Below are 55456 nucleotides of genomic sequence, written 5' to 3' on the forward strand. Positions count from 1 at the left end.
TGGATCAGCTGGCGCGATCCGATCCGCATGTGGTCCGAGCGGCATTTCACCGAGCCGCAACTGCACGGCAACTCGGCCTTCGGCGAGATCCTTGTGGTCAGCCATCCGGAGGGCGTCCGTCATGTCCTGACCGAGAACGCCGCCAACTACGTCAAGGGCGACCTGCAACGCCGCGTCCTGGGCCCCATGCTGGCCGACGGCCTTCTGCTGACCGAGGGCGACACCTGGCGCCGCGCCCGCCGCATCCTGGCGCCCCTGTTCACGCCCGCGAAGATGGCGACGCTGAACGCCCGCATGGCCGAGGTCTGTCAGGCCCGCGTCGCCGCCTGGGCCCTGTCGCCGCGCGGGCGGGTGCTCGACATCGATTCCGAGATGTCCGGTCTGACCTTCGACATCCTGTCCGCCACCATGTTCTCCGACGAATTGGGCGGCGAGGCGCGCGGGTTCGAGCGCGCCCTGAACCAGTTCCTGGCCAATGGCGCCCGCATCGATCCGCTGGACGTGTTGGGCGCCCCGGATTGGGCCCCGCGCCTGGGCCGTCTGGCCAGTTTCCGCTCGGCCCGCTTCTTCGAGCAGCGCGTCACCAAGCTCGTCGAGGCCCGCCGCGCCCGCATTGAAACCGGCGACACGCCCCCCGACGACCTGCTCAGCGCCCTGCTGATGGCCCGAGACGAGAACGGCGGACCCGGTCTGTCCGATGAGGAGGTCGCCGCCAACATCCTGACCTTCATTCTGGCCGGACACGAGACGACGGCCCGCGCCCTAGGCTGGGCCCTGCACCTGCTGTCGCGCCAGCCCGATTATCTGGCGCGCCTCCAGGCCGAGGCCGACGTCTTCGATGTCACCAATCCAAAATGGGCAGAAGGCCTGGTCTGGACCCGCGCGGTGCTGGAGGAGACGATGCGTCTCTTCCCGCCCGCCCCGACCATGGCCCGCAAAGCCCTGGCCGACGACGAGATCGGCGGTCAGCCGATCAAGGCCGGCGCCTCCGTCATTATCTCGCCCTGGATCCTGCAACGCCACAAGCTTCTGTGGGACGACCCTGACGCCTTCAGGCCCGAGCGTTTCCTGCCGGAGAACCGCAAGTCCATCGACCGCTACGCCTACATCCCCTTCAGCGCCGGCCCTCGCGTCTGCATCGGCGCCGCCTTCGCCCTGCAGGAGGCGATGATCGCCCTGGCGGCCATCCTGCGCGCCGCCGAAGTCGAGCCCCTGAGTACGGTGGAGCCCCGCCCGATCCACCAGATCACCCTGCGCAGTCGCGAGCCGATGCGGTTGAGACTGAGGGGCCGAAGGCGGTGAGTTTCATCTCCATAAAGATGATCGCAGAGAGGACATAAAGCACCTATAGGCGGCGATATCGTCTTGTCGGACATCTCCGTGCGCATCGCCGTCCTGCTGCCCCCGGGCTGCCTTTTCTCCGAAGCCCAGCCCAATTCGATGGAGACGGTCGTCCGCACCCTCGCGGCTTCGCGCGACATGGTCGATACGCGCATATTCTGCTGCGAGGGGGCTCTGGATCACAATACGCCGGGGGTCATCGCCCTGCCGCGCCAGAACCGACAGCGTGCGCTGGTCGCTGCCCTGCTCGCCTTCAATCCTGAAGTGATCGAGTATCACCAGCACGTCAAACAGGCTTTGGCCGTCTCGTCGGGCTTTCCGAAGGCGGTTCACCTTCTCTACCGGCACAATGCTTTGAAGCCGTCCCGCCATCTGTTGGACCGCTGGCGCTACGAGGCCCGTTACAGCCGGATGGACGGCTTCGTATTCGTGAGCACGGTCGAACGGGAACTGTTCGGTCGAACCTACCCTCGCCTCGCCGACCGGGCCTACGCGGTGCCCAACGCCATCGACGCGGCAGCCTGGTTCGCCTCGCCTGAAAACCGTGAACCAGTGATCGCCTTCGCTGGCCGGGCCATGCCGGAAAAGGGTTTGGACGTCCTGTGCGCCGCCCTGCCCGCCGTACTCGACACCCATTCCGAATGGCGCGCGGTTCTGATGCTGAACGACTGGGACCGACATGCGGAATGGGCGTCGCCCCACATCGCCCGGCTGGACCGCTACGGCGCCCGCGTCACCGTACTCAGATCGGCGCATCTGGCGCAGGTTCGCGAGCACATGAAGTCCGCGGCCATAGCCCTGACGCCCTCGGTGTGGGACGAACCTTTCGGCCTGACCGCCGTCGAGGCCCATGCGGCGGGTGCGGCCCTGATCTCGTCGGGTCGAGGCGGCTTGCGCGAAGCCAGCGGCGACCACGCCCTCTATGTCGAAGCCGTTACCCCTCGAAGCCTGGCCGACGCGATGGACCGGCTGATCCGAAATCCCGAGGAACGCCTCGCCTTGGCCCGCGCCGGTCAGCGCCATGTCGCGGAACACCATACGCCCATGCGGCGGGCGACCGAGTTGCAGCAGGTATACGAGGCCATTGTGGCGGGCCGCCGACGCCGGGCTGCAGGCCCCCGAAGCCCCGAGCCTGCCGACAGACAAACCGTCACATTAGGACGATAGAGCCGGCTCCAGCCTAGGAGCCGTCCCATGACCAGCCCAATTCTTTCGCGCCGTTCGATGCTCGCGGCCTTCGGGGGCGGGCTGACGCTCACGCAGACGGGACCCGCCCTGGCCCAGGCCGTGTTCGAGGTGAACCCCTTCCGGCTGGGCGTCACGGCGGGCGATCCCCTGCCCGACGGCTTCGTCATCTGGACCCGCCTGGCGCCCGATCCCGTCGCCTATGGCTCGGGCATGCCGAACGCCCCGGTGGCGGTCAAATGGGAGGTTGCGGCCGATCAGGGCTTCCGCACCGTCGTCCGCTCGGGCGAAGCCGTGGCCCGGCCGGAACTGGGCCACTCCGTCCACGTCGAGGTCGAGGGGCTGGAGCCTGCTCGCCTGTACTTCTATCGCTTCCAGTGCGGGACCGAGCGCAGCGCCGTCGGCCGCGCCAAGACCGCGCCCCTCGCCGGCGCCTCGCTCTCGGCGGTGCGTTTCGGCGTCGCCGGCTGCCAGGCCTATGAGCAGGGCTATTACACCGCCCACCGCAGGATGGCCGAGGAGGAGCTCGACTTCATCTTCTGCTACGGCGACTATATCTACGAGGGTCGGGGCAATCCGATCTATCAGTCCGGCGCCGGCCCCCAGGACAACACCCGCGTCCATCTGGGCGGCGAGATCTACAGCCTGGACGACTACCGCCGTCGCTATTCGCAGTACACGATGGACGTCGACCTTCAGGCCTCGCGCGCCTCGGCGGCCTGGTTCTGCACCTATGACGACCACGAGGTCGACAACAACTGGGTCGGCGAGATCGACCAGGACGGCACGCCGTCCGAGGTCTTCATGCTGCGCCGCGCCGCCGCCATGCAGGCCTTCTACGAGTTCATGCCGATGCGGAAGTCGGCCTTCCCGCGCGGCGCATCGATGCAGGCCTATCGTCGGGCCCCGTACGGCGACCTGCTCGACGTCGCCTTCCTCGATACGCGCCAGTTCCGGTCGAACCAGCCGTGCGAAGACCGCTACAACAGCTTCTGCCCCGGCATAGACGCGACCGAAGCCCAGGTTTTGGGCGACGCCCAGGAGGCCTGGCTGCTGACCAATCTGGACCGTTCCAAGGCGCGCTGGAAGGTCCTGGCCCAGCAGGTCATGATGATGGACCTGAACCGCAACACCTCGGGCGGCAAGGGCGTGAACGCCGACAGCTGGGCCGGTTATCGCGTGCCCCGCAACCGGCTTCTGCGCCACATCCGCGACCGCCGCATCGACAATGTCGTGGTCCTGACCGGCGACGAGCACCAGAACTACGCGGGCGGCCTGTGGCTGGACGGCAGCCAGCCCGAGGGCGACCCCATCGCGGTCGAATTCGTCGGCACCTCGATCAGCTCGGGCGGAAACGGTTCGGATCGCGGCAATAGCTACGACCAGTTCATGGCCGCCAACCCCCAGCTGAAGTTCCGCAACACCCAGCGCGGCTATATGGTGTGCGAAGCCACACCGGAACGCTGGACGACCCAGTTCAAGGTGCTGGACAAGGTGTCGGACCGAGACGGCGTCCTGACCACCCGTCAGACCCTGGTGGTCGAGACCGGATCGAACACCCTGACCGCCGCCTGAAGGTCAGACGGCAAGATCAGACGACCGGCACCGCCTGCGACAACCGCCCGCCGACCCGGATCGGCTCCACGCGCGTCGCCAGACCGGTCCGGTCGTCCGTTTCGACAAAGACACCGCAGACGGTCGCCGGGCCGGAGGCGGGCATGTAGCGACCGCCCGAGATCCGGGTGGTGAAGCGCCGCAGCGGCTCTTCCTTCTCGTTGCCGATGACGCTGTCATAGTCGCAGCAGCCGCCGGCGTCGGTCTGATAGGCCGTGCCGCCGGGCAGAATTTGGCAGTCGGCGGTGGGGACATGGGTATGGGTGCCCACCACCAGCGAGGCGCGGCCGTCGCAGAAATGGCCCATGGCCATCTTCTCGCTGGTCGCCTCGCAATGCATGTCGACGATCACCGCATCGGCGACGGCGCCCAGGGGAGCGGCGGCCAGTTCGCGTTCGACCGCGCCGAACGGATCGTCCATCGGGTCCATATGCACCCGGCCCAGCACGTTCATCACCAGGACGGTGCGGCCCGAATGGGTCTCGAACAGGTTCGCCCCCGCGCCCGGCGCGTCCATCAGGCGCGGATAGTTGGCGGGCCGGATCAGGCGCGGCTCGCGCACGATATAGGTCAGCGCCTCGCGCTGGTCCCACGAGTGATTGCCCAGGGTCAGGCAGTCGGCGCCCGCCATAAACAGTTCGCGCGCCGTATTCTCGGTGATGCCGAAACCGCCCGCGGCGTTCTCGGCGTTGATCACCACGAAGTCGAGCTTCAGGTCGCGCTTCAGGCCCGGAAGATGGTCGCTGATCCCGTCACGGCCGGACTTGCCGATAACGTCGCCGAAAAACGCCAGTCTCATTCGTGTACGCCTTTACCACGATCCGACCAGTGCTCGACCCGTAAGCCGCCCACGCGCTCGAATTCGCCTATGTTACGGGTCACCACGGTCAGCCCCTGGCTGCGAGCGTGACCCGCGATCTGATAATCATATGGCCCGATAGGCCGACCTTGGCGCTCGAGTACGGCGCGGATTTCAGCCGTGTGCCGCGCGGCGTCTTCGTCAAACGGAAGAATCTCCAGCCGCGCCAGAAACGCCTCCAGCAGATCGTGTCGGCGCGGATCCGCCAGCTTGTTCGGGCCGACCGCTAATTCCATGACGACGACGGTCGAGACGTACAGCGGCGCCTGTTCGCCCTTCAGACGATCATTCAGCGTGGCGCTGCGCCCCCGCAGGATTTCGATACAGATGCTGGTGTCCAGCATATAGCCGGTGCTCACCAGTCCTCCCGCTTCTGCATCTCGGGCTGATCCCGATCCGGCCAGTCGGGGATGCCGGGCCGATCAAAAAAGTCGTCCCACAATGCATTGACCGGCACTAGGCGCAGGCTCTTGCCTTCCTTGATGACGCGCAGCTCCTTCACGTCGTCCGGAAAGGCGGCCGCCTTGGGCAATCGCACCGCCTGCGAGCGGTTCGACTTGAAGACGGTGGCTTTCAGCGGCGGGCTCATGCCCTGATATCGGCCCGCCCTGTGTATATGTCAACGACATATCCCTTGAAACTCCCGATAACCCGTTTCGGTCAGCACGCCGTGCAGCGGCATATCATGCGCCTCCAGGCTCAATGCCTCGACCGCCTGACCCGCATAGGCGAAGCCGACCCGGATGGCGTCGGGCCGCGCGGCGAAGGTGCGGTCGTAATAGCCGCCGCCCTGCCCCAGCCGCCCGCCAAGGGCGTCGAAGGCCAGAAGCGGCGTCAGGATCAGGTCGGGCTCCACCGACTCGGCCAGCGGCAGGGGCGCGGGACAGCCGGCCGCGTCCAGCTCAAGCGGCTCGCCCGGCGCCCAGGCGCGGAACAGCATCGGCGCATCCCGCGTCAGAACGACCGGCAGACATAGCCGACGACCGGCGGTCAGCAGTGCGACGGCCAGGGCGTCGGTGTCCAGTTCAGACGCCATGGCGCGGTACAGGGCGACGACTTCGCCTTCGGGGAGTGCGGACACGTGCTCGGCCGCGCGCCCGGCTGCGGTCGGGTCGGCCTCGGCCAGACGTTTGCGCAGCGCGCGGGCGGCCGATCGGAGTTCGTGCTTGTCGGACATTCAACGCTCGAAGAGAGCGCGAACCCGCGCCGGGGATGCGAGGAAGAAAAGGGTGGCGGCGCCGCGTGAACCGTGAAGAACGTTTAAATCCTCTCGAACCTGGGTAGCCAGGTGGGCTCCATATGCCCAGGCCCTCGAGCCCGGACAGGGACAGATCCCTTCGAGTGAATTAAGGTCGCGAGGAAATGTTGCCTCCGACGTGAGCCGCAGCAGGACCCGCCGTTGAACAAGATAGGCGCGACCTCGCCCCTTCTCAAGCGCCGTGATCAGATGGTTTGGGCGATCTTTTCTATCCGCGCCGCCACGGCGTTCAAAGCCTCGGCCACGCCGTCCGTGCTGGGCGCTGGCGCGGCCAGGGGCGCGGGGACCGCCCCCGTCCCGTTCAGCCGCGCCTCGTGCAGTTCGTCCGACAGGATCAGGGCCGACATCAGAAACAGTCGCAGATCGCCGACATGGCCCACATCCTGGGCCACCTGGCGCACCTGATTGTCGAACTGTTTGGCCAGGATGCGGACCCGCTCCTCCTGTCCGTCGGCGCAGCCCACCGCATAGGGGCGGCCGTTCACCTCCACCGTGACCGTCGCCATCAGCCGACCTCGCTTTCGGTTTCCAGCTCGTCCAGGGCCAGAACCTCGCGCACGGCCTCCGCCGCCCTGGCCAAGGCCTCGGACGCTTCGCGGCCGGCGGCCTCCAGCTCGGCAACGCGCGCTTGGTCGGCCGGCTTGGGCGCGAACAGATCGTCATCCGCCACCGCCGGAGCGGAAGCCGGACGGGCCTTCAGCACCAGGATCTTGCGTTCAAGTTCGGCCAGGGCCCGGTCGATGCGGGCCCGTGCGGCCGTGGTGGCGTCTGCCATCGGTCGCTCCTTCAAATTGCGTATAGAACCCGAGGACGCGTCGGGGTAAAGCGGCGCGCCCCTGAAATTTCCGCATTCCGACGAAAGGTCGTCATCGTGACCGACGCCAAAGCCGCCCCCAAGGCCACGCCCGAGCAGATGGCCAACGCCATCCGCGTTCTCGCCATGGACGGCGTCGAGAAGGCCAAGTCCGGCCACCCCGGCATGCCGATGGGCATGGCCGACGTCGCCACGGTGCTGTTTTCCAGGTTCCTGAAGTTTGACGCCAGCCGCCCCGACTGGGCCGACCGCGACCGCTTCATCCTGTCGGCGGGCCACGGCTCGATGCTGATCTACGCCCTGCTGCACTTGACCGGCTACAAGGCCGCGACCAAGGAAGAACTGTCGAACTTCCGCCAATGGGGCTCCAAGACCGCCGGCCACCCCGAATACGGCCACATGCCCGGCGTCGAGGTCACGACCGGCCCCCTGGGCCAGGGCCTTGCCACTTCGGTCGGTTTCGCCATGGCTGAGCGTCATCTCGCCGCCAAATACGGCGACGATCTGGTCGACCACCGCACCTGGGTCGTGGCCGGCGACGGTTGCCTGATGGAGGGCGTGTCGCAGGAAGCCATCGCCCTGGCCGGCCGCTACAAGTTGAACAAGCTGACCGTCCTGTGGGACGACAACGAGATCACCATCGACGGCAAGGTCTCCCTGTCCGACGCCACCGACCAGAAGGCCCGCTTCAAGGCCGCCGGCTGGGCGGTCAAGGCCATCGACGGCCATGACATGGATGCGATCAAGGCCGCCCTCAAATGGGCCACCCGCCAGGACAAGCCGACCCTGATCGCCTGCAAGACCAAGATCGGCAAGGGCGCCGCCACCATGGAAGGCAGCCACAAGACGCACGGCGCGGCCCTGGGCGCGGCCGAGATCGCCGCCACCCGCCTGGGTCTGGCCTGGGATCACGAACCGTTCGAAATGCCGGCGACCATCGCCGAGGCCTGGCAGAAGGTCGGCCGTCGCGGATCGAAGGATCGCAAAAAGTGGGAGGCCCGCCTCGCCGCCTCCTCCCAGGCCGCCGACTTCACCCGCGCCATGAAGGGCGACCTGCCCGAGGGCGCCTTCGACGCCCTGAACGCCAAGATGGCCGAACTGGTCGAGACCCAGCCCGCCCAGGCCACGCGCCAGTCCTCGGGCGCCGCCCTTGAACAGGTCTTCGCCGCCATTCCCGAACTGGTCGGCGGCTCGGCCGACCTGACCGGCTCGAACAACACCTTTGTCGCCGGCACCCCGATCCTGGACGCCCCGTCCTATGAAGGCCGCTACGTCAACTGGGGCATCCGCGAGTTCGGCATGGCCGCGGCCATGAACGGCCTGGCCCTGCACGGCGGCGTTATCCCCTACGCCGGCACCTTCATGGTCTTCTCGGACTACAGCCGTCCGGCCATTCGCCTGGGCGCCCTGATGGGCGTTCGCGCCATCCACGTCCTGACCCACGACTCGATCGGCCTGGGCGAGGACGGCCCGACCCACCAGCCGGTCGAACACCTGGCGGCCCTGCGCGCCATCCCCAACCTGCTGGTCTTCCGCCCTGCCGACACGGTCGAGGCCATGGAATGCTGGAAGATCGCTCTGGAGACCAGGACCGCCCCGTCGGCCATGGCCCTGTCGCGCCAGAAGACCCCGGCCGTCCGCACCGTCGCCGCCTCGGAAAACCTGTCCGCCAAGGGCGCCTACGAGATCAAGGCGGCCTCGGGCGAGGCCAAGGTCACCCTGTTCGGCACGGGCACGGAACTGGCCCTGGCGCTGAAGGCCGCCGAGACGCTGGAAGCCGAAGGCGTCGCCACCCGCGTCGTCTCCGTCCCCTGTTTCGAACTGTTCGAACAACAGGACGCCGCCTATCAGGCCTCGATCGTCGGCCGCGGCACGGTGCGCGTCGCCGTCGAGGCGGCGATCAAACAGGGCTGGGAGCGGTTCATCGGCGAGGACGGCGCCTTCGTCGGCATGACCGGCTTCGGCGCCTCCGCCCCGGCCGAAGTCCTCTACGACAAGTTCGGCATCACCACCGAGGCCGTCGTCGCAGCGGTGAAGGCGCGACTGTAACCTCCCTTCATCTCCCTCTCCCCCTGCGGGAGAGGGAGACCGCGCACGGCGGCCCAGCCGTCGTCCTGGCGCGGTCGGGCGAGGGGTCGCACCGACCGCGACGTCCAGCACCGATCGACCCCTCATTCGGCCCTTCGGGCCACCTTCTCCCGCAAGGGGAGAAGGGACGTTGGAGCAGACGATGAAACCCGGCGTCCTCGCTCTTCTTCTGACCCTCGTCCTGACGGCGCCCGTCGCCCATGCCCAAACGCCGGCGCCCATCGCCGAAACCTCCATCGTCATCGGCCGCTCCTACGCCCTCCCCTCGGCCGTCATGGGCGCCACGCGTGAGATCAACGTCTGGCTGCCCCCCGGCTATGCTGACAGCGGCAAGACCTATCCCGTCCTCTATGTCCTCGACGGCGGCCAGGATCAGGACTTCCACCACATCTCGGGTCTCGCCCAGCTGGGGACCGTCGTCGGTACGACCCGCGACGTGATCGTGGTCGGCGTCGCCTCGGTGGATCGCCGCAACGAACTGGCCCTGCCGACTGAAGACCCCGACCTGATCGCCCGCTATCCGACCCAGGGCCATTCGGATCGGTTTCGCCGGTTCGTGGCCGAAGAGGTCCAGCCCTTCATCCAGGGCCGCTTCCGCACCAGCGGCGAGACGGCCCTGATGGGCGAATCCCTCGCCGGTCTGTTCGTCGTCGAGACCTTCCTGAAGGAACCTCAGATGTTCGACGCCTATGTCGCCGTCAGTCCCAGCCTGTGGTGGGACGGCGGCCAGCTGGCGCGTCAGTCCGGCGCCCATCTGCGCGATCAGTCGAACGACCCCCGAACCCTGATCCTGACCCTGGGCGACGAAGGCCCCGAGATGCAGGCGCCGATGGACATCCTGACCGCCAATCTGCGCGACTACGCCATGCCGGGGTTAAGCTGGAGCTTCACCCCCCGGCCGACAGAAACCCACGCCACCATTTACCACGGCGCGGCCCTCGACGCCTTCCGCCGCCTCTACGCGGTCCCGGCGCCCTGAGCCGCACCCTCCAATCGACAACCGGAGCCTAACCCGATGAAACTCGGCGCCCCCCTTTCCGACACCGCCCTGCGGGTCATGCTGCTGGGCTCCGGCGAACTGGGCAAGGAGGTCGCGATCGAGTTGCAACGGCTCGGCGTCGAGGTGGTGGCCGTGGACCGCTATCCCAACGCCCCGGCTATGCAGGTGGCGCACCGCAGCCACGTCATCCCGATGACCGACCCACAGGTGCTGAACGGCGTCATCCTGGCCGAGGCCCCGCACATCATCGTGCCCGAGATCGAGGCCATCGCCACCGAGGTCCTGGCCGATATCGAGGCCGCCGGTCTGGCCGTGGTCATCCCCACCGCCCGCGCGGTGCAATTGACGATGAACCGCGAGGGCATCCGCCGCCTCGCCGCCGAAGAACTGGGCCTGCCCGCCAGCCCCTACGCCTTCGCCGGTTCGGCCGAGGAACTGGCGGAGGGGGCGGAAGGCGTCGGCTATCCCGTCTTCGTCAAGCCGGTCATGTCCTCGTCAGGCAAGGGCCAGTCCTTCGTCGAAAGTCCCGATGAAATCGCCGACGCCTGGACCTATGCCCAGGAGAGCGGCCGCGTCGCCGGCGCCCGCGTCATCGTCGAGGGCCGGATCGATTTCGATTTCGAGATCACCCTGCTGACCGTCCGGTCCAAGGGCGCCGACGGCGCGACCCGCACCGATTTCTGCGCTCCCATCGGCCACCGCCAGGTCAAGGGCGACTATGTCGAAAGCTGGCAGCCCCAGGCCATGAGTCCGGCCGCCCTGGCCTCCGCGCAGGACATCGCCGGCAAGGTGACCGAGGCGCTCGGCGGTCTAGGCGTCTTCGGCGTCGAACTGTTCGTCAAGGGCGACCAGGTCTGGTTCTCCGAGGTCTCGCCGCGCCCCCACGACACCGGCCTGGTCACCCTGGCCAGCCAGACCATGAGCGAGTTCGCCCTCCACGCCCGCGCCATCCTAGGCCTTCCCGTGGACGTGACCCTGCGCGAACCCGCCGCCAGCGCCGTCATCTACGGCGGCCTGGAGACCCGGACCATGGTGTTCGAAGGCGTCGCCGAGGCCTTGTCGGTGCCCACGGCCGACCTGCGCCTGTTCGGCAAGCCCGAAGCCTATGAGCGCCGGCGCATGGGCGTCGCTGTCGCTCGTGGTGAGGACGTCGATCAGGCCCGCGAACGCGCGCGAGAGGCGGCGGGACGGGTGAAGCTGGTCCGGGGCTGAGCGACTTCTGTGATGCACCCAAAACGCCCGGAATCAACACTGCCTTAACCGTAAGGATTCACCATGCGCGTCTCACTGTTGCGGGGCCGCGTTCCATGTCCGATCTGAAGACCCCCGTCCTGGACAAGGACGTCATTCACCGGGGCGATTGCATCGCCGTGCTGAAAAGCCTGCCCGACGCCTCGGTCGACATGGTCTTCGCCGACCCGCCCTATAATCTGCAGCTGGGCGGCGACCTGCTGCGGCCGGACAATTCAAAGGTCGACGCCGTCGATGACGACTGGGACAAGTTCGACAGTTTCGCCGAATATGACGCCTTCACCCGCGCCTGGCTGACCGAATGCCGCCGCGTGCTGAAGCCCGAGGGGTCGATCTGGGTGATCGGTTCCTATCACAACGTCTTCCGCCTGGGCGCAGCGATCCAGGACCTGGGCTTCTGGGTGCTGAACGACATCATCTGGCGCAAGTCCAACCCGATGCCGAACTTCAAGGGCACCCGGTTCACCAACGCCCACGAGACCCTGATCTGGGCCGCACGGTCGCGCGAGCAGAAACGCTACACCTTCAACTACGACGCCCTGAAGGCCTTCAACGAAGATACCCAGATGCGGTCGGACTGGACCTTCGCCCTGTGCACCGGCGAAGAGCGGATCAAGGACGCCGACGGCAAGAAGGCCCATCCGACCCAGAAGCCCGAGGCCCTGCTGCACCGCGTCCTGCTGTCGGCGACCCGTCCCGGCGACGTCGTGCTCGACCCCTTCTTCGGCACCGGCACCACCGGCGCCGCCGCCAAACGCCTGGGCCGGCACTATGTCGGCATCGAACGTGACGAGACCTATGCGACCGTCGCCGAGACCCGCATCGCCTCGGTCATTCCGGCCCGACCGGAAGACCTGGCCGTCATGGGCTCCAAGCGGGCCGAGCCCAAGGTGCCCTTCGGCGCCCTGGTCGAGGCCGGCCTGCTGAACCCCGGCGACCGACTGTACTGCCCCAAGGGCGAGCGCGAGGCCCGCGTCCGGGCCGACGGCTCCCTGGTGTCCGGTTCGCTGACCGGCTCGATCCACAAGCTGGGCGCCCTGTTCGAGAACGCCCCCGCCTGCAACGGCTGGACCTACTGGCGCTTCAAGACCGACCAGGGCCTGAAATCCATCGACTCCCTGCGCGCCGAAATCCGCGCCGGGATGCAGTAGGCCATCAGATCAGGGCCGGCTCCCCAGCCCTATCCAGCGCCTTGGCGAAGACTGTCGGCAGGGCCGCCCACGCAGCCTCGAAGCTCAGCCACTGATAGTCGCCATTCGCCTCGACATGGGCGACCCGCACCGTCAGGGTCAGGCTGAAATGGGTGAAGACGTGTTCGACCGCGCCCGCCTCGCGCCAGTCGGCCGCGACTGGGGGCGTAGGGTCGGGCGAGGCGCTCCAGTCCGAGGTAGGCAGGCCCAGCATCCCGCCCAGCAGCCCCTTGTCCGGCCGCCGTTCCAGCGCCGCGCGCGCCGCGCCGTCGATCATCACCCAGGCGAAGCCGTGGCGATGCGGCCGTTCCGCCTTCTTGGTCTTGACCGGATATCGCTCGGGCGTCGCGCTCGCGAAACCCAGACAGTCACGGCGTAAGGGGCAGGCGCCGCACAGGGGCGACTTGGGTCGGCACACGGTCGCGCCCAGATCCATCAGCGCCTGCGCCCAGTCCCCCGGTCGCTGATCCGTGACGAACAGACCCGCCAGCCGCTTCAGCTCGGGCCGGGCCTTGGGAACCGGGGTTTCGACCGCGAACAGCCGCGCCATCACCCGCTCGACATTGCCGTCCACCACATTGGCGGCGCGGTCGAAGGCGATCGCGGCCATGGCGGCGGCCGTATAGGCGCCGACCCCCGGCAGGGCCAGCAGCGCGCCTTCCGTATCCGGGAACACCCCGCCGTGCTCGCCCGCCACGGCCCGCGCGCAGGCCAGCAGATTGCGGGCGCGGGCGTAGTAGCCCAGCCCCGCCCAGGCGGCCATGACCTCGGCGTCCTCGGCCGCCGCCAAGTCCGACACCGTCGGCCAGCGCGCCGTGAAGTCCAGGAAATAGGGGGTGGCGTGCGGCGTCGTCGTCTGCTGCAGCATGACCTCGGACAGCCAGACCCGATAGGGATCGGTCCGCCGTTCCGACCCCGGCGGCGCGCGCCAGGCCAGGCCACGCGCATGGGCGTCGTACCAGGCGAGCAATTCGGATCGGATCAGAGAGACGTCAGGCATTTGATCGGGCTATATAGGCCCATGCGCCGCCCGCTGCCCACAGACGCCGAGGTCCGCGAAATCCTGTCGCGACGCCGCACCCGCCCGGTTCCGCGCCCGGCCCCGCGCGCCGGCAAGGCCCTGACCCCGCTGATCAAGAAGCTGGACGAACAGTTCGGCCGCGGCGCCGGCGCGCTGGAGCCCCGCTGGCGCGAGATCGTCGGCGACCGTCTGGCCCGCGTCACCCGCCCCCAGAAACTGACCAAGGGCAAGGGCGGCCAGCCCGGCGTGCTGGAGCTGCGCGTCGCCGGCGCCGCCGCGCTGCTGGTCCAGCACCAGTCCGAGGACATCCTGGCCCGCGTCAACCTGTTCCTCGGCGCCGGATCGGTGGACCGGCTGCGCATCGCCCAGGGGCCGGTCAAACCCCTGGCGGAGGCCGCCGCCCGGCCCAGGCGCGCCGTGAAACCGCCGCCCCTGCCCGCCGAGGCCGAGGCCGATCTCGCCGCCTCCATCGCCTCCGCCCCCGACGAACTGAAGGCCGCCCTGGCCCGTCTGGGCCGCGCCGCCCTGTCGCGGTCGAACGAGCGCGATTGACAAATCTTCGCCGCACCTGTTCTCGAAAAGGTCTGGCTTGCGCCGTTCGGCAAGAATCGCGCGATCATCAGGCATAGCTCCGACCAAGGAAGTCCCATGGCCCCGACCGAAACCCGCTTCGCCCGCATGAGCCGTCGCGCCGCCATCACCGGCGCCGCCCTGGCGACCATGGCCCTGGCCGCCTGCGGCGGCGCATCCAAGGGCGCGGCCGAGGGCGACATGGGCCTGGGCGCGCCGGAAGGCGCCAAGGTCACAGTGGTCGAATACGCCTCGGTGACCTGCCCCCACTGCGCCCTGTGGCAGAAGAACACCTGGCCGGCGTTCAAGGCCAAATACGTCGATACCAACAAGGTCCGCTACGTATTCCGCGAACTGCCGACCCCGCCGGTCGACGCCGCCACCGCCGGCTTCCTGGTCGCCCGCTGCGCCGGCGAGGACAAGTATTTCGACGTCGTCCACCAGCTGATGGCGACGCAACAGGAGATGCTGACCTCCTCGCCCCGCGACTGGCTGCTCCGCACCGCCCAGGCCGCCGGCATGTCGGAACAGCAGTTCAACGACTGCGTCACCGACAAGGACGCCGTCGCCGCCATGGAGACCCGCGTCCAGGCCGCCCGCGCCCAGGGCGTGACCGGCACCCCGGCCTTCTACGTCAACGAGACCCAGGTCATCACCCCCGGCGGCGAAGGCGCCAGCCTGGCCGACCTGTCCACCGCCATCGACGCCGAACTGGCGAAATAGGCCATGATCCGGCGCGCCCTCCTCGCCCTCACGCTCCTGACCGCCACGCTCGGGGGGCCGGCCTTCGCCGCCGAGCCGCCTCCGCCCGTGACGGCTCAGGATAATGTGATGGGCCGGGCGGATGCGCCGGTGACGGTGATCGAATACGCCAGCTTCACCTGCTCGCACTGCGCGGACTTCCACAACGACGTCCTGCCAGCCTTCAAGGCCCGCTACATCGACACCGGCAAGGTGCGGCTGGTGCATCGCAACCTGCCGACCGCTCCGGCCAATGTCGCCGCCGCTGCCGCCGCCGTGGCCCTGTGCGCCGCGCCGGACCGCTATTTCGACGTGGCCCAGGCCTTCATGCACAATCAGGCCGCGCTGCGGACCGCCGGCGCCAATCCCTGGTTCGAGGCCGGCGTCGCCGCCAGCGGGAAGACCCGCGAGCAGATTGAGACCTGTCTGAAGAACCCCGCCACCGGGGCGGCACTGGAGGCTCAGGTCGTCGGCGCCGAGGCGGCGGGCGTCGCCGGCACCCCCAGCTTCTTCGTCAACGGCAAGCCGATCGCCGATCATTCGCTGGAAGGCCTGTCGGCCGCCATCGACCCGCTGCTGCGCCGGTAAGCTCTCAGGCCGATGCAGTTCCAGCGCCTGCGGCTCGTCGGCTTCAAATCCTTCGTCGATGCGGCGGAGGTACATATCGAATCCGGTCTGACCGGCGTCGTCGGCCCCAACGGCTGCGGCAAGTCCAATGTGCTGGAGAGCCTGCGCTGGGTCATGGGGGCCAACTCGGCCAAGGCCATGCGCGGCCAGGGCATGGACGACGTCATCTTCGCCGGCGCCGCGGGCCGCCCGCCGCGCAGCCATGCCGAAGTCAGCCTGACCATCGACAATGCCCAGCGCCGCGCGCCCCAGCCCTTCACCGACAGTCCGGTGCTGGAGGTGTCGCGCCGCATCGACCGGGGCCAGGGCTCGACCTATCGGATCAACGGCAAGGAGGTGCGGGCGCGCGACGTCCAGCTGCTGTTCGCCGACGCCTCGACCGGCGCCAACTCCCCCGCCCTGGTCCGCCAGGGCCAGATCTCGGAACTGATCGCCGCCAAGCCGCAGAACCGCCGGCGTATCCTGGAAGAGGCCGGCGGCGTCGCCGGGCTGCACACCCGCCGCCACGAGGCCGAACTGCGGCTGAAGGCGGCCGAGACCAATCTGGAGCGGCTGGACGACATCGGCCGCGAGCTGGAGACGGCGCTGAACCGGCTGAAGCGCGAAGCCCGCCAGGCCGAGAAATACAAGAAGATCTCGGCCGAGATCCGCGCCCTGCAGTCGGCCCTGCTCTATGTCCGCTGGAACGACGCTAAACTGGCGGCCGAGACGACGGCGGGGGAGTTGCGCGACGCCGACCGCGCGGTAGCCGAGACCACGACCGCCGCCGCCGCCGCCCAGACCGCCGCCCTGTCGGCCCAGGAGGCGCTGAAGCCCGCGCGGGAGGAGGACGCCGTCGCCTCGGCCCTGCTGCACCGCGCCAGCCTGGAGCGCGACCGGCTGGACATGGCCGAACAGGCCGCTCGCGCCGAGGTGGATCGCCTGAAGGCCGAGGCCGCCCGCATCGCCGCCGACGCCGAGCGCGAAGAGACCATGGCCGCCGACGCCCGGCGAGAACTGGATCGCCTCGACCATGAACTGGGCCGCCTGAACGCCGAGATCGCCGCCGCCCCCGAACGCGGCCCCGAACTGGACCGGGCCCTGGCCGCGGCGGAAGAGGCCCGTAAGGCCGCCGAGGCCGAGGTCGAACGCCTCGCCTCCGCCCTGGCCGCCGTCGAGGCCCGCGCCAACGCCGAGGCCGCCCGCCGCCGAGACGCCGAGAACCGACTGGCCCGCGTCACGGGTCAATTCGATCAGGCGAAGCGCGAACGCGAGGCTCTGGGGCCGTTGGAGACGCCCGAACTGGAGACGGCCCGCCAGGCGCTGGAGACGGCCCAGGCCGATCTGACCGCCGCCCGCGAAGCCGTCGAAGCGGCTGAGGCCGAACGCGGCGACCTGGCCCGTGCTGAACAGGAGGCCCGCACCGCCGCCCGCGCCGCCGAAGACCGGCTGGGCAGGCTGCAGACCGAGGCGCGGGGCCTGGCCCAGTTGCTGGTCGGCGGCAAGCGCGACCATCCGCCCGCGCTCGACAAGGTTCGCGCCGACAAGGGCTATGAGGCCGCGCTGGCCGCCGCCCTCGGCGAGGATCTGGACGCGGCCCTGGACGCCCGCGCCGCCGCCTATTGGGGCGGGGCCGAGCCGGTCGTTCCCGCCTGGCCCGCCGGGATCGCGCCGCTGTCGGCCCACGTCCAGGCGCCCGAGCAACTGGCCGCCCGCCTCGCCCTGTGCGGCGTCGCCCCCCGCGCCCAGGCGGCCGATCTGGCGAAGGCCCTTCCGGTCGGGGCGCGTCTGGTGACGACCGAAGGCGACCTCTATCGCTGGGACGGCTTCGTCAGCCGCGCCGAGGCCCCGCGCCCCGCCGCCGTCCGCCTGGCCCAGCGCACCCGGCTGGCCGAGCTGGAGACCGAGATCGACAAGGGCAGGCCCGCCCTGGATCAGGCCCAGGCTCAACAGAAGGCCGCCACCGACGCCTTCCGCGACGCCGAGGAGGCGGTGAAGACCGCCCGCCTGAAGCCCTTCGCCCTGGACAAGGCCGTGACCGCCGCCCGCGACCGCGTCGACACTCTGTCCCGCGACCAGGCCCGCCGCGAGGCCCGCGCCCAGGCCCTGGACGAGACCGTCGCCCGGCTGGAGGCCGAGACGGCCGAGGCCCAGACCGCCCTCGACGCCGTCCAGACGGTCGAAGCGCCGTCCGAGACCCTGGACGATCTGCGCGCCGACCTGACCGCCGCCCGCGCCGCCGCCGATACGGCCCGCACCGCCGCCCAGACCGCCCGCTCGGACCGCGACGCCGAGGCCCGCGACCGCCAGGGCCGCGAGCAACGGCTGGGCGGCCTGACCCGCGCCCGCGACGGCTGGATCGCCCGGTCCAAGGACAGCGCCACCCGCGTCGCCGCCCTGGCCCAGGACGCCGAACGGACCGCCGCCCTGCTGAAACAGGCCCAGGTCGCGCCCCAGGGCTTCGCCGAGCAGCGCGCCAGGCTGCTGGATACGCTGACCGCCGCCGAACAGCGCAAACAGGCCTCGTCGGACGCCATGGCCGTCGCCGAGACCGTCGCGACCGAGGCAGACCGCGCCTCTCGCGCCGCCGAGAGCGCAGCCGCCCAGGCCCGCGAGGCCCGCGCCGGCCTGGCCGCCCGCGCCGAGGCCGCCGCCGAGAAGCTGACCGAGGCCGAGACCACTGTCCGCGAGACCGCCCAGATGTCGCCCGAGGACCTGGCCCGCAAGCTGACCGACGAGGCCGTGGCCCGTCCGCCCGACGCCGCCGGCGCCGAGAGCCTGCTGTACGGGCTGGAGCGCGAACGCGAGGCTCTGGGCGCAGTGAACCTGCGGGCCGAGGACGAGGCGACCGAGTACGGCGAGCGGCTCAACAGCATGAGGTCGGAAAGGATCGACCTGACCCAGGCCATCGCCAAGCTGCGCGACGGCATCGACGAGCTGAACGCCGAGGGCCGCGAACGGCTGGTCGCCGCCTTCGACGTCATCAACGCCAACTTCAAGACCCTGTTCGAGGCCCTGTTCGACGGGGGTCAGGCCGAGCTGAAGCTGGTCGAGAGCGACGATCCGCTGGAGGCGGGGCTGGAGATATACGCCTGTCCGCCGGGCAAGCGGCTGTCGGTCATGAGCCTGATGAGCGGGGGCGAGCAGGCCCTGACGGCGGCGGCGCTGATCTTCGGCGTCTTCCTGGCCAACCCGGCGCCGGTCTGCGTGTTGGACGAGGTGGATGCGCCGCTGGACGACGCCAACGTGGACCGGTTCTGCAAGATGCTGCACGAGATGCGGTCGCGGACCGACACCCGCTTCATCGTCATCACCCACAACCCAGTCACCATGAGCCGGATGGACCGGCTGTACGGCGTCACCATGCCCGAGCGGGGCATGAGCCAGCTGGTCAGCGTGGACCTGCACCAGGCGGAGACCCTGGTCGCATGATCGGCCTGCTGCTGGCTTTGGCAGACCCACAGCTGGTCGAGACGGGCGTCGGGCGGTTCGCCCTGTACGCGGACGTGGCCTCGATCGAGCGGGACGGCGATCGGGCGGGGATGCGGGCGCTTCAGGTGACGGAGGCGGGGTTCAAGGTGGGGGACGTGGCCTATGTCGGCGGCTGGTCCCGCTGGGCCTTCGACTGCAGGGCGCGGACGGCGGACCGGCTGGATTTCGCCGCGCTGCGGGCCGACGGGAGCGAGGGCCCCGCGACGCCCGACACGGCCCCGGCCTATGACGCCGCGCCGGGCGGGGACGCGGCGGAGCTGCTGGCGGCCGCGTGCGGCGAGGCGCCGGGAGGCGAGGTTCTCAGTCTGGAGCAGGCGATCGCTGGGGGGCGGTCGGCGCTGGCGGACTGACGACAGCGTCCTGGGCGGGCCGTTCCTCCCCCTGCGGCCATTCCAGGCGGTCGCGCGGCAGGGCTTCACGGCATTCGTCGCGCATGAAGGCCATCAGTTTCTCGCGGATTTCGCAGCGCAGGTCGAAGGCGACGCCGGCGGAGCGGGCGCTGGCCAGGCAGCGGACCTGGAGCACCCGTTCAGTGATGTCCGTCACCTGCATCACCTGGACGTCGCCGTCCCAAAGCTTGGACGATTTGACGATCCCCTCGAAGGCCGTGCGCAGCCGGTCGATCGGCGCCTCGTAGTCGACGTAGAAGAAGGCCGAGCCGATCAGGCGGGCGTTCTCGCGCGTCCAGTTCTGGAAGGGGGTGGAGATGAAATAGGACAGGGGCAGGACCATCCGGCGCCAGTCCCACAGCTTGATCACCACATAGGTGGCGGTGATCTCCTCGACATTGCCCCACTCGTTCTCGACGATGACGGCGTCGTCCAGGCGGATCGGCTGGGTCAGGGCGATCTGGATGCCGGCGACCATGTTGGTTAGGATGGGCTGCAGGGCCAGACCGGCGATGATGCCGACCACCCCGGCGGAGGCCAGCAGGCTGACGCCCCACTGGCGGAAGCCGGCGATGGTCATCAGGGCCAGACCGACGGTGACGATGAACAGGATCACCTTGGCCACCCGCTGCAGGATACGGGTCTGGGTCAGGTGTTTGCGGGCCAGAAGATTGTCTTCGGCGGCGATATTGTAGCGCCGCATGTACATGACGGACCACATGTCCAGTACGCCCGAGGCCAGCCAGCCGATGGTCAGGACGAACAGGAAGCGCAGCACCTCGCGGATGTCGCCAGAGGGGGCTGGGTCCATCGGCGAGACGGTCACGCCGATGCCGATGCCGATCAGGATCATCATGACCCGCAGCTTCTTGCGCGCGCGCTCCACCACGCCGCGCCAGAAGACGTCACGCTTGCGGACCAGGCGGCGCAGGACGGCGAAGACGATCTTGTGAGCGATCCAGCCGCCGCCGACGAAGGCGGCGACCACGAGGACAATGACGGCCCACTCGGGCAGCCAGTCGAAACGACGCCACAGGTCGTGTACCTGGCGGGTCAGGGCGGAGATTTCAGGAGGCATCGTCACCTAACGCACGACAAAGATTTGGGTTGAGCGTGGGACGTCCAGAGCCCCTCCACCCCCGCGCAAGAGGCGCGGCGGTCCCCCTCCCCGCGAAGCGGGGAGGAGACATCATGTTCGTCCTGCCGTCGCCTCGACCAGATCGGCCAGGCGTTCAGCGGCGTCGGGGATGGCGACGGTGCGGGCGGCGGCGGACATGGCGGTCAGTCGGGCCCGGTCGGACAGCAGGGCGTCGAGGGTCGTCGTCAGGCTCTGGACCGTCAGATCGTCCTCCAGCACCATCTCCGCCGCCCCGGCGTCGACCAGGGCCTTGGCGTTTAGGCGCTGGTGATCGTCCATGGCGATCTTCAGCGGGATCAGCACCGACGGCAGTGCCGCGACCGCCAGTTCGGCGCAGGTCGAGGCGCCCGAGCGGCCAACGACCAGATGCGCCTTGGACAAGCGTTCGGCCATGTCGCGGAAGAAGGGGGCGACCTCGGCCTCGATCCCGGCTTCCAGATAGATCTGGCGGGCGGCCTCCAGCGTCTCCGGCCGCGACTGCTGCTGCACCTTCAGACGACGACGCAGGGCCTCGGGCAGGGCCGCCAGGGCGCGGGGCGTGGTCTCGGACAGGATGCGGGCGCCCTGGCTGCCGCCCGTGACCAGTACATGGATCGGTCCGCCTTCGACCGGAGCGACATAGGGGCGGTCGAACAGGGCGCGTATCTCGGCCCGCACCGGCGAGCCGACGACATGCGACCGGCCCTGGACCTTGGCCGGCGCCCGATCCAGCGTCGGGAAGGACGAGGCCACCTGGCCTACATAGGGGGCCAGGATGCGGTTGGTGCGGCCCAGGACGGCGTTCTGTTCATGGATCACGGTCGGCCGCTGCGACGTCACCGCCGCGACCAGGGCCGGCGCCGACGGATAGCCGCCGAAGCCGACCACGACATCGGCCCCCAGCCGGTCGAAGGCCTCGCGCGCCTGCATCACCCCCTTGAAGATCGCGACACCCGCCTTGACCAGGCCCAGCGGGCCGGAGCCGGTCGCCGCGTCCAGGGCCAGCCGTTCCTCGGCCGGGAAGGCGTGGGCGTACTGCTCGCCCCTATGGTCGGTCGCCAGCACCACGCGCCAGCCGCGCGCGGCCAGTTCCCGCGCCAGGGCCTCGGCCGGGAACATATGGCCGCCGGTGCCGCCGGCGGCGACGACGCAGAGCTTGGACATGGATCGGTCTCCGAAAAACACAGTCTGAATAGTCTGAATCGTCTGAATGTCGGACGGGCGGGGTGGGAAAAAAGACAGTCTGAATAGTCTGAATAGTCTGAAATCGCGGGCCGCTCCTTCGGCCGTGGCCTTTGAGGGCGGGAGGATGGCACGGTTTTCGGGGGTGGTGGGTCGAACCGCCTCAGAATGACCCATACCTATGAAAGGGAACGGGAATTATCCACGAAATGTGAGGGTTCATCCGATCATCGTCATCCTCGCCCTTGTGGTGAGGATCCATAATCCCGGTACCGGCAGGCGGAGCGCCAAGGGTGGATGCGGAGTCTATGGATCCTAGGCACAGGGCCTAGGATGACGGGCTTTGGGAAGGCGGTTTCGCAATGGAGATCGCAGAATGGGTTGAGCGTCGCCCCGCTTACAGCAAGCGTCGTCCGGGCCGCGACAGGCTGGCCCCCGGTTCGTAGGCGCCGGGGCGGCGGCGGGTCAGGGCGAGAGCGAAGCCCATGGTCAGGCACATGGCCAGCATGGACGAGCCGCCGTAGCTGATGAAGGGAAGCGTCATCCCCTTGGTCGGGATCAGGTTCAGGTTCACCGCCACATTGATGCAGGCCTGAAGCCCGATCAGCATGAACAGGCCCGCCGCCGCCGTCTGTTCGAACGGGTCGGTCAGTTTCATCGCCCGCCGCAGGCCACGCACCACGATGAAGGCGTAGAGGCCGATCATGATCAGGCTGAGGATCAGGCCGAACTCCTCGGCGCCGACCGAATAGATGAAGTCGGTGTGCAGGTCGGGGACGCGGCGTTTCATCACCCCCTCGCCCACCCCGCGGCCCAGCAGGCCGCCGGCGCGAATGGCCTCAGCCGCGCTGTCGATCTGGTGGGTGTCGGTGGTCTCGGGCGAGAAGAAGCGGCTGAGGCGGTCACGCATGTGGCCAAAGACGAAATAGAGGGACACGAGGCCCGCCATGCCCGCGCTGGCCAGGACCGCCATCCACTTGAACGGCACCCCGGCCATGAAGAAGACCGCCATGAAGGTGGTGGTGATCAGCAGGGTCTGGCCGATGTCGGGCTGGATCAGCAGCAGGCAGACGGTCAGGGCGTAAAACCCAAACGCGATGGTGACGCCGGGCACCCCCTGCCCCTTCTGGGCCTCGGCGAACATCCAGGCGGCGAAGACGATCAGGCCCGGCTTGGCGAACTCGGACGGTTGCAGGCTGAAGGGGCCGAAATTCACCCAGCGGGCGGCGCCCTTCACCGTATCGCCGATGAAGGGCAGGGCCATCATCACCAGTATGGCGCCGAACAGGGCCAGGACGGCGATCCGGCGGACCCCGCGAGGCGACAGCAGCGAGGTCGTCAGCATCAGGACCAGGCCGACGCCCGAAAAGACCATCATCCGCCAGGAATAGTGGAAGGGGTCGGTGATCGATTCATCGGCCAGGATGGCCGCTGGACTGGAAGCGAAACTGAGCGCCACGCCCAGCCCCATCAGGGCCAGGGCCGCGCCCAGCAGGCCGCGATCCACGGTCCAGAACCACTGGGCCACCGGGCTCTGGTCGTTGCGCGAGAAGGCGGGGGTGTAGGAGGCGCTCATCGGGCTGTCTCCGGGGTTGCGCCGAGGTTCAGCACGGCGGCGCGGAACGCCTCGCCGCGCACCTCGAAGTCGGGATACTGGTCGAAACTGGCGCAGGCGGGCGAGAGAAGGACGATCTGCTCGCCGCCTGCGGATGCGGCGTCGGCGGCGGCGGCGGCGACGGCGGCGTCCATGGTCTTGGCGATGAGGTGGGGCGTGTCGCCCAAGGTCGGCGTCGCGGCGAAGGCTTCGGCCGCCTCCCCGATCAGATAGGCCTTGGCGATGCGGGGGAAGAGGTCGGCTAGATCGTCGATGCCGCCGTCCTTGGGCTTGCCGCCGGCGATCCAGAAGACGCGGGGATAGCTGGACAGGGCCTGACGGGCCGCGTCGGCGTTGGTGGCCTTGGAATCGTTGATGAAACGGACCGGGCCGATGTGGCCGACGGTCTCCATGCGGTGGGCCAGGCCGGGGAAGGACAGAAGGCCTTCGACGGCGGCCTCGTGCGACACGCCCAGGGCGCGGGCGGCGGCGTAGGCGAAGGCGGCGTTCTGGGCGTTGTGGCGGCCGGGGAGCGAACGGGCGGCGGAGAGGTCGGCGATCAGATTACCGTCGCTGAACAGGACCCCGGCTTGCGCCACATAGCCTTTTCCCCTTGCGGGAGAAGGAAGGGTGGACACGCTGACGACCCGGTCTGAGAAGGCGCGCGCGATCCCCTTGCCCCAATCCTCGTCCACGCCCACCAGGGCCACCGCGTCCGGTCCCTGCGCCTGGAATATCCGCTGCTTGGCCGCGACATAGCCCTCCATCCCGCCATGCCGGTCCAGGTGGTCGGGGCTGATGTTGGTCAGGATCGCCACGTCCGGGGCGAAACCGGTGGTCAGGTCCAGCTGATAGCTGGACACCTCGATCACATACACCGCGTCCGGCGTCGGTTCCGGCAGGGCCAGGACGCCGATGCCGATATTGCCGCCGACATGGACCGTCTGGCCCGCCTGTTGCAGCACCCAGCCGATTAGGGCTGTGGTGGTCGACTTGCCGTTGGTGCCGGTGATGGCGACCACCTTGGGCCGTCGATCCTGCGGCAGGGCGGCGATGGCGCGGGCGAACAGTTCGATGTCGCCGATGACGGGCACGGCGGCGGCCCTGGCCTTGTCCACGGTCCAGTGGGGTTTCGGATGGGTCAGGGGGGCGCCGGGCGACAGGACCAGGGCAGCGAAGCCCGACCAGTCGGCCAGGGCCAGATCCTCGACCACGAAGCCCTCGGCCTGGGCCTGGAGCCGGCCCGAGACGCCGTCGTCCCACAGGATGGGCGTCGCACCCCCGGCCTTGAGCGCGCGCGCCGCCGTGATCCCCGACCGTCCCAGGCCGAAGACCGCGACCCGCCTGCCCTCATAGCCGGGAACGGGGATCATGGCGTCAACGCAGCTTCAGCGTGGACAGACCCAGCAGGGCCAGGGCGCCGGCGATGATCCAGAACCGGATGACGACGGTGGATTCCGGCCAGCCCATCTTCTCGAAATGGTGGTGGATCGGCGCCATCAGGAAGATGCGTTTCTTGGTCATCTTGAAATAGCCGACCTGGATCATGACCGAGGCGGCCTCCATCACGAACAGGCCGCCGACGATGCCCAGGACCAGTTCGTGCTTGGTCGTCACCGCGATGGCGCCCAGGGCGCCGCCCAGGGCCAGGGAGCCGGTGTCGCCCATGAAGATCTTGGCCGGGGGGGCGTTGTACCAGAGGAAGCCCGCGCCCCCGCCGATCATGGCCGCGCAGAAGATGGCCAGTTCGCCCGAGCCGGGGACGTGGTGGATCTGCAGATATTGGGAAAAGACGAAGTTGCCGGCGAGGTAGGAAATGACCCCGAAGGCGCCCGCCGCCATCATCACCGGCACCGTCGCCAGCCCGTCCAGGCCGTCCGTCAGGTTCACGGCGTTGGAGAAGCCGACGATGGTGAAGGCGGCGAAGGCCACATAGAACCAGCCGACGTTCAGCAGCACCGCCTTGAAGAAGGGGAAGGCGATCGAGGTCTCGAGCCCCGGCGAGGTCGGAGAACGGGTCATCCACAGCACGGTCAGCACCCCGGCGACCACGGCCACCACAGTCTGGGCCAACAGCTTCTGTTTCGAGGTCAGGCCGGCCGAGGTCTGTTTCGTGACCTTGGCGTAGTCGTCGATGAAGCCCAGCACCCCGAAGGCCGCCGTCACGCCCGAGACGATCCAGATATAGGGATTGGTCAGGTCGCCCCACAGGAAGACCGCCACCCCGATGCCGGCCAGGATCATCAGACCGCCCATGGTGGGGGTGCCGACCTTGGACAGGTGGGACACCGGGCCGTCCTCGCGGATCGGCTGGCCCTTGCCCTGTTTGGCGCGGATCCAGTTGATGAAGCGGCTGCCCATGGCCGCCGCCACGATGGCCGCCGTCGCCAGGGCCAGGGCCGTGCGGACGGTCTGATACTGGATCAGGTTCAGCAGCGGATACTGGTGCGCGATGTCGGCGTAGTAGAGATACAGAAGATAGAACATGCGGGGGTCTCTATCGGGTCGCGCGCGGGGCGTCTTGGCTTGAAGGGGCGTCGGAGGCGGTCGTTTGCAGATCGGCCAGGGCCTTGGCGACCAGCGATGCCTTGGACCCGTTCGAGCCCTTGACCATGACGATGTCGCCGGCCGACGCCAGCATGGACGCCTCGGCGGCGAGTTCGGCCGCCGTTTCGCGCCACAGGCCGCGCCGCGAGACCGGAAGGGCCTCGTACAGGCGCAGCATCTCCGGCCCCGCCGCATGGACCAGGTCCAGGCCCGCGACCTCGATCGGTTCGGCCAGGCCCTCGTGCAGGGCCGCGCTCTGGTCGCCCAGCTCCAGCATGTCGGTCAGGACCACGATCCGGCGGCCGGTGGTCGGGCGGGCGCCCAGGCTCTTGAAACCCGCCGTCATCGACAGGGGATTGGCGTTGTAGCTCTCGTCGATCAGGGTGAAGGCGCCGCCCGGAACGGCGACGGCGCGCGTCTGGCCCCGGCCCGCCAGGGGCTGGAAGCCGGCCAGGGCCTGAAGCCCGGTGTCGAGTTCGACGTCGAGGGCGTCGAGCATCAAGAGGACGCACAGGCTGTTCAGGCTCCAGTGGGCGCCGGACTGGGCCAGGCGGTATTCCAGCGGCTTGCCGAACAGTTCGGCGCGGACCGTCGCGCCTTCGTCGTCGGGGCGAAAGTCCAGCAGCCGGGCGTCGTGGCCGGGATCGGCGCCGAAGGTGACCAGCCGCGCCCCGACCGCCTTGGCCGCGTCACACAGCAGGCCCGAGAAGGCGACGTCGCCGTTGGCCACCGCCGTCCCGCCGGGGACCAGGCCCTGGAAGATCGACGCCTTTTCGCGCGCCACGCCCGCCTCGCCGTCGGCGAAGGCCTCGATATGGACCGGGCCGACCGTGGTGACGCAGGCGGCGTGGGGGGCCACGAAGCGCGACAGGGGCGCGATCTCGCCGGGGGCGTTCATGCCGATCTCGAACACGGCGCGTTCGGTCTCGACCGGCATCCGGGCCAGGGTCAGGGGCACGCCGATATGGTTGTTGTAACTCTTGATCGAGGCGTGGGCGGCGCCGGCGAGATCGAGACCGGCCTTGATGGCCTGGGTCACGCTGGTCTTGCCGACGCTGCCGGTGACGGCGCCGCGCTTCACATGAGGCGCGCGGTCGCGGGCGGCGACGCCCAGGGCTTCCAGCCCGTGCAGGGTGTCGGGAACCACGACATAGGCGCCGCCCTCGACGGCCTGTTCGACCAGGGCCGCAGCCGCGCCGGCGGCGAAGGCGGAGGCGGCGAACTCATGCCCGTCGCGCGCGCCCTTCAGCGCCAGGAACAGGTCGCCGGCGACGATCTCGCGGCTGTTATAGGTCAGGCCCGTGATCGGATGGTCGTCGCCGTGCAGCACGCCGCCCGTGGCGGCGGCGACTTCGGCGGCCGTCCAGAGGGGGCGGGCGGATTTCTCAGGCATTCAGCGACAGGGCCTCGGACGCGACGGTGGCGTCGTCGAACGGATGAGTCACCCCGCCGACGATCTGGCCCTGTTCATGCCCTTTTCCGGCGATGACCACCACATCCCCTTCGCGCATCATTTCGATGGCCGCCTCGATGGCCGCGCGGCGGTCGCCGATCTCCAGGGCGTCGGAGCAGCCGGCGCGAACCTGGGCGCGGATCGCGGCCGGATCCTCGCTGCGGGGATTGTCGTCGGTGACGATGGCGACGTCGGCCAGACGCCCCGCGATCTCGCCCATCAGGGGCCGTTTGCCGCGATCCCTGTCGCCGCCGGCGCCGAAGACCACGATCAGCCGGCCGGTCGCGTGGGGCCGCAGGGCGGTCAGCACCGTCTCCAGCCCGTCCGGCGTATGGGCGTAGTCGACATAGACCTCGCCGCGTCCCGTCTCGGCGCCGATGCGTTGCAGGCGACCTTGGGCGCCGGTCAGACCTTCCAAAGCGCCGATCACGGCGTCGGGCTGGTCGCCCGCCGCGATACACAGGCCCGCCGCCACCAGGACGTTCGAGGCCTGGAAGGCGCCGGCCAGAGGCAGCAGGATGTCGCGAACCTCGCCCCGCACGTCCAGGGTCAGGCGCTGGCCCTCCGGCGTGGCCTGGCGGCCGATCAGGGTCAGGTCGCGCCCGCGCTCGCCCACGGCCATCACCCCCAGCCCGGCCATGATCGAGGCGGCGGCGAAGGCGGAATAGGCGTCGGAATCGGCATTCAGCACCGCTGTGCGCCCGCGCGGCAGCAGGGCCTCGAACAGGCGCAGCTTGGCGGCGCGATAGTCCTCCATCGTGCCGTGATAGTCGAGATGGTCCTGGGTCAGGTTGGTGAAGGCCGCCGCCTTCAGCGCCACCCCGTCCAGCCGCCGCTGGTCGATGCCGTGGGACGAGGCCTCCAGGGCGACGTGGGTCACTTCCTTCTGGGCCAGTTCGGCCATCAGGCGGGCGGCCTCGGCGGCGTCGGGACTGGTCAGGCCGGGGCCGGTCAGGGCGTAGGTACGGTCGCCCTTCTGGCCGACGACGCCCAGGGTGCCCATGCTGGCCGACTTGTGGCCCAGGCCGGCCCAGATCTGGCGGCAGAAGGTCGCGACCGAGGTCTTGCCATTGGTGCCCGTCACCGCGACGCAGGTCCTGGGCTGGGCGCCGTAGAAGCCGCGCGCCGCGATGGCGTAGGTTCGCCGCACGTCGCCCGAGGTCACCAGCACCGGCGCCGCGCCGTCCGGCGTGTCCGTCGGCGCCAGGACCGCCGCCGCGCCCTGGGCCAGGGCCTGGGGAATATAGGCGCGGCCGTCGGCGGTCGTGCCCGGCAGGGCGACGAACAGGGCGCCCGGCGCGACCTTGCGGCTGTCGGCGGTCACACCGGTGATGATCGGGTCGGACGTCAGGTCGCGACGCAACAGATCGGACAGGTGAAGCGTGCTCACAGCCCGTCCCCCTGCACGTCCTGATATTCGGCGACCTTCTCGCCGGTGGCCGTGCGCCAGCGGTCGGCGCGGCGCTCAACGCCCAGGAAGCCGGCGATCCGGTCGGCGATGTTGCGCACGGCGGGCGCGGCCACATAGGCGCCGGTCTTGGGATAGGTCCCCGGCTCGTCCATCAGGACGAAGATGGCGTAGCGTTTGGCGGTCAGCGGACCGTCGACCGGGAAGACGGCGGCGAAGGACCCCAGGGCGTGGCTGGGATCATACCGGCCGTTGACCAGCTTGTTGGCCGAACCCGTCTTGCCCCCGACCCGGAGGCCCGGCGCATCGGCGAAGCCGCCCGAGCCCCGGACGACATTGGCGCGCATCAGCTCCAGAACGGCGCGCGAGGTCTCCTCGGTGACGATCTGCTGCGGTTGGGCGCCCCGCGCGCCGCCGCGACGCAGCGACAGAGGCATCATCCGCCCGCCGTTGGTCAGGGCGCCCATGGCCTGAACCATCTGGGCCGGGGTGATCATGATGCCGTAGCCGAAGGACAGCGAGGCCAGGGTTGAGTTGTCCCAGCGACGCGGCAGAACCGGGCGCGCCGATTCCTTCAGCTCGATCCCGGCGGCGTCCAACAGGCCCAGACGGCGGAAATAGTCGCGCATCGTGTCCGGCCCCATCTGCACCGCCAACTGGGACGTGCCGATGTTGGACGAGTGCAGATAGACTTCCTCAAGGGTCATCACCCGGTTCTGGGCGTGGAAGTCCTTGATCTTGCGGTCGCCGATCTGGAAGGCCTCGGACGCGTCGAACAGGGTGCTCATGTCCGCCCGGCCGGTGTCGAGACCGGCGGCGACGGTGAAGGTCTTGAACACCGACCCCATTTCATAGTGGCCCGAGACGGCGCGGTTCAGCGTCGCCCCGTCCGGCGCGGCGCCGCGGTCGGCCTGGGTGAAGTTCGGCCAGCTGGCCATGCCCAGAACCTCGCCGGTCTGGACGTCGGTGACGATGCCGACGGCGCCCTTGGCCTGGTGCTGGATCGCGGCGGCGGCCAGTTCGTTCTCGAGCACGCCCTGGACCCGCAGGTCGATGGACAGGGGGAAGGCCTCGCCCCGCTGGCCGGCCGCGCGGATTTCGGAGTCGAACGCCAGTTCGGCGCCCGATATCCCCTGCCCGCCCGTGTCGGCGTCGCCGATCAGATGCACGGCCGAGGTTCCCAGCGGATAGGCGCGCCGGTCTTCCGGTTCGAACGTCACCCCGCCCAGGGCCAGGTCGTGAACCGCCGCCTTTTCCTGCGGCGTCAGGCCGTTCAGCACAATCAGCCGGCGTTCGCCATCCAGCACCTTGCGCAGGCGCGCGGCGGGAATGCGCGGCAGGGCGCGACGCAGCTGGCGATAGGCCAGGTCGCGATTCCAGACCTCGGCCGGATCGAGATAGAGGCCGTAATGCACGATGTTGATGGCCAGCAGTTCGCCGTTGCGGTCGGTCAGATCGCCGCGCACCAGGGCGTTCGGGTTTCCGCCGGCCCAGCGGCCGCCGGCAGCCCCGAACAGGGCCTTGTAAGAGGCGCCGAGGGCCAGGCCGGCGAAGACGCAGGAAAAGACGATCAGGATCAGGAAAATCCGGACCCGCGTGTCCTCTTCCGGGCGCGCATCGGCGCGGGCCCGCTCGAACCCGTGCTCCAGCCGCCAGACCAGTTCCGACAGACCGCGCCAGAAGGGCGACAGCCGCCCCTGGAGGTCCACGCCGGGCGCCGGGCGGTGATAGCGATGATCCTGAACGCTCATTGCGCCGTCTCCGGCGCGACGGCGGCGTCTTCGGGCGCGGTCTCGACCAGCGCCGGCTGAGCGGAAACGGGGGTCGATGACGCCGGGGCAGGCTTCAGCTCGGGAAGCTGGGCTTCCTCGGCCTGGCGATGGATCTCGACCGGACCCATGCCGATCTGGCGCGACAGGTTTTCCAGCCGCGCCGGCTGTTCCAGCCGGGCGACTTCGGCCCGCAGCAGACGGACCCGCTGGCCGTTTTCGCGGATGTCCTGTTCCAGCTGGGCGATGCGGCTGCTTTCACGCGCCGCCGCGGCCTTGGCGGCGTAAACCGAGACGATCATCACCGCGACCAGGGCCACGCCGATGATCTCGATCCAGCGCACGCCCCGGACCTTCCAGTCGAACAGCCGCTGCAGGGCGGTGCGGGAATAGGTAAAGAAGGGCGTCGTGGTCATGCCGCCGCCCTCCCCTTTTGCGGCGCCCAGGCCGGCGCCTCGGTGCGGATCGCGGCGCGCAGCTTGGCGGAACGGGCGCGGGGATTGGCGGACCGTTCCTCGTCGCCGGCCTCGCGCGCGCCCTTGAACTGGAGCGTGAAACTGGGCTTGCGCGGGTCGATCGTGACCGGGGCATGGCGCGATCCGGCCGGCGTATTGCCCGTCCGTTCGGTCAGGAAGGCCTTGACGATCCGGTCTTCCAGCGAATGGAAGGTGACGACCGCCAGGCGGCCGCCGGGCGCCAGGGTCGCCTCGGCCGCCTCGAGCCCGCGCTCCAGCTCGCCCAGCTCGTCGTTGACCGCGATACGCAGCGCCTGGAACACGCGTGTCGCCGGATGGATCGGCGCGCCGCGACGCCCGCCCAGAGCCTTCTCCACCGCCTCGGCCAGATCCAGGGTGCGGGTGAAGGGCTGTTCGACGCGGCGACGCAGGATGGCGGTCGCCACCCGTCCCGACTGCCGCTCTTCGCCATACAGTTTGAAGATATGGGCCAGGGGGCCGTGGTCCCAGGTGTTGACGATGTCGGCCGCCGTCGCCCCTTCGTCAGACATGCGCATGTCCAGCGGCCCGTCGCGCATGAAGGAGAAGCCGCGCTCGGCCTGATCCAGTTGCATCGACGAGACGCCGATGTCGAAGACGGCGCCGTCCAGCTTGGGCTTGCCGCTGTCGGCGAAGGCCTGGGCCAGACCCGAGAAGGGGGTGCGCACCAGCTGGAAACGGTCGGGGAAGTCGGCGGCGACCGCGTCGGCGTGCGGCTGGACCGTCGGGTCGCGATCCAGGCCGATGACCTGGGCGCCGCTCGCCAGGATGGCGCGGGTATAGCCGCCGGCGCCGAAGGTGGCGTCGATCATCACATCGCCGGGACCAGGCGCCAGGGCCTCGATCACCTCGGCCAGCAGAACGGGGGCGTGGGGATTGTCGGCGCGAGGGGTCACGATCCGCCCCCCGCCAGCTTCATCTGGGCCGCCAGTTTCAGGGCGCCGATCTGGGCCATGCCGGCCTTGGCCAGGGCGCGCTGTTCGGCGCGGCGGGCCGCCCATTTCTCGCGCGACCAGATCTGGAACCGGTCGTTCAGGCCGACGATGACGACCGTGTCCTCCAGCCCAGCCTCGGCGCACAGGGCTTCGGGCAGGGTGATACGGCCGCCGGAATCATAGGCCAGACGGACTTGCTCGCCCATCACCTGCCACTCCAGGGCCGAGCGTTCCTCCGAGCCGAACGGCAGGGATTCGATCATCTCGGCATAGACGGCGAACAGGCGGTCGCCGCCCGCTTCCAGACAGTCCGCCTCGATGGAGGGAAAGATGAACACGCCGCCGGCGGCGCCGTTTTCGGTCGTGCGGAAATCGTTCGGGATCAGGAGACGGCGCTTGCCGTCCAGCTGCTTCTCGTAGGTCGAGAGAAACACGCCCTGCCCATCGAGCCGTTCGGCCCGCCCCTGATTGCCTGACGAACGCCCGCCGCGCCCGCCTTAAGCCCCAACTGAAGAATGGGATAGCATGGGATCAGATGGGTCTCAATGGGATCGGTAACGATACTTAACCATATCTTGCTGTGTGGCGGCCCCGATCACGCCAGCGATAAACAGAACATACAAGGAACACGCAAAGTATTCACAGCCTGTGGAGGAGACTAACTCGCTTCGTTCGGACAACAGGTTAACGGTCAGGGCGATGTGGACGCCCAGACGGACTATCCGAACACGGGGATAAAAGGCGCACGAGGCTGCGTAACCGTCGGCCTCAACCAGCGCGAAGCGCGGCAGGCCCCGGCCTCAAGCAGCGCGAAGCGCGGCAGGCCCCGGCCTCAAGCAGCGCGAGGCGCGATAGGCCAAAAAAGAGAATGCCAGACGGCCTGTAAGCCGGGTTTTGTTCCGCTCCGGAGAGCGGCGACGATCATTCCTCTGGACCGTCCATTGCTGAACGGTTCTCGCGACCTACCCGGACATCTGAGGCGGTGAGCCCCGCGAGGCGAACCCCGCGCGATGTCCCTATTTGGTCTTGCTCCAGGCGGGGCTTGCCATGCCGTCCCTGTTGCCAGGCACGCGGTGGGCTCTTACCCCACCCTTTCACCCTTACCGGTCTCGCGAGGCCGGAGGTTTGCTTTCTGTGGCGCTATCCCTCGGGTCGCCCCGGGCGGAAGTTATCCGCCGCCTTTTCACCGTGGAGCCCGGACTTTCCTCGACGGACGCGAAGTCCGCCGCGACCGCCCAGCCGTCTGGCGCGCGCTAGATGCGCCGCCGCGCCTCGCAGGTCAACCGACGGATGCCCTGACGGCCGAAATGGGATAGGATCGCCGCATGGCCTCCGTCGTTCCGACACCGCATGAGAACCCCGAAACGCCGGTCGAGCGCGAGGCGCGACTGGCGCGTGGTCGCGCATTCATAGCCGAAGGCCTGGCCGACATCGCCGCCGGGCGGTTCATCGAAGGCGAAGAGGCGGTGCGGTGGCTCGAAGCCGAGATCGCGGAAGCCGAGGACGCGTCACGCTGAATGGCGCGGCGATATGTTCTGAGGATCGCGGAACGCGCCCGCCAGGACATTAATGAGGCCAAGGCCTGGCTGACACAGCCTGGAAGCGGACCCCGCGGTCAGGCGCGCTATGCGAAACTCAATCAGGCTCTCCTTGACCTGCGCGAAACGCCGTTGCGCTGGCCCAAGGGCGACTATGATGCGCGTGAGCGTCCCATCGAAGGCTATCGCATCTTCTACACTGTGGACGAAGCGGCGGGCCGTATCGTCGTGATCCGCCTCTACGGCCCTTACCAGGACCGTGCCGGCCTCTAGTCCAGCACGCCCGTGACGCTTTCGACGCTGGCCAGTTGCAGCAGACCGACCAGGCGGGCGCGGGTCTCGCCGTCGGCGACGCCGTCGATGCGGTCGGGGCGCCAGTGGCGCTGGAAGGCGCGGACCGTGGTCTCGGTCTCGGCGTCATAGTCGCCGCCGGGCGTCAGGCCGTAGCCCAGCCGGTGCAGGCCGGCGCGCAGCACCACGACGCCGATCCCCTGATCGCCCCTCTGCAACAGGCCGCCCAGGGCCTTGATCCGCTCGGCCGCGGGTTCGAACCACAGTCCGTGCCCGGCCTGGGCCAGCCGCTTCCACGAAAACAGTTCGCCGGGGTCGGTCTTGCGGTCGGGGGCCAGGTCGGAATGGGCGATGATGCGGTTGTCGGGAATGGTCCAGCGTTCGCGGATATCGCCGACCAGGGCGATCACCGCCTCGACCTGGGCCTCGGGAAAGGGGCGATAGCCGAACTCATGGCCCGGATTGACGACCTCTATGCCGATCGAAGCGGCGTTGCAGTCGGTCTCGCCGCGCCAGACGCCCGCCCCCGCGTGCCAGGCGCGGCGTTCCTCGGGCACGAGTTGGAAGATGCGGCCGTCTTCCTCGACCATGTAATGGGCCGAGACCTTGGCCTGGGGGTCGCGCAGCCGCGCCAGGGCCGCCTCGCCCGTCTCCATGCCGGTATAGTGCAGCACCAGCATGTCGGGCGGCGCGCGGCGCGTGTCGAAGTTCGGCGAGGGCGCCGGGATCAGGTCGATCATGTCGTCGGGGCTTGGGGCCTCAGCGCCCCTTGCGCTCCCAGCCGTAGGCGACCCAGGTCCCGTCCACCTTGCGGGCCTCGATCACGTCGGGATCACCGGCGCGGCGACGCGGCGCCAGGTTGCGGCGCGTCCGCATGGCCAGGCCGGCCAGAAAGACCAGGATCCCGGCGAACAGGGCGATGACCGCCACGGCGGCGGCGGTGAAGACGGCCAGGACCGCGCCCACGGCCATGGCGGCGATGGCGGCGATCATGCCGGCGAGCCACATCACCGAGGCGACGAGGCCGTTGGGCCGGCGGCGTGCGGCGAAACCGACGGTGGCGAGACGTTCAGACTGGAACATGGGTCATCCTTTCAGGCGTCCCGAGGAACGCCCATCCCCCAATGTCGGTCCATCGGGCCTCGCGGTCAATGGATCGCCCCCTCACGGCTCCGTGCGATGGATCGTCGCGTCCCCGTGCGCGGCCCTCGGCTCGGCCGCTCAGAAGATCGGCTGATCGGCCAGGACCACCGCGCCCTCGCTGCGCATCCGTTCGCCCTCGATGCGACGCATGACCGCCTGGGCCTGCGGATCGGCCATGACGCCGCCCAACATGACCAGGGCCTGGGCCGCCTCGCTCTGAACGCCGAACATGTCGGCCAAGGCTTCCCAAGGCGACTTCTGCTTGGGGAAATGCTTGAAGCGGACGGATTCGTCAGCCGGGATCTTGGCCAGGGCCTTGGCCTTGGCCACCGCCTCCGTCACGCCGCCCAGCTGGTCGACCAGGCCCAGCGGCAGAGCCTGGGCCCCGGTCCAGACCCGGCCCTTGGCGATCTCGCGCACCCGCGCCGGCTCCAGCTTGCGGCCCGTGGCCACCCGCGTGATGAAGTCGTCGTAGATCCGGTCCATCGAACCGGCGAAGGCGGCGCGCTGGCTGTTGGTGAAGGGCTGGGTCGGCGAGAAGGCGTCGGCGTAGGAGCCGCCGACGGTCAGTTCGCGCATGTCGACGCCGAACCGGCCCAGGGCGTCGGCCAGGACGAACTTGCCGCCGAACACGCCGATCGAGCCGGTCAGGGTCGAGGGCTGGGCCACGATCCAGTCGGCTTCAGAACTGATCCAGTAACCGCCCGAGGCGGCGTAGGACCCCATGGAGACCACCACAGGCTTGCCCGCCGCCCGCGCCGCGCGCACGGCGGCCAGGATCTGCTCCGAGGCTTCCGGCGAGCCGCCCGGCGACGAGACGCGGAAGACGATGGCCTTCACGCTCTTGTCCTTGATGGCGTCATAGATGGCCTCGGCCGTGTCGTCCGAATGGATCGACGATCCGCCGCCGAAGCCGCCGCTTCCGCCCCGTCCCGTGACGATGGCGCCCTCGCCGCCGACAATCGCGATGGCGTTGCGGCCCGAGCCGGTCCGTTCGCCCTTGTCCGAGGCGTACTGGCTGAATTCGACGATCTCGGCGCCGTTGCCGGCGCGACGCTTGATCTCGGCCTCGGCCTCCTCGACCTGACCGATCTTGTCGATCAGCTTGTTGGACAGGGCCTGTTCCGCCGAATAGGGGCCGGCCTCGATCACCGTCTTCAGCGCCGCCGGCGTCGTCTTTCGGTCCTGGGCCGCATTGGCCAGGGCGCTGTCATAGATGGAGGTCATCCAGGCGGTCATGGCCTCGCGGTGCGGGCCGGTATAATCGCTCTGGGTGTATTCGTTGACGGCGTTCTTGTATTCGTAGCGCTGCTCGAAATCAGCGCGCACGCCGTACTTCTCGAACGCCCGGCCCAGGAACAGGCTGTCGGCCGAGAAGCCCGTCGCCTGGAAGGCGGCCGTATTCTGCATCCACAGTTCCGAGGCTGAGGCCCCGACCATATAGGTGGACATGACCGCGCCCACCGGGGCGAAGCCCTGGCTGTGAGCGATCACCGTCTTGCCCGAGGCGCGGAAGCGACGGACCGCCTGGCGCAGTTCGTCGGCCGTCGCGGGCGTCATGCCGCTTTCCGGCAGACGGATCAGCAGGGCCTTGACGCTGGCGTCGCCCTCGGCCTGGGCCAAACCGTCCACCACCTGTGTCGCCGACAAGCCGGAGCCGCCGAAGGCCGCGAACGGATTGGTGGAGGGTTGATCGCTGATCCCCTCGCGCAGGTCCAGTTCCAGCACCGCATTGGCGGGCGTAGCCGGCTTGGACGAGCTTCCCGCGATCGCGACGGTCAGCAGCACCACCGGAATGACGACGACGAACAGGATCAGTCCGGTGAAGACACCCAGAACCGTCAGGAAGAATTGCTTCATGGGAGAAGGCGCGCTCGCAAGGGCCGAAATGGCTCGGGTTTCACCATAGGGCCGGAACGGTCTCCGTCAAATGAACGTCCCGCAACGTAGGCGCGCCCCCTTCTGCATATTGCGACGCGGCGCCGCGATTGATGCCGAGGGCGGAAATCCCTATATGAGCCGCCTGCGAGCGGGGGCCTGTCGCCCGCGCCCTATCTATTCGGAGACCTCCCCATGCTGGTCACCCTGATGAAGTCCAAGCTGCACCGCGCCACGGTGACCCAGGCCGACCTCGACTACGAGGGTTCGATCGCCATCGACATGGACCTGCTGGACGCCGCAGGCATCTATCCGCACGAACAGGTCGATGTGCTGAACATCACCAACGGCGCGCGCTTCACCACCTACGCCATCGAGGCCCCGCGCGGCTCCCGGGTCATCGGCGTCAACGGCGCCGCCGCCCGTCTGGTCCAGAAAAACGACAAGGTGATCGTCGTCACCTATGGCCAGATGCCCGAAGAAGAAGCCCGCCAGTGGAACCCCAATGTCGTCCTGCTGGACGACGCCAACGAGATCAAGCGCGCGGCCTGAACCGCCGATCCGCCCATCCAGACAAAAGGCCCGCCGGAAACGGCGGGCCTTTCTTCATTCCGGCTCCGCCGATCAGCGGTTCAGGTCATAGACGCCGGTGATGTCGATCCGCACCGTCAGTTCGCCGGCGGCGACGGGCGTGCTGGCGTCCTCGCGCATCGCCATGGCGCGGACGGCGTACATCGGCTGCGGCGGTTGGGGCGCATAGCCGCCGCCTTCGCTGAGGTTGCGGATGCCAGCCAGCTGAACCCCCAGCGACTGGGCGTACAGCTGGGCCTTGGCCTGCAGGGCCCGCACGGCCAGCTGGCGCGCCTGGTTCTCGGCCGCCGTCGGATCCTTCAGGCCGAAGCTGATGCCGTCGATCTGGTTGACCCCGGCGGCGACCACGGCGTCGGCGGTCGTCCCGACCTTGGTCAGGTCGTTGATCGTCACCGTCACCCGGTTCACGGCCTGATAACCGCGCAGCTTGGGCGGTTCGTTCTGCACATAGTCGTACTGGGCCGACAGGTTCAGGCCCGAGGTCTGGACGTCGCGTTCGGCGATCCCGGCGCGGCGCAGGGCGGCCATGACCTGGGTCATCCGCTCGGCGTTGTCGCGCATCGCCTGCTGGGCCGTGGTCGCCTCGGTCTGGACGCCGAAGCTGATGGTCGCCATGTCCGGCGCGGCCTTGACCTCGCCATAGGCCGACAGGTTCAGCGACGGCGCGGGCTGCATCATCTGGATCACGCCCGGCTGCGGGACAGTCTGGGCCATGGCCGGAGCGGCGGCGCCCATCGCGGCGCCCAGGGCGACGGCGGCCGTCAGGGCGCTTCCCAGCGCCAGTGATTTGAACGAGCGGGTCATAACAGTCTCCGTAGAACGATCCCGACCGACGGGTTCGTCGATCCAAGGCCGCAACCTTGGCCTTTTATGCCTGAACCAACGCCCCCGCTTCCATGGCGGTTTCCGTTCATCTTCATGAATTCGCCGAAACCCGCGAGGCGCTTGCCCTAATCGAGGGGCGAGCGGCGCCGCCTGGGCCCTGCTCGGGTTCTGGCCTGCGCCCGCCCCAAACTCGGCCTCCGCAAGTGGCGAAAGCCGTGCTAGCCAGAGGGGATGAATCCCTCCCTGATCGCCTTCCTCGTCGTCATCCTGGCCGGGGGCGCCACCGCCCTTCAGGCGCCGACCAACGCCAGACTGGCCACGGCCGTCGGCTCGCCGGTCAACGCCGCCTTCATCTCCTTCGCCGTCGGCACGGCGGTGCTGGGGATGGCGGCGGCCCTGATGCATACCCGGCCGGACTTCGCCGCCGCCCGGAGCCTGCCCTGGTACGCCTGGCTGGGCGGGGCCTACGGCGCCTGTTTCGTGGTGGCGGCCGCCTGGGGGGTGCCGCGCCTGGGCGTGGCCATGACCATCGCCCTGATGGTCGGCGGCCAGTTGCTGATCAGCCTGATCCTCGACCATTTCGGCGCCCTGGGCGTGCCGCGCCAGCCGCTGAACCTGGGCCGGATCGCCGGCGTGGGCCTGGTTCTCGCCGGCGTCCTTCTGGTCCGGCGCTCTTGAGCCTATATCCCGGTCGATGACCGAGGAGACGCTCGATTCGAAGCTGCAGGCCGCCGCCCTGATCGCCGACGAGGCGCGCCGGGCGCCCGACAGGCCGGGCGTCTATCGCATGTATGGCGAGGACGGCTCATGCCTTTACGTCGGCAAGGCCAAGTCGCTGAAGAAGCGGATCGTCCAGTACGCCCAGGGCCGTTTCCACACCCAGCGCATCGGCCTGATGGTGGCCCAGACCCGGTCGATGGAGCTGGTCGTCACCGCCTCCGAGACCGAGGCCCTGCTGCTGGAATCCAACTTCATCAAGAAGCTGAAGCCGCGCTTCAACGTCCTGCTGCGGGACGACAAGTCCTTCGCCGAACTGATGATCCGCAGCGACCACCGCGCCCCCCAGGTGCGTAAACATCGCGGCGCCCACACGACGCCGGGCCACTATTTTGGCCCCTTCGCCTCGACCTGGGCGGTCAACAGGACCCTGAACACCCTGCAGAAGGCCTTCCTGCTGCGGTCCTGTTCGGACAGCGTCTACGAGACGCGGACCCGCCCCTGCATGCTGCACCAGATCAAACGCTGCTCGGCCCCCTGCACCGGCCTGATCTCGCTTGAGGACTATGGCGAACTGGTCACCGAGGCCGAACAGTTCCTGCGCGGCAAGTCCCGCGCCGTCATCGGCCGCCTGTCGCAGGAGATGCAGTCCGCATCCGACGCAATGGACTTCGAACAGGCCGCCCGCGTCCGCGACCGCATCCGCGCCCTGTCGGCCATATCGATGGAGAACTCCGTCAGCGCCGACAGCGTGGCCGAGGGCGATGTCTTCGCCCTGCACACCGACGGCGGCCAGGCCTGCGTCCAGGTCTTCTTCTACCGCGCCGGTCAGAACTGGGGCGGCCGGGCCTATTTCCCGCGCGTGGACAAGAGCGACACGGATCCCGAGATTCTGGCCGCCTTCCTGGGCCAGTTCTACGAGGACAAGCCGATCCCGCGCCTGATCCTGTCCAATGTCCGCCCGCACGAGCTGGAACTGCTGGAAGAGGCCTTCTCGATGAAGGCCGACCGCAAGATCGAGATCGTCCGCCCGATGCGCGGCGAGAAACTGGCCCTGGTCGACCACGCCCTGACCAACGCCCGCGAGGCCCTGGGCCGCCGCCTGGCCGAAAGCTCGGCCCAGGGCAAGATTCTCGACGAGGTGTGCGAGGCCTTCGGTCTTGAGACCCGGCCCGAGCGGATCGAGGTCTATGACAACGCTCATATCCAGGGGACCAATGCGGTCGGCGGCATGATCGTGGCCGGCCCCGACGGCTTCCAGAAGTCGCAGTATCGCAAGTTCAACATCCGGGGCGAAGACCTGACGCCCGGCGACGACTACGGCATGATGCGCGAGGTGATGCGCCGCCGCTTCGCCCGCCTGGTCAAGGATGAGGAAGAGGGCGAGGAGGCCGTCCGCCCCGACCTGCTGCTGATCGACGGCGGCGCGGGCCAGCTGGCCGAGGTCCTGGCCGTACTGGCCGACCTGGGCCTGGACGACATCGCCGTGGTCGGGGTGGCCAAGGGGCCCGATCGCGACGCGGGGATGGAAAAATTCTTCATGCCGGGCAAGCCGCCCTTCATGCTGCCGCTGAAGTCCCCAGCCCTCTACTACCTGCAGCGGCTGCGCGACGAGGCGCACCGGTTCGCCAACGGCGCCCACGCCAAGCGCCGCTCGATGGACATCAAGAAGAACCCGCTGGACGAGATCGAAGGCGTCGGCCCCGGCCGCAAGAAGGCCCTGCTCCACGCCTTCGGCTCGGCCAAGGGCGTTGGCCGAGCGTCGGTGTCGGATCTGGTCAAGGTGGACGGCGTCAGCCAGCCCCTGGCCGAACGGATTTACGCCTTCTTCCGCAAAACATGATCCCGGCATAGAAGATCGCCATGACCGAAGACGAACTGACCGCCGGCTATCGCCGCTTCCGCACCGACCACTGGCCGGCCGCCCGCGCCGAGTACGAGGCCTTGGCTCAGGGTCAGAAGCCTCACACCCTGATCGTGGCCTGTTCCGACAGCCGCGCCGACCCGGCCCTGATCTTCGACGCCGCGCCGGGCCAGTTGTTCGTAGTCAGGAACGTCGCCAATCTGGTCCCGCCGTACGAGCCCGACGGCCAGTTGCACGGGGTTTCGGCGGCGCTGGAGTTCGGGGTCAAGGTCCTGAACGTCCGCCGGATCGTGGTGATGGGCCACGCTCACTGCGGCGGGGTCAACGCCATGCTGAACGGTGCGCCTGACAACTGCCGCGACTTCGTCGCCCCCTGGGTCGCCCAGGGCACCGCCGTCGTGCGCCGTGTCGCCGAAGCGGTCTCAGAGGATCAAGTCGAACGCGCCGCCGAGGAGGCCGTGGTCCGCCTGTCGATCGAGAACCTGCGCAGTTTCCCCTGGATCGCCGAACGCGAAGCCGCCGGGGAACTGACCCTGACCGGCCTGCATTTCGGCATAGCCGACGGCGTCCTGCGGGCGCTGACGAACAAGCCCAGGTTCGAACCCTTGGGGTGACTTGTATATAGTAGTGAAAAACACTACTATTGCGCCATGGAACGGACGATCACCGCCACCGAGGCCAATCGCGAGTTCTCGCGCATCTTCCGCGAGGTCGCAGCGGGCGAGTCTTACATCGTCACCGCACGTGGCAAGCCGTTGGTGCGTATCGCGCCCGCGACGACCGGCGGACAACAGGATGATGCCCGTGTCGCCCGGCTTCATGGCCTGCTGGATGATCTCGCCGCCCTGCCCGCCTGCGCGCCCGGCCGCATAACCCGCGAAGACGGCTACGCTTGAAACTGGCGCTCGACACCAATGTCCTCGGCTACGCCGCCGGCATCGGTGATGACGAACCCAAACGTCAGCGCGCCGTGTGGGTGCTGAAGACACTGGCCAACCAGAACCTCGTCATTCCGACACAGGTCGCCGGCGAATTCTACAACATACTGACGCGCAAGGGCGGCCACCCGCCGAAGGTCGCCCGAAAGATCGTTCTGGACTGGAGCGCGGGCATCGGATTGACCGCCGCCTCGGCCGCGACCATGGCCGCCGCCCTGGAGGCGGCGGCCTTCTTCAATCTGCAGATCTGGGACGCCCTGATCCTGACCGTCGCCGCCGAGGCCGGTTGCGGCCTGCTGCTTTCCGAAGACATGCAGGACGGCTTCGTCTATCGAGGCGTCACGGTCGCCAATCCGTTCGCGGAGACGCTCCACCCCCTGCTCGCGTCCCTGTTGGAGATCCCGTCATGACCGCGTCCACGCATCGCGCCAATCCCATTCCGAACATCCTGACCGGCATCCGCCTGTTCGCCGGGGTGGTGATGTTCGCCATGATGGCCGGAGCGGCGCCGGGGGCGCTGGACGCCTGGCTGTCGCCGGAAGTTCAGCTGAAGTTCGGAGTCTGGGCCTTCTGGATCTTCGTCATCGCCGCCTCGACCGACTGGGTCGACGGCTTTCTGGCCCGGCGCTGGAACTCGACCACCCGCTGGGGCGCCATCCTGGACCCGATCGCCGACAAGGTGCTGATCACCGGGGCCATTCTGGGTGTGCTGGCCTCCGGCTCCCTGCCGGGCATCGCCCTGCCCTGCGGCCTGATCCTGTTCCGTGAGTTCGCGGTCTCGGCTCTGCGCGAGACCATGGCCGGCCGGATCGAACTGCCGGTGACCCTGGCCGCCAAATGGAAGACCACCGTGCAGATGGTGGCCCTCGCCGCGCTTCAGCTGACCCTGTTGTGGAGCGCCTTCGGGCTGCAGAATCCGGACGGCTCGCCGCTGGACTGGCAAGCGGCGTTCGAATCCTTCGCCGTCTTCCTAATCTGGTTCGCCGCCGTCATCACCCTGTGGACCGGCTGGCAGTATTTCCGCGAGGCGCGCCGTCAGATGCAGGATCTTTGAACCACGCTCAAGGGCTAAGCCTTAGGGCCTGAGGGTCAGCCCGGTAGGGGTCGCCTCGAAGGCCGACAGCCGGCCCAGATAGCTCATGCCCAGTAGCGAATAGGCCAGGCCTTCCTCGACCACCAGGGCCTCGACCTTGTCGACCCGCACGCCCGCGACCGAGATGGTCTTCAGTTCGACCGGCGCGGCGCGAACCACGCCCGAAGCGGTCTGGACCTTGCCGGTGAAGGCTTCCGGCGCCGGATCGACGCCCAAACGCCGGGCGTCCGCCCGGGTCAGCGCCACCACGCTGGCGCCGGTGTCGACGAGAACCTGGACCGCGCGACCGTCGATCTTCGCCTGCGCCCAGTAGTGACCGTCCGGTCCCTTGACCACCTGGGTCGCGACGCCCGACGCGGGTGCGGCGACGACGCTGTCGGCGGTCGCCGCCAGGGCGGTCTGACCGCCGTCCAGGTGACGGATCGTCAGGGCCGTAGCGAAGGACGCCGCCAGGGCGACGCTGAGCACGGCTGCGGACTGAAGGTCGATGCGGATCATGACCCCTGCATATCCAGGCAAGGTTGGAATGCGGTGAAACGACTTGGCTGACGAAACCTTAAGTCCGACCGGCCCTAGCCCAGTTTGGCCGGGTCGATCCGGTCGCGGCGCGACGGCAGTTCAGCCATCACCGCAGCCCGTTCGGCGTCGCTCAGCGCGCGCCAGCCGGCGATCTCCTTCAAGGTCCGGAAACAGCCCAGACACAGGCCGCTGTCCCCGTCGACGGCGCAGACCATCACGCAGGGCGTGGCGATCGCCTTGGGCGGGCCGGCGGGACGCACTGGATCGCTCAATGTGACATTACCAAAAAATATATTCCGTTATCGGAGGGATAAATTTGCAATTTCACCAAAGATCGCTATCTTGGTCTCTGACGCGAAACGACTGATGGTGAGATTCCTAGGTACGACGCGTCTCTTTTCATCGTTCTGCGAAAGGAGACGCCAAGATGAACGATAAGGAGCGTAACCTCCAACACGCCATGATGTCCTTTGCCCTGTGGGGCGGGATGCTGGTCAATAGTCGGCATATGCCGTCTAACTCGGGACGGACAGTCAGTCATCCGTCCAACTTCGTACCCTATACGCCCAAGAAGCGCTGACGGCCTCGAAAGCCTGATGTTGGAAAGCCCCGGCCCGCCCCGGGGCTTTTTCAATTCCGGACTTGCCTGACGCGGCGTCTGCGGCCGATGAGGGGACGAAATCGAGGAGACGACCGATGAGCCTGATCGCCGAGACAAGACAGGGCGCGATCCTGATCTGGACGCTCGACCGCGAGGCGCGGCTGAACGCCCTGCCCGACCTTGAGGACGGCGACGAGTTCGCCGCCGCCTGCGCCCGCGCCAATGGGGACGCCTCGATCAAGTGTGTGGTCCTGACCGGCGCCGGCCGCGCCTTCTCCGCCGGCGGCGACCTGACGGCGATGCGCGACCGGCGCGACCTGTTCGAGGGGTCCGGCGCCGATATCCGGACGCGCTACCGCCGCGTCGTCCACCGGATCGTCCGCTCGCTCTATGATCTGGAAGTCCCGCTGATCTCGGCCGTCAACGGTCCGGCCATGGGACTGGGCTGCGGCATCGCCGCCACCGCCGACATCCGCATCGCCTCCGAGCGCGCCAGTTTCGGCGTGCCCTTCCTGAAGCTGGGCATCATCCCCGGCGACGGCGGCGCCTGGCGACTGCCGCGCGACGTCGGCTACGCCCGCGCGGCCGAAATGCTGTTCACCGGCCGCAGCATCGACGCCGAAACGGCCGAGCGCTGGGGCCTGGTCAACCGCGTCGCGCCTCACGACCGGCTGATGGAAGAGGCCCTAATCACCGCCGGCCAGATCGCCGCCCAGCCGGCCCAGGCGCTGCGGATGGCCAAGACCCTGATGCGCCAGGGCCGCGACCAGACCTTCGAACAGATCCTGGAACTGTCCGCCGCAATGCAGGCCCTGGCCCACCTGACCGACGACCATCTGGAAGGCGTCGACGCCGTTCTGGAAAAGCGGCCGGCGGAATTCACCGGCCGCTGATCCCGCGTCTTACTGGGAACGCATCGCCTGGTTCGGGCCAACGCCGGTCGTGACCGCGCGCTTGGCTCCGGCGGTCTCGCCCGGCTTCATGAACTTGACCAGGACGCGCTGGCCGATCAGCAGCGGCGCGTCGCCGGCCGAGGCCACAACCTCGACCACCCGTTCGTCGGTACGCTGCGAGGGATCGTCCGAGGCCAGCTTGCGGGCGCCGAACACGGCCGCCCGACGCATCACCGCGCCGATATAGACCTTGGAGGTGTCGCCCTCGGGCGTGATCTCGACCGCCTGTCCGTCGCGCAGATTGGGCAGGTCGCTCTCGACCACCTCGGCGCGCACGATGCGCGGCGCGTCTGGCTCGAGGTCGAACATGGTGGAGACGTTCAGGGTCGAGGCGCCGGCGCCGGGATTGGCGTAGCGGCGCACGATCCGACCTGCGCTGGGCGCGCGGATGATGGTCAGTTCCTGATCGTAGCGGGCCTGGTCCAGCTGGGCGCGCGCGGTCTGAACGGCGGCGGTCTGCGAACCGAGGCGCGCCTGGGCGGTGGCGACGGCGTCCTGGGCCTGATCCATGCGCTGGGCGGCGGCGAAGTTGGTGGCGACCAGCCGCTGCAGACGGTCCCGCTCGCGCTGGGCGGTGCGGATATCGACGCGGATCTGGGCCAGCTGGCTCTCGGCCTGGGCCACGGCGGCCTGGGCGCTCTGGACGGCCAGACGCGCCTCGTCGTCTTCCTGACGGGCCAGGATCTGGCCGGCGACGACGGTGTCGCCCTCCTGCACCAGGACCTCGCGCACGATGCCGCCGCGACGGGCCGCGATCTGTATGATGCCGCCCTCCACATCGACCTTGCCGTTGGCGATGGCCGCATAGGGGCTCTCGACCTTCGTGGCGACGGCCTTCTCCTGTTCGGCCTTCTTGGTCTTGGCGGCGGACTGGAACATCATGAAGCCGACCACCAGCACGATGACCAGCAGCAGACCGAACCAGGTGCGTTTTTTCTTCAGAAAGCCGGGCATGGGCGTATCGTCCTAAGGGATTTGGTCTTGTTGTTCAGTGGGACGCCAGGATGGCGTTCGGATCGGGTATGCGGCGCTGATCGTCCAGGATCTTGCCGTCCTCGATATGGATGACGCGGTCGGCCCAGGCCTCGAGCCGGGGATCGTGGGTCACGCAGATCACGGCGGCGCCGTGTTCGGTCGCGGCGCGACGCAGCAGCCTGATCACCACCTGGCCGTTCTCGCCGTCCAGGGCCGAGGTCGGTTCGTCGGCGAACAGGATCTTGGGATCCTTGGCCAGGGCGCGGGCGATGGCGACCCGCTGTTTCTCGCCGCCCGACAGGGCTGCGGGCCGCTGGTGCAGGCGAGGGCCCAGGCCGACCTCTTCCAGAGCCGTGATGGCGCGCTTCTTCGCCTGGCCCGAGGTCAAACCCTGGAACTTCAGCACGGTCTCGACCTGCTGCAACGCCGTCAGGGCGGGGAACAGGTTGAAGCCCTGGAAGATGAAGCCGCAATTATCGAGGCGGAACTTGTCGATCCGGCCCGAGGAGAATTTCCACAGGTCGTCGACGTCCAGGACGTCCACCCGGCCCTCTTCCGGCCGCAGCAGGCCGGACAGGGCCGCGATCAGCGTCGACTTGCCCGAACCCGACGGCCCCATGACCATGGTCAGGTCGCCGTGTTTCGCATCGAAATCGACGCCCTTCAGCACCTCGACCCAGGCCTTGCCGGACTTGAACCGCTTGACCAGCCCCTTGGCCTCAATGGCGAAATCGCCGTGCTTGCCGTGGACTTTCGTATGAATGTTCATCGCAGCAGGTCCGCCGGTTGGCTGTTCTTCAGAATGCCCAGGGACAGCAGGCCGGACACCATGGAGATCAGGATCAGGCCGATCCCGACGACAATCAGCAGCGACAACGGCAGGGCGATGATCACCGCCCCCATCATGGCCAGCAAAGACACCAGCCAGGTCAGGAAGATCGCGGCGAACACGCCCACCACCCCGACCCAGAAGCTGAGCTCGACCACGATCCGCCGCAGCGATCCCATGCCTACGCCCAAAGCCCGCAGCGAGGCGAACTCCTTGATATTGGCCATGATGGCGCCGCGCAGCGTCTGCCAGGTGATGGCCACGCCGATGATGATCCCCAGCACGACGCAGCCGCCGATGATGATGACCAGAATGCCTTCCTCAAACATGGCGCCCGCATTGGCCTCGGCCAGCTGTCCCTTGGTCCAGGCCTTCCACTGGCCGGCGCCCATGGCGTTGAGCTGGGCGACGACGATGGGCGCGCGGGTGGGATCGCGCAGCTTGACCATCAACGGACCGACGCGCGGACCGGTGTCCGCCTGACCCAGCATCCGTAGGGTGTCGCGCGACATGACCACGCCGGGCTGCATCATGTTTGGATAGCCGCGCGTCACGCCGACGATGGTGACCGTCTGGCCGTTGTACAGGGCCTTGTCGCCCAGTTTGACGCCCAGAGTGGACAGGGCCGTCTCGTCCACCGCCACGGTATAGGGTTGCCGCAGGGCGTCGACCAGTTCCTGGGAATAGTCGGTCGGGATCGTCACGGAACCCGGACGGGTGTCGATGATGCTGGCCTGGACGAATTTCTGACGCGGTGCGCCCTGGCTGGCGCTGTCGGCCTGGCTCTTGGTCGGATCGACGTTCTTGATGTTCTGGAAGGTGCCGCCGGCGCCGTCCAGGGGCATGACCTCGATCACTTCCGGATGGTTGTAGGCCAGAGGGATGAAGCGGCGCGGCACGCCAGACGGCCCGCCGATCAGGCTCTTGGCGCCGGGCTGCATGATGAAGATGTCGGCGCCCGACCGTTCGATGGTCGCGGTGAACCCCTTGCCGATGCCGATGAAGACACCGGTCATCGCCAGGACCAGCAGACCCGACAGGGCCAGGGCCATGACCGCCGCCATATAGCGGCGCCACTCGAACAGCAGCGTAGATAGCGCAAGCGACATGATTGCCGATAAACCCCCGATACGTCTGCCTATCTGAGCGCGCACGGCCTCACCGCCAAGTTAAATCGGGGTAAGACTGGGCGCCTGCCCCCAATTATTGCGTCGGTGAAATCAGGAGATTAAGGCCGGGTCTCCCCTCTTGGCGACGCGCTAAAAACGGCGCTAGTCACAAAATAACAGGCGGAACACATTTGTTCCGCGCTCTGGAGAAGTCCTGAATGTCGTTGCCGTCCCTTCGTCTCACCGCCTCGCTCGCCGCCCTGGGCGCGGCGACGGTCGTCCTGTCCGCCCCCGCGAGCCCGGCCCGCGCCGACGAGGGCATGTGGACCTTCGACAACTTCCCCATCGCCACGGTGAACGAGAAATACGACACGAACATCGACCAGGCCTGGCTGGACCGCGTCCGCAACGCCGCCGTCCGACTGCGGGGCTGTTCGGCCTCGCTGGTCTCGGGCGAGGGCCTGATCCTGACCAATCACCACTGCATCGTCAGCTGCGTGCAGGATCTTTCCACCGCCGAGAACGACTACGTCAAGAATGGCTGGATGCCCGCCACCCGCGAGGAAGAGAAGAAATGCCCCGGCCAGACGGCCGAGATCCTGACCGACATCACCGATGTGACCGACCGCGTCGTCGGCGCCGGCGCTGGTCTTGAAGGCGCCGCCTTCGTGCAGGCCCGCGCCGCCGAGATCGACAAGATCCAGAAGGAAGTCTGCGGCGACGACCGCAAGCTGACCTGCCAGGTCATCAGCCTGTACCGCGGCGGCCAGTACAAGCTGTACAAGTTCCGCAAGTACGAGGACGTGCGCCTGGTCTTCGCGCCTGAGTTCCAGGCGGCCTTCTTCGGCGGGGATCCGGACAATTTCAACTTCCCGCGCTACGCCCTGGATGCCGGTTTCCTGCGCATCTACGAGGACGGCAAGCCGGTCGCCACGCCGAACCATCTGAAGTGGAACCCGAATGCGCCCAAGGAAGGCGACGTCACCTTCGTCGCCGGCAACCCCGGCTCGACCTCGCGGCTGCTGACCATGGCCCAGCTGGAGGCCCTGCGCGATCAGCAACTGCCCCTGACCCTGATCCAGACCTCGGAACTGCGCGGCCGTCTGCTGGAGTATTCGACCACCGGCGAAGAGGCCAAGCGCGTCACCGTCGATCCCCTGTTCGGCCTGGAGAACGGCTTCAAGGTCTATTACGGCCAGCAGGGCGCCCTGACCGACCCGGCCTTCATGGCGACCAAGCGCTCCGAGGAAGACGAACTGCGTCAGCGCGTCGCCGCCGACCCGGCTCTGGCCCAGCGCATCGGCGATCCCTGGAGCGAGCTTGAGCGGGTCGCGGCCGCCCAGCGCGACCTCTACATGCCCTATCGCCAGCTCGAGTCGGCCGCCGGCCAGCGTTCGTCGCTCTACAGCTACGCCAAGTCCGTCGTCCGCGCCTCCAAGGAACGGGCCAAGCCGGTCGCCGAACGCCGCGCCGGCTATTCGGACGCCGACATCGCCGCCCTGGAACGCCGCCTGACGACCGAGACGCCGATCTCGACCGATCTGGAGAAGATCTTCATCGACTTCTGGCTGTCCAAGACCCGCGAATATCTGACCGTCGACAATGCGAACGTGAAGGCGCTGCTGGGCAAGGAAAGTCCCGAACAGATCGCCGAACGCCTGGTCGACGGCACCCGGTTGGCGGACCCCGCCTTCCGCGCCCAGGCCCTGGCCATGACGCCGGAACAGCTGGCCGCCTCGGGCGATCCGCTGATCCAGTTCGTCCTGGCCAACGACGACGCGGCCCAGGCCGTCCGCACCCAGTGGGAATCGGCCGTGTCCGGCCCGACCAGCCGCGCCGGCGAAAAGATCGCCCAGGCCCGGTTCGCCGTCTATGGCGACAACCTGTACCCCGACGCGACCTTCAGCCTGCGTCTGTCCTATGGTCAGGTGAAGGGCTGGACCTATCGCGGCGTGACGGTGGAGCCCTTCACCCAGATCGGCGGCCTGTACGAACGCAACACCGGCGCCGAGCCGTTCAACGCGGCCGAGGACTGGATGGCGGCCGAGGGCAAGGTCGACAAATCGACCGTCTATGACTTCGTCTCGACCAACGACATCATCGGCGGCAACTCGGGCTCGCCCGTCATCAACGCCAAGGGTGAAGTCATCGGCGCGGCCTTCGACGGCAACATCCACTCGCTGGGCGGCAGCTTCGGCTACGACGGCGAACTGAACCGCACCGTCACGGTCTCGACCGCCGCCATCACCGAGGCCCTCCGCAACGTCTACAACCAGCCGCGCCTGCTGCGCGAACTGGGCGTGCGGCGGTAAAAGACGCACGTCTCCTCCCCATCTCTTGGATGGGGAGGGGGACCGCCGACGAAGCCGGGGGTGGAGGGGCTCTTCACCACCGCACCGGCGCCTGTCATGTATCGCAGAGCCCCTCCGTCACGGCGCTGAAGAAGCGCCGCGCCACCTCCCCATCGCTCCGCGATGGGGAGGAGATTTCTAGGACATCCCCATGCGTCTCGCCCTTTTCGCCTCCGCCGCCGTTCTCGCCTTCGCCTCCTCGGCCAGGGCTGAAGAGGGCATGTGGACCTTCGACAACTTCCCTGTCGCCCGCGCCAACGCGGGCCTGGGGACCGACATCGACCAGGCGTTTCTGGATCGGGTGCGACTGTCGTCGGTGAAGTTCGGCGGCTGTTCGGCCGGGGTGGTTTCGGGCCAGGGCCTGGTGATGACCAACAACCACTGCGTCGCCACCTGCGTCGCCAACCTGTCCACGCCCCAGGTCAATTACGCCGAGACCGGCTTCACGCCGAAATCGCGCGAGGAAGAGCTGAAATGCCCCGGCGCCACGGCCGAGATCCTGACCGACATCACCGACGTGACCGAGCGGATGCACCAGGCCGGGGCCGGTCTGGAGGGCCAGGCCTTCACCCAGGCGCGCGACGCCGAGGCGGGGCGGATCGAAACCGAAGCCTGCGGTAACGACCCCAAGATCCGCTGCCAGGTCGTCAGCTTGTACCGGGGCGGCCAGTTCAAGCTCTACAAATTCCGCAAATATTCCGACATCCGCCTGGCCTGGGCGCCGGAAGACCGCGCCGCCACCTTCGGCGGCGACCTGGACAATTTCTCCTTCCCGCGCTTCGCCATCGATGCCGCCTTCATCCGCCTGTACGAGGACGGCAAGCCGGTCGAGACCCCGACCCATTTCGCCTGGAACCCGAACAAGCCGACCGAAGGCGAGGCCGTCTTCGTCTCCGGCAACCCCGGCTCGACCCAGCGGCTGCTGACGATGGACCAGCTGACCACCATCCGCGACGTGGTCCTTCCGCTGGATCAGTTGATCGCGTCCGAGCTGCGCGGCCGCCTGATCCGCTATTCCGAAGAGGGCGAGGACCAGGCCTTCATCGCCATGGACCCCATCGTCGGCCTTGAGAACACCTACAAGCGCGGACGCGGCCGGATGGCCGCCCTGATCGATCCGACCTTCATGGCGACCAAGGCCGCCCAGGAAGCCGACTTCCGCGCCCGCGCCGCCGACGGCGGGACCGATCCGTGGGCCAGCCTCAGCGCCGTCCAACCCATCGCCCGCGAACTGTATCCGTCCATGGCTCTGCTGGAGGGCGGTACGGGTCTGGGGACCACCTCGGCCGGGGGCGGTTCGCAGTTGTTCGCCTATGCCCGCGCCCTGGTGCGCGGCGCCCAGGAACGGGCCAAGCCCTCGGATCAGCGCCTGCCCGAGTTCGCCGACAGCCGCCTGTCCAGCGTCGAATCCCGCCTGTTCGCCGAACGCCCCGTCTATCCCGAGCTTGAGCAGATCCGTCTGGAATGGTGGCTGTCAAAGACCCGTGAATGGCTGACGGTCGACAACGCCCAGGTCCGCACCCTGCTGGGCAAGGAAAGCCCCGAGGACCTGTCGGCCCGGCTCGTGGCCGGCACGACCCTGGCCAATCCGGCCGTGCGCCGGGCCCTGTGGGAGGGCGGCCTGCCGGCGATCCGCGCCTCGACCGACCCGATGATCCGCTACGCCCTGGCCATCGACGCCGACGCCCGCGCCGTGCGCGACGCCTGGGAGACCCGGGTCCAGGCCCCCACCGACCGCGCCTCAGAACAGCTGGCCGCCGCCCGCTTCACCGCCTATGGCGACGCCGTCTATCCCGACGCCACCGGCACCCTGCGCCTGACCTATGGCCAGGTCGAAGGGTCCGACGTTCCGGGCCAGCGGTTCGCCGCCTTCACCACCTTCGCCGGCCTGTGGGACCGCGCCACCGGCGCCGAGCCCTTCGCCGTTGCGCCCAAACTGCTGGCGGCCAGGGACCGGATCGATCCGAACGCGGTGATGGACATGGCCGTCTCGACCGACACCATCGGCGGCTCGTCAGGTTCGCCGGCGATCAACGCCAGGGGCGAGATCATCGGGGCCAATTTCGACTCCACCGTCCTGAGCCAGCGCAACGCCTACGGCTACGACCGCGCCGTCAATCGCAGCGTGATCGTCACCACCCAGGCCGTCACCGTCGCCCTGCGCGACGTCTATGGCATGGACCATCTGGTCGAGGAGCTGGGCGTTTCCAGATGAGCGAGATCGTCTTCCGTCCGGCGACGCCCGACGACGTCGCCGCGCTTCATCCCCTGATCGAGCGCGCCTATCGCGGCGACACGGCCAAGGCCGGGTGGACGCACGAGGCGGACCTGCTGTTCGACGACCGCACCAGCGCCGAGGAACTGTCCGGCCTGATCGCCGATCCCGACCGGGTCGTCCTGCTGGCCCATCGGGACGACGACCTTGTCGGCTGCGTCCAGGTCGCGCGCACGGGCGAGGACCTGACCTATCTCGGGATGCTGACGGTCGAGCCCGGCCTCCAGGCTGCGGGCCTGGGCCGCCGCCTGCTCGCCGCCGCAGAGGCCGAGGCGGCCGTTCGCTTCGGCGCCCGCCGCATGGAGATGACCGTCATCCAGCGCCGAACCGAACTGATCGCCTGGTACGAACGCCGCGGCTACGCCCGCACCGGCGAGACCCGCCCCTTCCCCGTCGCCCCGCCTCGGCCGGAGCTGGATTTCGTGGTGCTGGAAAAGGGGCTCCAAGGAACACGACCCTGATCGGAACGCCTGACCTCCCCGCGCTTTCCCTCCCAAAAGGAGACCGTCATGGATCGTGAACAGACCGAAGGCCGGGAGAAGAACGGCGCCGAGCCGGCGGGAAAGCCGGACGCCCTGACCTCCGACGCCGATGTGAAGAGGGTCGGCCACGAGGAGCGGCGCAGCGCCGGACCGGACGGGCCCGACGCCGCCGAGGTCGGCGACACCTTCAAGAAGGCTCCGTAGAGGCCCCAAGGCTGCTCAACCCCGGCGGGGCGACAACTGCGCCGCCAGCAGGTGGACGTCGTGCGCCCGCATCCGCTCGAAATTGCCCAGGCCCAGGGTCAGGGCGCGCAGAACCTCGATCTGGCGGGTGTGTTCGGGATGTTCCGGCAGGGCTGGCTCCGCCCTTGCCAGTTCCGCATCCAGTTCGGCCATCATCAGGGCCAGGACTCCGTCGTTCATCCAATCCTCCATCGCGCCGCCGACCGGATCGGGTTGAAGCACGAATGGAACATTAGGTGAACATGGAATCCGCAGGGACCTGTGGACGACCGGCCGGCGCGAGTCAGTTCCCGCTGGTCCAGCCGCCCCCGATGGCCTGGATCAGGGCCACGGCCGTCGTCTGGCGGTCCACCGCACCCTGCAGCAGGGCGCGGCGGGCGCTGAGGGCCGTGGCCTGGGCCGTGACCACGTCGGTATAGGCGACCGTGCCCGCCCGATACTGGTTCAGGATCATGGCCTCGGTCTGGTCGGCGGCGCGCGAGGCGGTCTCCAGCTGGACGTACTGGCGGCGCAGGACGTCGCCGGCGGTCAGCTGATCCTCGACGTCCTGGAAGGCCGTCAGCACCGTCTGGCGATAGGCGGCGACCGAGGCGTCATAGGCGGCGCGGGCCTGGTCCACCGCCGCGCCGCGCGCACCGGCGTCGAACAGGGTCTGGGCCAGGCTGGCGCCCAGCGACCAGACATTGGCGGAGCTGGCGAACAGGTCGCCCAGGCTGGAGGCGTTCTGGCTGGACGAGCCGGTCAGGGACACGGTGGGGAAGAAGGCCGCCTGCCGCACCCCGATCTGGGCGTTGGCTGCGGCGACGGCGCGCTCGGCCGAGGCGATGTCGGGTCGGCGCTCCAGCAGGGTCGAAGGCAGGCCGACCGGCACGTCCGGCACGGTCGGGGTCCAGTCGGCGGCGGCCAGGGTGAAGCTGCTGGCCGGCTCGCCCACCAGGACGGCGATGGCGTTTTCGTAGGTCGTGCGGGTCCGCTCCAGCCCGATCCGCTCCGACCGCGCATTGGCCAGGGTCGTTTCGGCCTGGAGCACGTCGGTGCGCGGGGCGATGCCGGCTTCGTAGCGGTTGCGGGTGATCTCCAGCGCGCGTTCGTAACCGGCCAGGGTCTGGTCCAGCAGGGCGGTTTCGGCGTCGGCCTCGCGCAGGTTCAGATAGTTGGCGGCCAGCTCGCCCTGGATCGACAGATGGGCGCTGGCCAGATCGGCCGCGCCGGCCTGGGCCGAGGCGTCGTTCGCCTCGACCGAGCGGCGGATACGGCCCCAGAAGTCCGGCTCCCAGGTCGCGCCTATGCCGACCTGATAGGCGTCGCTGTCGGCGGTCGATCCCCCGCCCGAGGTCGCGCCCGATCCGTCCAGGCTGACCGACGGAAACAGGCCGGCGCGGGTCTCGCGCGTGGCGGCGCGGGCCTGACGATAGGCGGCCTCGGCGGCGGCTATGGTCTGGTTGGCGGTCTCGGCGCGGGCGGCCAGGGCGTTCAGCGTCTCGTCGCCGAACAGGGTCCACCAGTCGCCACGATCCAGGGCGTCGGATGGCTGGGCCGCGCGCCATCCGTCGGGCGCATCGACCGGCGCCTTGAAGGCGGTCACGGCCGGGGTGGTCGGGACCCCATAGTCGGGTCCGACGGCGCAGGCTGAAGCCATCAGCAAACTGGTCAGCAGCAGGGGGGCGAACGGTCTCATGCGGGGGAAGACTCCGTTTCGATGCCGCGGGCCAGGGCGCGCTCGTCGCCCGTCTTCTTGCGCAGCTTGTCGAGATAGACATAGACCACCGGGGTGGTGATCAGGGTCATGATCTGGCTGGCGATCAGCCCGCCGATGATGGTGATTCCCAACGGCTGGCGCAGTTCGGCGCCCTCGCCGAACCCGATGGCCAGGGGCAGGACCCCCAGGCCGGCGGCCAGGGTGGTCATCAGTATGGGCCGGAACCGCAGCAGCGAGGCCTCGCGCACCGCCTCGACCGCCGTCAGCCCGCGCGAGCGCTGGGCGTCCAGGGCGAAGTCGATGATCAGGATGGCGTTCTTCTTGACGATGCCCAGCAGCAGGAAGACCCCGATCAGGGCGATGATGGTGAACTCCATCCCGAACAGCATCAGGGCCAGCACCGCCCCCACCCCCGCCGCCGGCAGGGTCGACAGGACGGTGATCGGGTGGATGGTGCTCTCGTACAGGATGCCCAGCACCAGATAGATGGCCACCAGGGCCGCCAGGATCAGCAACGGCTGCTCCTGGTTCTGTTGCTGGGCCTGGGCCGCCTGGCCGGCGAAACTGCCGCGCACGCTGATCGGCATGCCGATCTGTTCCCCCGCCTCGGTCACCGCCGCCTGG

The 55456-nt window shown here is 68.7% G+C and carries 58 protein-coding genes and 2 other RNA genes (1 of these 60 cut by a window edge); 28 read left to right on the forward strand and 32 right to left on the reverse strand.

The features are described 5' to 3' along the window. The 3 genes from H2037_RS09295 to H2037_RS09305 form a co-directional block, all read left to right on the forward strand. Positions 1–1302 (forward strand): cytochrome P450 (locus H2037_RS09295; protein WP_292120699.1); only part of this gene is annotated, 1302 nt, incomplete at its 5' end. A gap of 63 nt (positions 1303–1365) precedes the next feature. After that, positions 1366–2508, forward strand: a complete 1143-nt coding sequence (locus H2037_RS09300) for a glycosyltransferase family 4 protein (RefSeq protein ID WP_292120702.1) — start codon at positions 1366–1368, stop codon at positions 2506–2508. A 57-nt stretch (positions 2509–2565) separates the two neighbouring features. Continuing rightward, positions 2566–4101, forward strand: a complete 1536-nt coding sequence (locus tag H2037_RS09305) for an alkaline phosphatase D family protein (protein ID WP_292121058.1) — start codon at positions 2566–2568, stop codon at positions 4099–4101. 16 nt (positions 4102–4117) lie between these two features. On the opposite strand, the gene H2037_RS09310 is transcribed toward H2037_RS09305, so the two are convergent. From H2037_RS09310 to H2037_RS09340, 7 genes are all read right to left on the reverse strand, one after another. After that, on the reverse strand, positions 4118–4939 hold the full coding sequence (locus tag H2037_RS09310; protein ID WP_292120704.1) for a TIGR00282 family metallophosphoesterase: 822 nt from the start codon (positions 4937–4939) through the stop codon (positions 4118–4120). Further along, entirely contained in the window at positions 4936–5358 is a 423-nt protein-coding gene (locus tag H2037_RS09315) for a type II toxin-antitoxin system VapC family toxin (RefSeq protein WP_292120706.1), read from the reverse strand. Before H2037_RS09315 ends, H2037_RS09310 begins: the two co-directional genes overlap by 4 nt. Beyond that, positions 5355–5588, reverse strand: a complete 234-nt coding sequence (gene vapB / locus H2037_RS09320; protein ID WP_292120709.1) for a type II toxin-antitoxin system VapB family antitoxin — start codon at positions 5586–5588, stop codon at positions 5355–5357. Before vapB ends, H2037_RS09315 begins: the two co-directional genes overlap by 4 nt. A gap of 30 nt (positions 5589–5618) precedes the next feature. Then, entirely contained in the window at positions 5619–6176 is a 558-nt protein-coding gene (locus H2037_RS09325; protein WP_292120711.1) for a 5-formyltetrahydrofolate cyclo-ligase, read from the reverse strand. 54 nt (positions 6177–6230) lie between these two features. After that, positions 6231–6392, reverse strand: a non-coding RNA gene (gene ssrS, locus H2037_RS09330) — 6S RNA. A 50-nt stretch (positions 6393–6442) separates the two neighbouring features. Further along, positions 6443–6763, reverse strand: a complete 321-nt coding sequence (zapA, locus tag H2037_RS09335) for a cell division protein ZapA (RefSeq protein WP_292120714.1) — start codon at positions 6761–6763, stop codon at positions 6443–6445. Then, positions 6763–7032, reverse strand: coding sequence for a hypothetical protein (locus tag H2037_RS09340; RefSeq protein WP_292120717.1), 270 nt, complete (start codon positions 7030–7032; stop codon positions 6763–6765). Before H2037_RS09340 ends, zapA begins: the two co-directional genes overlap by 1 nt. A gap of 96 nt (positions 7033–7128) precedes the next feature. On the opposite strand from H2037_RS09340, the gene tkt reads away from it, so the two are divergent. The 4 genes from tkt (at position 7129) to H2037_RS09360 (ending at position 12561) form a co-directional block, all read left to right on the forward strand. Continuing rightward, positions 7129–9120 carry a transketolase gene (gene tkt, locus H2037_RS09345; protein ID WP_292120720.1) on the forward strand — a complete coding sequence of 664 codons (1992 nt, stop codon included), beginning with the start codon at positions 7129–7131 and terminating at the stop codon, positions 9118–9120. 181 nt (positions 9121–9301) lie between these two features. Next, on the forward strand, positions 9302–10138 hold the full coding sequence (locus H2037_RS09350; RefSeq protein ID WP_292120722.1) for an alpha/beta hydrolase-fold protein: 837 nt from the start codon (positions 9302–9304) through the stop codon (positions 10136–10138). 36 nt (positions 10139–10174) lie between these two features. Further along, positions 10175–11371 carry a formate-dependent phosphoribosylglycinamide formyltransferase gene (gene purT / locus H2037_RS09355; RefSeq protein ID WP_292120726.1) on the forward strand — a complete coding sequence of 399 codons (1197 nt, stop codon included), beginning with the start codon at positions 10175–10177 and terminating at the stop codon, positions 11369–11371. A 95-nt stretch (positions 11372–11466) separates the two neighbouring features. After that, positions 11467–12561: a site-specific DNA-methyltransferase gene (locus tag H2037_RS09360; protein ID WP_292120732.1), complete on the forward strand. Its 1095-nt coding sequence runs from the start codon at positions 11467–11469 to the stop codon at positions 12559–12561. A 4-nt stretch (positions 12562–12565) separates the two neighbouring features. Here the strand turns inward: H2037_RS09360 and mutY are convergent, their stop codons facing one another. Then, positions 12566–13600, reverse strand: a complete 1035-nt coding sequence (gene mutY, locus H2037_RS09365) for an A/G-specific adenine glycosylase (protein ID WP_292120734.1) — start codon at positions 13598–13600, stop codon at positions 12566–12568. Between the two features lie 21 nt (positions 13601–13621). Between mutY and H2037_RS09370 the strand changes: the two genes are divergently transcribed. From H2037_RS09370 to H2037_RS09390, 5 genes are all read left to right on the forward strand, one after another. Further along, a complete protein-coding gene (locus H2037_RS09370; RefSeq protein ID WP_292120737.1) occupies positions 13622–14173 on the forward strand; it encodes a DciA family protein in 552 nt (183 codons plus the stop codon). Between the two features lie 96 nt (positions 14174–14269). Next, positions 14270–14914, forward strand: coding sequence for a DsbA family protein (locus H2037_RS09375; RefSeq protein WP_292120741.1), 645 nt, complete (start codon positions 14270–14272; stop codon positions 14912–14914). Positions 14915–14917: 3 nt separating this feature from the next. After that, on the forward strand, positions 14918–15520 hold the full coding sequence (locus H2037_RS09380; RefSeq protein ID WP_292120744.1) for a thioredoxin domain-containing protein: 603 nt from the start codon (positions 14918–14920) through the stop codon (positions 15518–15520). A 12-nt stretch (positions 15521–15532) separates the two neighbouring features. Continuing rightward, positions 15533–18970 (forward strand): chromosome segregation protein SMC, encoded by a 3438-nt coding sequence (smc, locus tag H2037_RS09385; RefSeq protein ID WP_292120746.1) that lies wholly within the window; start codon positions 15533–15535, stop codon positions 18968–18970. Further along, entirely contained in the window at positions 18967–19380 is a 414-nt protein-coding gene (locus tag H2037_RS09390) for a hypothetical protein (RefSeq protein ID WP_292120749.1), read from the forward strand. Before smc ends, H2037_RS09390 begins: the two co-directional genes overlap by 4 nt. Here H2037_RS09390 and H2037_RS09395 read toward each other — a convergent pair. The 11 genes from H2037_RS09395 to H2037_RS17420 form a co-directional block, all read right to left on the reverse strand. Continuing rightward, positions 19331–20497, reverse strand: a complete 1167-nt coding sequence (locus tag H2037_RS09395) for a mechanosensitive ion channel family protein (protein WP_292120752.1) — start codon at positions 20495–20497, stop codon at positions 19331–19333. The genes H2037_RS09390 and H2037_RS09395 overlap by 50 nt on opposite strands. 111 nt (positions 20498–20608) lie before the next feature. Beyond that, entirely contained in the window at positions 20609–21700 is a 1092-nt protein-coding gene (gene murG, locus H2037_RS09400; RefSeq protein WP_292120756.1) for an undecaprenyldiphospho-muramoylpentapeptide beta-N-acetylglucosaminyltransferase, read from the reverse strand. 415 nt (positions 21701–22115) lie between these two features. After that, a complete protein-coding gene (gene ftsW / locus H2037_RS09405; protein ID WP_292120758.1) occupies positions 22116–23294 on the reverse strand; it encodes a putative lipid II flippase FtsW in 1179 nt (392 codons plus the stop codon). Beyond that, positions 23291–24685, reverse strand: coding sequence for a UDP-N-acetylmuramoyl-L-alanine--D-glutamate ligase (gene murD, locus H2037_RS09410; protein WP_292120761.1), 1395 nt, complete (start codon positions 24683–24685; stop codon positions 23291–23293). Before murD ends, ftsW begins: the two co-directional genes overlap by 4 nt. 4 nt (positions 24686–24689) lie before the next feature. Then, positions 24690–25799 carry a phospho-N-acetylmuramoyl-pentapeptide-transferase gene (gene mraY / locus H2037_RS09415; RefSeq protein ID WP_292120763.1) on the reverse strand — a complete coding sequence of 370 codons (1110 nt, stop codon included), beginning with the start codon at positions 25797–25799 and terminating at the stop codon, positions 24690–24692. A 10-nt stretch (positions 25800–25809) separates the two neighbouring features. Next, entirely contained in the window at positions 25810–27252 is a 1443-nt protein-coding gene (murF, locus tag H2037_RS09420) for a UDP-N-acetylmuramoyl-tripeptide--D-alanyl-D-alanine ligase (protein ID WP_292120766.1), read from the reverse strand. Further along, positions 27245–28702 (reverse strand): UDP-N-acetylmuramoyl-L-alanyl-D-glutamate--2,6-diaminopimelate ligase, encoded by a 1458-nt coding sequence (locus tag H2037_RS09425; protein ID WP_292120769.1) that lies wholly within the window; start codon positions 28700–28702, stop codon positions 27245–27247. Before H2037_RS09425 ends, murF begins: the two co-directional genes overlap by 8 nt. Beyond that, positions 28699–30471 (reverse strand): penicillin-binding protein 2, encoded by a 1773-nt coding sequence (locus tag H2037_RS09430; protein ID WP_292120772.1) that lies wholly within the window; start codon positions 30469–30471, stop codon positions 28699–28701. Before H2037_RS09430 ends, H2037_RS09425 begins: the two co-directional genes overlap by 4 nt. Continuing rightward, positions 30468–30905 (reverse strand): cell division protein, encoded by a 438-nt coding sequence (locus H2037_RS09435; protein WP_292120775.1) that lies wholly within the window; start codon positions 30903–30905, stop codon positions 30468–30470. Before H2037_RS09435 ends, H2037_RS09430 begins: the two co-directional genes overlap by 4 nt. After that, positions 30902–31879: a 16S rRNA (cytosine(1402)-N(4))-methyltransferase RsmH gene (gene rsmH / locus H2037_RS09440; RefSeq protein ID WP_292120778.1), complete on the reverse strand. Its 978-nt coding sequence runs from the start codon at positions 31877–31879 to the stop codon at positions 30902–30904. The genes H2037_RS09435 and rsmH overlap by 4 nt, the downstream gene beginning before the upstream one ends. Then, positions 31876–32124, reverse strand: coding sequence for a division/cell wall cluster transcriptional repressor MraZ (locus H2037_RS17420; RefSeq protein WP_365833596.1), 249 nt, complete (start codon positions 32122–32124; stop codon positions 31876–31878). The genes rsmH and H2037_RS17420 overlap by 4 nt, the downstream gene beginning before the upstream one ends. Between H2037_RS17420 and H2037_RS17425 the strand changes: the two genes are divergently transcribed. Further along, entirely contained in the window at positions 32123–32191 is a 69-nt protein-coding gene (locus tag H2037_RS17425) for a hypothetical protein (protein WP_353781517.1), read from the forward strand. The two genes, H2037_RS17420 and H2037_RS17425, sit on opposite strands and share 2 nt — an antisense overlap. Before the next feature lie 594 nt (positions 32192–32785). On the opposite strand, the gene rnpB is transcribed toward H2037_RS17425, so the two are convergent. Further along, positions 32786–33165: RNase P RNA component class A (gene rnpB / locus H2037_RS09450), an RNA gene on the reverse strand. A gap of 78 nt (positions 33166–33243) precedes the next feature. On the opposite strand from rnpB, the gene H2037_RS09455 reads away from it, so the two are divergent. Beyond that, a complete protein-coding gene (locus H2037_RS09455; protein WP_292120783.1) occupies positions 33244–33435 on the forward strand; it encodes a hypothetical protein in 192 nt (63 codons plus the stop codon). After that, complete coding sequence (locus H2037_RS09460) at positions 33436–33729, forward strand: type II toxin-antitoxin system RelE/ParE family toxin (RefSeq protein WP_292120785.1); 294 nt, start codon at positions 33436–33438, stop codon at positions 33727–33729. Here H2037_RS09460 and H2037_RS09465 read toward each other — a convergent pair. The 3 genes from H2037_RS09465 to sppA all read right to left on the reverse strand — a co-directional run bounded on the left by H2037_RS09465 (position 33726) and on the right by sppA (position 36750). Continuing rightward, complete coding sequence (locus H2037_RS09465) at positions 33726–34487, reverse strand: N-acetylmuramoyl-L-alanine amidase (protein WP_292120788.1); 762 nt, start codon at positions 34485–34487, stop codon at positions 33726–33728. The two genes, H2037_RS09460 and H2037_RS09465, sit on opposite strands and share 4 nt — an antisense overlap. 19 nt (positions 34488–34506) lie before the next feature. Beyond that, positions 34507–34830, reverse strand: a complete 324-nt coding sequence (locus tag H2037_RS09470; RefSeq protein ID WP_292120791.1) for a hypothetical protein — start codon at positions 34828–34830, stop codon at positions 34507–34509. 138 nt (positions 34831–34968) lie between these two features. Then, positions 34969–36750 (reverse strand): signal peptide peptidase SppA, encoded by a 1782-nt coding sequence (sppA, locus tag H2037_RS09475; RefSeq protein WP_292120793.1) that lies wholly within the window; start codon positions 36748–36750, stop codon positions 34969–34971. 213 nt (positions 36751–36963) lie between these two features. Between sppA and panD the strand changes: the two genes are divergently transcribed. Next, positions 36964–37320: an aspartate 1-decarboxylase gene (panD, locus tag H2037_RS09480; protein WP_292120796.1), complete on the forward strand. Its 357-nt coding sequence runs from the start codon at positions 36964–36966 to the stop codon at positions 37318–37320. Positions 37321–37392: 72 nt separating this feature from the next. On the opposite strand, the gene H2037_RS09485 is transcribed toward panD, so the two are convergent. Further along, on the reverse strand, positions 37393–38163 hold the full coding sequence (locus H2037_RS09485; protein WP_292120799.1) for an SIMPL domain-containing protein: 771 nt from the start codon (positions 38161–38163) through the stop codon (positions 37393–37395). 252 nt (positions 38164–38415) lie between these two features. Between H2037_RS09485 and H2037_RS09490 the strand changes: the two genes are divergently transcribed. From H2037_RS09490 to pgsA, 6 genes are read left to right on the forward strand one after another with little or no spacing between them, the layout of a single operon-like run. Continuing rightward, positions 38416–38862 (forward strand): DMT family transporter, encoded by a 447-nt coding sequence (locus H2037_RS09490; RefSeq protein ID WP_292120801.1) that lies wholly within the window; start codon positions 38416–38418, stop codon positions 38860–38862. Between the two features lie 16 nt (positions 38863–38878). Further along, positions 38879–40744, forward strand: coding sequence for an excinuclease ABC subunit UvrC (uvrC, locus tag H2037_RS09495; protein WP_292120803.1), 1866 nt, complete (start codon positions 38879–38881; stop codon positions 40742–40744). A gap of 20 nt (positions 40745–40764) precedes the next feature. Further along, on the forward strand, positions 40765–41379 hold the full coding sequence (locus H2037_RS09500) for a carbonic anhydrase (RefSeq protein WP_292120805.1): 615 nt from the start codon (positions 40765–40767) through the stop codon (positions 41377–41379). Between the two features lie 36 nt (positions 41380–41415). After that, positions 41416–41661 carry a type II toxin-antitoxin system prevent-host-death family antitoxin gene (locus H2037_RS09505; protein WP_292120806.1) on the forward strand — a complete coding sequence of 82 codons (246 nt, stop codon included), beginning with the start codon at positions 41416–41418 and terminating at the stop codon, positions 41659–41661. Further along, on the forward strand, positions 41658–42113 hold the full coding sequence (locus tag H2037_RS09510; protein WP_292120809.1) for a PIN domain-containing protein: 456 nt from the start codon (positions 41658–41660) through the stop codon (positions 42111–42113). Before H2037_RS09505 ends, H2037_RS09510 begins: the two co-directional genes overlap by 4 nt. After that, positions 42110–42757: a CDP-diacylglycerol--glycerol-3-phosphate 3-phosphatidyltransferase gene (gene pgsA, locus H2037_RS09515; RefSeq protein ID WP_292120812.1), complete on the forward strand. Its 648-nt coding sequence runs from the start codon at positions 42110–42112 to the stop codon at positions 42755–42757. The genes H2037_RS09510 and pgsA overlap by 4 nt, the downstream gene beginning before the upstream one ends. A gap of 21 nt (positions 42758–42778) precedes the next feature. Here the strand turns inward: pgsA and H2037_RS09520 are convergent, their stop codons facing one another. Together H2037_RS09520 and H2037_RS09525 are read right to left on the reverse strand one after the other, a co-directional pair. Further along, a complete protein-coding gene (locus H2037_RS09520; protein WP_292120814.1) occupies positions 42779–43294 on the reverse strand; it encodes a TIGR02281 family clan AA aspartic protease in 516 nt (171 codons plus the stop codon). Positions 43295–43368: 74 nt separating this feature from the next. Beyond that, positions 43369–43530 carry a DUF1289 domain-containing protein gene (locus tag H2037_RS09525; protein ID WP_292121061.1) on the reverse strand — a complete coding sequence of 54 codons (162 nt, stop codon included), beginning with the start codon at positions 43528–43530 and terminating at the stop codon, positions 43369–43371. 212 nt (positions 43531–43742) lie between these two features. On the opposite strand from H2037_RS09525, the gene H2037_RS09530 reads away from it, so the two are divergent. Further along, positions 43743–43895 (forward strand): hypothetical protein, encoded by a 153-nt coding sequence (locus H2037_RS09530; RefSeq protein ID WP_292120818.1) that lies wholly within the window; start codon positions 43743–43745, stop codon positions 43893–43895. Positions 43896–44011: 116 nt separating this feature from the next. Then, positions 44012–44809, forward strand: a complete 798-nt coding sequence (locus H2037_RS09535) for a crotonase/enoyl-CoA hydratase family protein (protein ID WP_292120821.1) — start codon at positions 44012–44014, stop codon at positions 44807–44809. Positions 44810–44818: 9 nt separating this feature from the next. On the opposite strand, the gene H2037_RS09540 is transcribed toward H2037_RS09535, so the two are convergent. Genes H2037_RS09540 through H2037_RS09550 form a run of 3 tightly spaced genes read right to left on the reverse strand, consistent with a single transcriptional unit; the run spans position 44819 to position 47782 of the window. After that, on the reverse strand, positions 44819–45823 hold the full coding sequence (locus H2037_RS09540; protein ID WP_292120824.1) for an HlyD family efflux transporter periplasmic adaptor subunit: 1005 nt from the start codon (positions 45821–45823) through the stop codon (positions 44819–44821). A 34-nt stretch (positions 45824–45857) separates the two neighbouring features. Next, positions 45858–46613, reverse strand: a complete 756-nt coding sequence (locus tag H2037_RS09545; protein WP_292120826.1) for an ABC transporter ATP-binding protein — start codon at positions 46611–46613, stop codon at positions 45858–45860. After that, positions 46610–47782: an ABC transporter permease gene (locus H2037_RS09550; protein ID WP_292120827.1), complete on the reverse strand. Its 1173-nt coding sequence runs from the start codon at positions 47780–47782 to the stop codon at positions 46610–46612. Before H2037_RS09550 ends, H2037_RS09545 begins: the two co-directional genes overlap by 4 nt. Positions 47783–48000: 218 nt before the next feature. On the opposite strand from H2037_RS09550, the gene H2037_RS09555 reads away from it, so the two are divergent. The 4 genes from H2037_RS09555 to H2037_RS09570 all read left to right on the forward strand — a co-directional run bounded on the left by H2037_RS09555 (position 48001) and on the right by H2037_RS09570 (position 53094). Further along, positions 48001–50094 carry a S46 family peptidase gene (locus H2037_RS09555; RefSeq protein ID WP_292120829.1) on the forward strand — a complete coding sequence of 698 codons (2094 nt, stop codon included), beginning with the start codon at positions 48001–48003 and terminating at the stop codon, positions 50092–50094. 190 nt (positions 50095–50284) lie between these two features. Beyond that, entirely contained in the window at positions 50285–52348 is a 2064-nt protein-coding gene (locus H2037_RS09560; RefSeq protein ID WP_292120831.1) for a S46 family peptidase, read from the forward strand. Further along, positions 52345–52869 (forward strand): GNAT family N-acetyltransferase, encoded by a 525-nt coding sequence (locus tag H2037_RS09565; RefSeq protein WP_292120834.1) that lies wholly within the window; start codon positions 52345–52347, stop codon positions 52867–52869. Before H2037_RS09560 ends, H2037_RS09565 begins: the two co-directional genes overlap by 4 nt. 48 nt (positions 52870–52917) lie before the next feature. Then, positions 52918–53094 carry a hypothetical protein gene (locus tag H2037_RS09570; protein WP_292120837.1) on the forward strand — a complete coding sequence of 59 codons (177 nt, stop codon included), beginning with the start codon at positions 52918–52920 and terminating at the stop codon, positions 53092–53094. A gap of 15 nt (positions 53095–53109) precedes the next feature. Here H2037_RS09570 and H2037_RS09575 read toward each other — a convergent pair whose 3' ends face one another. The 3 genes from H2037_RS09575 to H2037_RS09585 form a co-directional block, all read right to left on the reverse strand. Next, on the reverse strand, positions 53110–53313 hold the full coding sequence (locus tag H2037_RS09575; RefSeq protein ID WP_292120840.1) for a hypothetical protein: 204 nt from the start codon (positions 53311–53313) through the stop codon (positions 53110–53112). Positions 53314–53416: 103 nt separating this feature from the next. After that, entirely contained in the window at positions 53417–54811 is a 1395-nt protein-coding gene (locus tag H2037_RS09580; RefSeq protein ID WP_292120841.1) for an efflux transporter outer membrane subunit, read from the reverse strand. Next, on the reverse strand, positions 54808–55456 hold the 3' end of the coding sequence (locus H2037_RS09585) for an efflux RND transporter permease subunit (protein ID WP_292120844.1). It continues 2540 nt past the right edge of the window; only the last 649 of its 3189 coding nucleotides appear in the window; its start codon lies beyond the right edge, outside the window; the stop codon is at positions 54808–54810. Before H2037_RS09585 ends, H2037_RS09580 begins: the two co-directional genes overlap by 4 nt.

The sequence above is a fragment of the Brevundimonas sp. genome, from assembly GCF_013912065.1.
GTDB lineage: Bacteria > Pseudomonadota > Alphaproteobacteria > Caulobacterales > Caulobacteraceae > Brevundimonas.

Bases quoted from the DNA above. Each gene is read 5' to 3' on its own strand.
- H2037_RS09305 (WP_292121058.1), top strand. From the start codon at position 2,566: ATGCTCGCGGCCTTCGGGGGCGGGCTGACGCTCACGCAGACGGGACCC.
- H2037_RS09310 (WP_292120704.1), bottom strand. From the start codon at position 4,939: ATGAGACTGGCGTTTTTCGGCGACGTTATCGGCAAGTCCGGCCGTGAC.
- vapB (WP_292120709.1), bottom strand. From the start codon at position 5,588: ATGAGCCCGCCGCTGAAAGCCACCGTCTTCAAGTCGAACCGCTCGCAG.
- H2037_RS09325 (WP_292120711.1), bottom strand. From the start codon at position 6,176: ATGTCCGACAAGCACGAACTCCGATCGGCCGCCCGCGCGCTGCGCAAA.
- zapA (WP_292120714.1), bottom strand. From the start codon at position 6,763: ATGGCGACGGTCACGGTGGAGGTGAACGGCCGCCCCTATGCGGTGGGC.
- H2037_RS09340 (WP_292120717.1), bottom strand. From the start codon at position 7,032: ATGGCAGACGCCACCACGGCCGCACGGGCCCGCATCGACCGGGCCCTG.
- H2037_RS09350 (WP_292120722.1), top strand. From the start codon at position 9,302: ATGAAACCCGGCGTCCTCGCTCTTCTTCTGACCCTCGTCCTGACGGCG.
- purT (WP_292120726.1), top strand. From the start codon at position 10,175: ATGAAACTCGGCGCCCCCCTTTCCGACACCGCCCTGCGGGTCATGCTG.
- H2037_RS09360 (WP_292120732.1), top strand. From the start codon at position 11,467: ATGTCCGATCTGAAGACCCCCGTCCTGGACAAGGACGTCATTCACCGG.
- mutY (WP_292120734.1), bottom strand. From the start codon at position 13,600: ATGCCTGACGTCTCTCTGATCCGATCCGAATTGCTCGCCTGGTACGAC.
- H2037_RS09370 (WP_292120737.1), top strand. From the start codon at position 13,622: ATGCGCCGCCCGCTGCCCACAGACGCCGAGGTCCGCGAAATCCTGTCG.
- H2037_RS09375 (WP_292120741.1), top strand. From the start codon at position 14,270: ATGGCCCCGACCGAAACCCGCTTCGCCCGCATGAGCCGTCGCGCCGCC.
- H2037_RS09380 (WP_292120744.1), top strand. From the start codon at position 14,918: ATGATCCGGCGCGCCCTCCTCGCCCTCACGCTCCTGACCGCCACGCTC.
- smc (WP_292120746.1), top strand. From the start codon at position 15,533: ATGCAGTTCCAGCGCCTGCGGCTCGTCGGCTTCAAATCCTTCGTCGAT.
- H2037_RS09390 (WP_292120749.1), top strand. From the start codon at position 18,967: ATGATCGGCCTGCTGCTGGCTTTGGCAGACCCACAGCTGGTCGAGACG.
- H2037_RS09395 (WP_292120752.1), bottom strand. From the start codon at position 20,497: ATGCCTCCTGAAATCTCCGCCCTGACCCGCCAGGTACACGACCTGTGG.
- murG (WP_292120756.1), bottom strand. From the start codon at position 21,700: ATGTCCAAGCTCTGCGTCGTCGCCGCCGGCGGCACCGGCGGCCATATG.
- ftsW (WP_292120758.1), bottom strand. From the start codon at position 23,294: ATGAGCGCCTCCTACACCCCCGCCTTCTCGCGCAACGACCAGAGCCCG.
- murD (WP_292120761.1), bottom strand. From the start codon at position 24,685: ATGATCCCCGTTCCCGGCTATGAGGGCAGGCGGGTCGCGGTCTTCGGC.
- mraY (WP_292120763.1), bottom strand. From the start codon at position 25,799: ATGTTCTATCTTCTGTATCTCTACTACGCCGACATCGCGCACCAGTAT.
- murF (WP_292120766.1), bottom strand. From the start codon at position 27,252: ATGCCTGAGAAATCCGCCCGCCCCCTCTGGACGGCCGCCGAAGTCGCC.
- H2037_RS09430 (WP_292120772.1), bottom strand. From the start codon at position 30,471: ATGAGCGTTCAGGATCATCGCTATCACCGCCCGGCGCCCGGCGTGGAC.
- H2037_RS09435 (WP_292120775.1), bottom strand. From the start codon at position 30,905: ATGACCACGACGCCCTTCTTTACCTATTCCCGCACCGCCCTGCAGCGG.
- H2037_RS17420 (WP_365833596.1), bottom strand. From the start codon at position 32,124: ATGGGCGAGCAAGTCCGTCTGGCCTATGATTCCGGCGGCCGTATCACC.
- H2037_RS09455 (WP_292120783.1), top strand. From the start codon at position 33,244: ATGGCCTCCGTCGTTCCGACACCGCATGAGAACCCCGAAACGCCGGTC.
- H2037_RS09460 (WP_292120785.1), top strand. From the start codon at position 33,436: ATGGCGCGGCGATATGTTCTGAGGATCGCGGAACGCGCCCGCCAGGAC.
- H2037_RS09465 (WP_292120788.1), bottom strand. From the start codon at position 34,487: ATGATCGACCTGATCCCGGCGCCCTCGCCGAACTTCGACACGCGCCGC.
- H2037_RS09470 (WP_292120791.1), bottom strand. From the start codon at position 34,830: ATGTTCCAGTCTGAACGTCTCGCCACCGTCGGTTTCGCCGCACGCCGC.
- sppA (WP_292120793.1), bottom strand. From the start codon at position 36,750: ATGAAGCAATTCTTCCTGACGGTTCTGGGTGTCTTCACCGGACTGATC.
- panD (WP_292120796.1), top strand. From the start codon at position 36,964: ATGCTGGTCACCCTGATGAAGTCCAAGCTGCACCGCGCCACGGTGACC.
- H2037_RS09485 (WP_292120799.1), bottom strand. From the start codon at position 38,163: ATGACCCGCTCGTTCAAATCACTGGCGCTGGGAAGCGCCCTGACGGCC.
- H2037_RS09490 (WP_292120801.1), top strand. From the start codon at position 38,416: ATGAATCCCTCCCTGATCGCCTTCCTCGTCGTCATCCTGGCCGGGGGC.
- uvrC (WP_292120803.1), top strand. From the start codon at position 38,879: ATGACCGAGGAGACGCTCGATTCGAAGCTGCAGGCCGCCGCCCTGATC.
- H2037_RS09500 (WP_292120805.1), top strand. From the start codon at position 40,765: ATGACCGAAGACGAACTGACCGCCGGCTATCGCCGCTTCCGCACCGAC.
- H2037_RS09505 (WP_292120806.1), top strand. From the start codon at position 41,416: ATGGAACGGACGATCACCGCCACCGAGGCCAATCGCGAGTTCTCGCGC.
- pgsA (WP_292120812.1), top strand. From the start codon at position 42,110: ATGACCGCGTCCACGCATCGCGCCAATCCCATTCCGAACATCCTGACC.
- H2037_RS09520 (WP_292120814.1), bottom strand. From the start codon at position 43,294: ATGATCCGCATCGACCTTCAGTCCGCAGCCGTGCTCAGCGTCGCCCTG.
- H2037_RS09525 (WP_292121061.1), bottom strand. From the start codon at position 43,530: ATGGTCTGCGCCGTCGACGGGGACAGCGGCCTGTGTCTGGGCTGTTTC.
- H2037_RS09530 (WP_292120818.1), top strand. From the start codon at position 43,743: ATGAACGATAAGGAGCGTAACCTCCAACACGCCATGATGTCCTTTGCC.
- H2037_RS09535 (WP_292120821.1), top strand. From the start codon at position 44,012: ATGAGCCTGATCGCCGAGACAAGACAGGGCGCGATCCTGATCTGGACG.
- H2037_RS09540 (WP_292120824.1), bottom strand. From the start codon at position 45,823: ATGCCCGGCTTTCTGAAGAAAAAACGCACCTGGTTCGGTCTGCTGCTG.
- H2037_RS09545 (WP_292120826.1), bottom strand. From the start codon at position 46,613: ATGAACATTCATACGAAAGTCCACGGCAAGCACGGCGATTTCGCCATT.
- H2037_RS09550 (WP_292120827.1), bottom strand. From the start codon at position 47,782: ATGTCGCTTGCGCTATCTACGCTGCTGTTCGAGTGGCGCCGCTATATG.
- H2037_RS09555 (WP_292120829.1), top strand. From the start codon at position 48,001: ATGTCGTTGCCGTCCCTTCGTCTCACCGCCTCGCTCGCCGCCCTGGGC.
- H2037_RS09560 (WP_292120831.1), top strand. From the start codon at position 50,285: ATGCGTCTCGCCCTTTTCGCCTCCGCCGCCGTTCTCGCCTTCGCCTCC.
- H2037_RS09565 (WP_292120834.1), top strand. From the start codon at position 52,345: ATGAGCGAGATCGTCTTCCGTCCGGCGACGCCCGACGACGTCGCCGCG.
- H2037_RS09570 (WP_292120837.1), top strand. From the start codon at position 52,918: ATGGATCGTGAACAGACCGAAGGCCGGGAGAAGAACGGCGCCGAGCCG.
- H2037_RS09575 (WP_292120840.1), bottom strand. From the start codon at position 53,313: ATGAACGACGGAGTCCTGGCCCTGATGATGGCCGAACTGGATGCGGAA.
- H2037_RS09580 (WP_292120841.1), bottom strand. From the start codon at position 54,811: ATGAGACCGTTCGCCCCCCTGCTGCTGACCAGTTTGCTGATGGCTTCA.